General features: G+C 73.4%; 60 protein-coding genes, 1 tRNA gene and 1 other RNA gene (1 of these 62 running past the window's edge). 46 read left to right on the top strand and 16 right to left on the bottom strand.

Translation table 11 applies throughout. The features are described from left to right. Positions 1-76: 76 nt before the first annotated feature. A complete protein-coding gene (locus ACFQ46_RS18975) occupies positions 77-1261 on the bottom strand; it encodes a hypothetical protein (RefSeq protein ID WP_380260997.1) in 1185 nt (394 codons plus the stop codon). A 129-nt stretch (positions 1262-1390) separates the two neighbouring features. On the opposite strand from ACFQ46_RS18975, the gene ACFQ46_RS18980 reads away from it, so the two are divergent. After that, complete coding sequence (locus ACFQ46_RS18980) at positions 1391-2299, top strand: hypothetical protein (protein ID WP_380260999.1); 909 nt, start codon at positions 1391-1393, stop codon at positions 2297-2299. 5 nt (positions 2300-2304) lie between these two features. Beyond that, the gene (locus ACFQ46_RS18985) at positions 2305-2832 is read left to right on the top strand and encodes a DUF6912 family protein (RefSeq protein ID WP_380261001.1); all 528 of its coding nucleotides are present in this window, start codon (positions 2305-2307) and stop codon (positions 2830-2832) included. 13 nt (positions 2833-2845) lie between these two features. On the opposite strand, the gene ACFQ46_RS18990 is transcribed toward ACFQ46_RS18985, so the two are convergent. The 3 genes from ACFQ46_RS18990 to ACFQ46_RS19000 are packed head-to-tail and all read right to left on the bottom strand — an operon-like array spanning position 2846 to position 3782. Next, positions 2846-3343 carry a DUF2505 domain-containing protein gene (locus tag ACFQ46_RS18990; protein ID WP_380261003.1) on the bottom strand — a complete coding sequence of 166 codons (498 nt, stop codon included), beginning with the start codon at positions 3341-3343 and terminating at the stop codon, positions 2846-2848. 2 nt (positions 3344-3345) lie between these two features. Then, on the bottom strand, positions 3346-3618 hold the full coding sequence (locus ACFQ46_RS18995; protein ID WP_380261005.1) for a hypothetical protein: 273 nt from the start codon (positions 3616-3618) through the stop codon (positions 3346-3348). Next, the gene (locus ACFQ46_RS19000) at positions 3615-3782 is read right to left on the bottom strand and encodes a hypothetical protein (protein WP_328294991.1); all 168 of its coding nucleotides are present in this window, start codon (positions 3780-3782) and stop codon (positions 3615-3617) included. The genes ACFQ46_RS18995 and ACFQ46_RS19000 overlap by 4 nt, the downstream gene beginning before the upstream one ends. 112 nt (positions 3783-3894) lie before the next feature. On the opposite strand from ACFQ46_RS19000, the gene ACFQ46_RS19005 reads away from it, so the two are divergent. Both ACFQ46_RS19005 and ACFQ46_RS19010 read left to right on the top strand, forming a co-directional pair. Beyond that, positions 3895-8817, top strand: coding sequence for an NAD-glutamate dehydrogenase (locus ACFQ46_RS19005; protein WP_380261007.1), 4923 nt, complete (start codon positions 3895-3897; stop codon positions 8815-8817). Between the two features lie 46 nt (positions 8818-8863). Continuing rightward, positions 8864-10366, top strand: coding sequence for a histidine kinase N-terminal domain-containing protein (locus ACFQ46_RS19010; protein WP_328296268.1), 1503 nt, complete (start codon positions 8864-8866; stop codon positions 10364-10366). 81 nt (positions 10367-10447) lie between these two features. Here the strand turns inward: ACFQ46_RS19010 and ACFQ46_RS19015 are convergent, their stop codons facing one another. Further along, positions 10448-10696 (bottom strand): WhiB family transcriptional regulator, encoded by a 249-nt coding sequence (locus tag ACFQ46_RS19015; protein WP_012086460.1) that lies wholly within the window; start codon positions 10694-10696, stop codon positions 10448-10450. A 374-nt stretch (positions 10697-11070) separates the two neighbouring features. Here ACFQ46_RS19015 and ACFQ46_RS19020 point away from each other — a divergent pair, with 374 nt between their 5' ends. Further along, positions 11071-11478: a hypothetical protein gene (locus ACFQ46_RS19020; RefSeq protein ID WP_380261009.1), complete on the top strand. Its 408-nt coding sequence runs from the start codon at positions 11071-11073 to the stop codon at positions 11476-11478. A gap of 16 nt (positions 11479-11494) precedes the next feature. Here the strand turns inward: ACFQ46_RS19020 and ACFQ46_RS19025 are convergent, their stop codons facing one another. From ACFQ46_RS19025 to ACFQ46_RS19040, 4 genes are all read right to left on the bottom strand, one after another. Next, positions 11495-12367: a SigB/SigF/SigG family RNA polymerase sigma factor gene (locus tag ACFQ46_RS19025; RefSeq protein WP_380261011.1), complete on the bottom strand. Its 873-nt coding sequence runs from the start codon at positions 12365-12367 to the stop codon at positions 11495-11497. Between the two features lie 38 nt (positions 12368-12405). Next, positions 12406-12825 (bottom strand): ATP-binding protein, encoded by a 420-nt coding sequence (locus ACFQ46_RS19030; protein ID WP_328296269.1) that lies wholly within the window; start codon positions 12823-12825, stop codon positions 12406-12408. Positions 12826-12937: 112 nt separating this feature from the next. Further along, positions 12938-13456: a GNAT family N-acetyltransferase gene (locus ACFQ46_RS19035; RefSeq protein WP_380261013.1), complete on the bottom strand. Its 519-nt coding sequence runs from the start codon at positions 13454-13456 to the stop codon at positions 12938-12940. Next, the gene (locus ACFQ46_RS19040) at positions 13453-17475 is read right to left on the bottom strand and encodes an FtsK/SpoIIIE domain-containing protein (protein ID WP_380261015.1); all 4023 of its coding nucleotides are present in this window, start codon (positions 17473-17475) and stop codon (positions 13453-13455) included. The genes ACFQ46_RS19035 and ACFQ46_RS19040 overlap by 4 nt, the downstream gene beginning before the upstream one ends. 168 nt (positions 17476-17643) lie before the next feature. Between ACFQ46_RS19040 and ACFQ46_RS19045 the strand changes: the two genes are divergently transcribed. From ACFQ46_RS19045 to ACFQ46_RS19160, 24 genes are all read left to right on the top strand, one after another. Further along, positions 17644-18861 (top strand): CpaF family protein, encoded by a 1218-nt coding sequence (locus tag ACFQ46_RS19045; protein WP_380261539.1) that lies wholly within the window; start codon positions 17644-17646, stop codon positions 18859-18861. Next, positions 18861-19715 (top strand): type II secretion system F family protein, encoded by an 855-nt coding sequence (locus ACFQ46_RS19050; protein WP_380261017.1) that lies wholly within the window; start codon positions 18861-18863, stop codon positions 19713-19715. Before ACFQ46_RS19045 ends, ACFQ46_RS19050 begins: the two co-directional genes overlap by 1 nt. Continuing rightward, positions 19712-20614, top strand: a complete 903-nt coding sequence (locus ACFQ46_RS19055) for a type II secretion system F family protein (RefSeq protein ID WP_380261019.1) — start codon at positions 19712-19714, stop codon at positions 20612-20614. The genes ACFQ46_RS19050 and ACFQ46_RS19055 overlap by 4 nt, the downstream gene beginning before the upstream one ends. An 86-nt stretch (positions 20615-20700) precedes the next feature. Further along, entirely contained in the window at positions 20701-20898 is a 198-nt protein-coding gene (locus tag ACFQ46_RS19060) for a hypothetical protein (RefSeq protein WP_380261541.1), read from the top strand. Continuing rightward, complete coding sequence (locus ACFQ46_RS19065) at positions 20895-21272, top strand: TadE/TadG family type IV pilus assembly protein (protein WP_380261021.1); 378 nt, start codon at positions 20895-20897, stop codon at positions 21270-21272. The genes ACFQ46_RS19060 and ACFQ46_RS19065 overlap by 4 nt, the downstream gene beginning before the upstream one ends. After that, positions 21269-21682: a pilus assembly protein gene (locus tag ACFQ46_RS19070; RefSeq protein WP_380261023.1), complete on the top strand. Its 414-nt coding sequence runs from the start codon at positions 21269-21271 to the stop codon at positions 21680-21682. Before ACFQ46_RS19065 ends, ACFQ46_RS19070 begins: the two co-directional genes overlap by 4 nt. Beyond that, positions 21679-22125, top strand: coding sequence for a hypothetical protein (locus ACFQ46_RS19075; protein WP_380261025.1), 447 nt, complete (start codon positions 21679-21681; stop codon positions 22123-22125). Before ACFQ46_RS19070 ends, ACFQ46_RS19075 begins: the two co-directional genes overlap by 4 nt. A gap of 18 nt (positions 22126-22143) precedes the next feature. Continuing rightward, positions 22144-22806 carry an SDR family NAD(P)-dependent oxidoreductase gene (locus tag ACFQ46_RS19080; protein WP_380261027.1) on the top strand — a complete coding sequence of 221 codons (663 nt, stop codon included), beginning with the start codon at positions 22144-22146 and terminating at the stop codon, positions 22804-22806. Positions 22807-22843: 37 nt separating this feature from the next. Beyond that, a complete protein-coding gene (gene prfB / locus ACFQ46_RS19085) occupies positions 22844-23950 on the top strand; it encodes a peptide chain release factor 2 (protein WP_380261029.1) in 1107 nt (368 codons plus the stop codon). A 113-nt stretch (positions 23951-24063) separates the two neighbouring features. After that, positions 24064-24753, top strand: coding sequence for a cell division ATP-binding protein FtsE (gene ftsE, locus ACFQ46_RS19090; RefSeq protein WP_328295006.1), 690 nt, complete (start codon positions 24064-24066; stop codon positions 24751-24753). Continuing rightward, complete coding sequence (gene ftsX / locus ACFQ46_RS19095; protein ID WP_380261031.1) at positions 24753-25658, top strand: permease-like cell division protein FtsX; 906 nt, start codon at positions 24753-24755, stop codon at positions 25656-25658. Before ftsE ends, ftsX begins: the two co-directional genes overlap by 1 nt. 106 nt (positions 25659-25764) lie before the next feature. Then, entirely contained in the window at positions 25765-26235 is a 471-nt protein-coding gene (smpB, locus tag ACFQ46_RS19100; RefSeq protein WP_380157933.1) for an SsrA-binding protein SmpB, read from the top strand. A 52-nt stretch (positions 26236-26287) separates the two neighbouring features. After that, on the top strand, positions 26288-28048 hold the full coding sequence (locus tag ACFQ46_RS19105; RefSeq protein ID WP_380261033.1) for a DUF2207 domain-containing protein: 1761 nt from the start codon (positions 26288-26290) through the stop codon (positions 28046-28048). An 85-nt stretch (positions 28049-28133) separates the two neighbouring features. Beyond that, positions 28134-28499: a transfer-messenger RNA gene (gene ssrA, locus ACFQ46_RS19110) on the top strand. A 145-nt stretch (positions 28500-28644) separates the two neighbouring features. After that, on the top strand, positions 28645-29334 hold the full coding sequence (locus tag ACFQ46_RS19115; protein WP_380261035.1) for an ABC transporter ATP-binding protein: 690 nt from the start codon (positions 28645-28647) through the stop codon (positions 29332-29334). Continuing rightward, positions 29331-30695, top strand: coding sequence for an FtsX-like permease family protein (locus ACFQ46_RS19120; protein WP_380261037.1), 1365 nt, complete (start codon positions 29331-29333; stop codon positions 30693-30695). Before ACFQ46_RS19115 ends, ACFQ46_RS19120 begins: the two co-directional genes overlap by 4 nt. Before the next feature lie 138 nt (positions 30696-30833). Further along, the gene (locus ACFQ46_RS19125) at positions 30834-31685 is read left to right on the top strand and encodes a diguanylate cyclase domain-containing protein (protein WP_380261039.1); all 852 of its coding nucleotides are present in this window, start codon (positions 30834-30836) and stop codon (positions 31683-31685) included. Between the two features lie 16 nt (positions 31686-31701). Beyond that, positions 31702-32814, top strand: coding sequence for an NADH:flavin oxidoreductase/NADH oxidase (locus ACFQ46_RS19130; protein ID WP_380261041.1), 1113 nt, complete (start codon positions 31702-31704; stop codon positions 32812-32814). Between the two features lie 15 nt (positions 32815-32829). Next, the gene (locus tag ACFQ46_RS19135) at positions 32830-33417 is read left to right on the top strand and encodes a YqgE/AlgH family protein (protein ID WP_380261043.1); all 588 of its coding nucleotides are present in this window, start codon (positions 32830-32832) and stop codon (positions 33415-33417) included. A gap of 33 nt (positions 33418-33450) precedes the next feature. Beyond that, positions 33451-33789, top strand: coding sequence for a DUF3039 domain-containing protein (locus tag ACFQ46_RS19140; RefSeq protein ID WP_380261045.1), 339 nt, complete (start codon positions 33451-33453; stop codon positions 33787-33789). Between the two features lie 81 nt (positions 33790-33870). Continuing rightward, positions 33871-35697, top strand: a complete 1827-nt coding sequence (locus tag ACFQ46_RS19145) for a DEAD/DEAH box helicase (RefSeq protein ID WP_380261047.1) — start codon at positions 33871-33873, stop codon at positions 35695-35697. A 9-nt stretch (positions 35698-35706) separates the two neighbouring features. Then, the gene (locus ACFQ46_RS19150) at positions 35707-36162 is read left to right on the top strand and encodes an SRPBCC family protein (RefSeq protein WP_380261049.1); all 456 of its coding nucleotides are present in this window, start codon (positions 35707-35709) and stop codon (positions 36160-36162) included. Positions 36163-36197: 35 nt separating this feature from the next. Then, positions 36198-36656 carry a tellurite resistance TerB family protein gene (locus tag ACFQ46_RS19155; RefSeq protein ID WP_380261051.1) on the top strand — a complete coding sequence of 153 codons (459 nt, stop codon included), beginning with the start codon at positions 36198-36200 and terminating at the stop codon, positions 36654-36656. Positions 36657-36675: 19 nt separating this feature from the next. Further along, a complete protein-coding gene (locus tag ACFQ46_RS19160) occupies positions 36676-37410 on the top strand; it encodes an RDD family protein (protein ID WP_380261053.1) in 735 nt (244 codons plus the stop codon). Positions 37411-37428: 18 nt separating this feature from the next. Here ACFQ46_RS19160 and ACFQ46_RS19165 read toward each other — a convergent pair whose 3' ends face one another. Continuing rightward, complete coding sequence (locus tag ACFQ46_RS19165; protein WP_380261055.1) at positions 37429-38043, bottom strand: nicotinamidase; 615 nt, start codon at positions 38041-38043, stop codon at positions 37429-37431. Next, the gene (locus ACFQ46_RS19170; RefSeq protein ID WP_380261057.1) at positions 38040-39356 is read right to left on the bottom strand and encodes a nicotinate phosphoribosyltransferase; all 1317 of its coding nucleotides are present in this window, start codon (positions 39354-39356) and stop codon (positions 38040-38042) included. The genes ACFQ46_RS19165 and ACFQ46_RS19170 overlap by 4 nt, the downstream gene beginning before the upstream one ends. A 41-nt stretch (positions 39357-39397) precedes the next feature. On the opposite strand from ACFQ46_RS19170, the gene clpS reads away from it, so the two are divergent. The 8 genes from clpS (at position 39398) to ACFQ46_RS19210 (ending at position 45821) form a co-directional block, all read left to right on the top strand. After that, complete coding sequence (gene clpS, locus ACFQ46_RS19175; protein WP_328295024.1) at positions 39398-39709, top strand: ATP-dependent Clp protease adapter ClpS; 312 nt, start codon at positions 39398-39400, stop codon at positions 39707-39709. Between the two features lie 2 nt (positions 39710-39711). Then, a complete protein-coding gene (locus ACFQ46_RS19180; protein ID WP_380261059.1) occupies positions 39712-40323 on the top strand; it encodes a DUF2017 domain-containing protein in 612 nt (203 codons plus the stop codon). Continuing rightward, the gene (gene murI, locus ACFQ46_RS19185; RefSeq protein ID WP_380261061.1) at positions 40320-41159 is read left to right on the top strand and encodes a glutamate racemase; all 840 of its coding nucleotides are present in this window, start codon (positions 40320-40322) and stop codon (positions 41157-41159) included. The genes ACFQ46_RS19180 and murI overlap by 4 nt, the downstream gene beginning before the upstream one ends. 60 nt (positions 41160-41219) lie before the next feature. Continuing rightward, positions 41220-41966 (top strand): ribonuclease PH, encoded by a 747-nt coding sequence (gene rph, locus ACFQ46_RS19190; RefSeq protein ID WP_380261063.1) that lies wholly within the window; start codon positions 41220-41222, stop codon positions 41964-41966. Beyond that, on the top strand, positions 41963-42604 hold the full coding sequence (gene rdgB, locus ACFQ46_RS19195; protein ID WP_380261065.1) for an RdgB/HAM1 family non-canonical purine NTP pyrophosphatase: 642 nt from the start codon (positions 41963-41965) through the stop codon (positions 42602-42604). The genes rph and rdgB overlap by 4 nt, the downstream gene beginning before the upstream one ends. A gap of 1 nt (position 42605) precedes the next feature. Beyond that, on the top strand, positions 42606-44180 hold the full coding sequence (locus ACFQ46_RS19200) for a molybdopterin-dependent oxidoreductase (RefSeq protein WP_380261067.1): 1575 nt from the start codon (positions 42606-42608) through the stop codon (positions 44178-44180). Positions 44181-44445: 265 nt separating this feature from the next. Beyond that, positions 44446-45018, top strand: coding sequence for an ECF RNA polymerase sigma factor SigK (sigK, locus tag ACFQ46_RS19205; RefSeq protein ID WP_380261070.1), 573 nt, complete (start codon positions 44446-44448; stop codon positions 45016-45018). Next, positions 45015-45821 (top strand): anti-sigma factor domain-containing protein, encoded by an 807-nt coding sequence (locus tag ACFQ46_RS19210; RefSeq protein ID WP_380261072.1) that lies wholly within the window; start codon positions 45015-45017, stop codon positions 45819-45821. Before sigK ends, ACFQ46_RS19210 begins: the two co-directional genes overlap by 4 nt. Positions 45822-45851: 30 nt before the next feature. Here the strand turns inward: ACFQ46_RS19210 and ACFQ46_RS19215 are convergent. Then, positions 45852-45933: transfer RNA gene (locus ACFQ46_RS19215), tRNA-Leu, on the bottom strand. Between the two features lie 12 nt (positions 45934-45945). Next, positions 45946-46428, bottom strand: coding sequence for a thioredoxin-dependent thiol peroxidase (bcp, locus tag ACFQ46_RS19220; RefSeq protein ID WP_380261074.1), 483 nt, complete (start codon positions 46426-46428; stop codon positions 45946-45948). Positions 46429-46582: 154 nt separating this feature from the next. On the opposite strand from bcp, the gene ACFQ46_RS19225 reads away from it, so the two are divergent. The 5 genes from ACFQ46_RS19225 to ACFQ46_RS19245 all read left to right on the top strand — a co-directional run bounded on the left by ACFQ46_RS19225 (position 46583) and on the right by ACFQ46_RS19245 (position 49484). Further along, entirely contained in the window at positions 46583-46873 is a 291-nt protein-coding gene (locus tag ACFQ46_RS19225) for a DUF3618 domain-containing protein (RefSeq protein WP_328295033.1), read from the top strand. A gap of 102 nt (positions 46874-46975) precedes the next feature. Then, positions 46976-47269: a GroES family chaperonin gene (locus ACFQ46_RS19230; RefSeq protein WP_380162198.1), complete on the top strand. Its 294-nt coding sequence runs from the start codon at positions 46976-46978 to the stop codon at positions 47267-47269. A 32-nt stretch (positions 47270-47301) separates the two neighbouring features. Then, on the top strand, positions 47302-48603 hold the full coding sequence (locus ACFQ46_RS19235; RefSeq protein ID WP_380261543.1) for a cytochrome P450: 1302 nt from the start codon (positions 47302-47304) through the stop codon (positions 48601-48603). After that, positions 48600-49013, top strand: coding sequence for a RidA family protein (locus ACFQ46_RS19240; protein ID WP_380261076.1), 414 nt, complete (start codon positions 48600-48602; stop codon positions 49011-49013). Before ACFQ46_RS19235 ends, ACFQ46_RS19240 begins: the two co-directional genes overlap by 4 nt. Before the next feature lie 117 nt (positions 49014-49130). Next, complete coding sequence (locus ACFQ46_RS19245) at positions 49131-49484, top strand: hypothetical protein (protein ID WP_380261078.1); 354 nt, start codon at positions 49131-49133, stop codon at positions 49482-49484. A gap of 3 nt (positions 49485-49487) precedes the next feature. On the opposite strand, the gene ACFQ46_RS19250 is transcribed toward ACFQ46_RS19245, so the two are convergent. Then, entirely contained in the window at positions 49488-49958 is a 471-nt protein-coding gene (locus ACFQ46_RS19250) for a hypothetical protein (RefSeq protein WP_380261080.1), read from the bottom strand. Positions 49959-49997: 39 nt separating this feature from the next. On the opposite strand from ACFQ46_RS19250, the gene ACFQ46_RS19255 reads away from it, so the two are divergent. The 3 genes from ACFQ46_RS19255 to ACFQ46_RS19265 all read left to right on the top strand — a co-directional run bounded on the left by ACFQ46_RS19255 (position 49998) and on the right by ACFQ46_RS19265 (position 53129). Beyond that, entirely contained in the window at positions 49998-50921 is a 924-nt protein-coding gene (locus ACFQ46_RS19255; protein WP_380261082.1) for a LysR family transcriptional regulator, read from the top strand. Between the two features lie 94 nt (positions 50922-51015). Next, on the top strand, positions 51016-52293 hold the full coding sequence (locus ACFQ46_RS19260; protein WP_380261084.1) for an RNase A-like domain-containing protein: 1278 nt from the start codon (positions 51016-51018) through the stop codon (positions 52291-52293). Next, the gene (locus tag ACFQ46_RS19265; protein ID WP_380261086.1) at positions 52221-53129 is read left to right on the top strand and encodes a contact-dependent growth inhibition system immunity protein; all 909 of its coding nucleotides are present in this window, start codon (positions 52221-52223) and stop codon (positions 53127-53129) included. The genes ACFQ46_RS19260 and ACFQ46_RS19265 overlap by 73 nt, the downstream gene beginning before the upstream one ends. 4 nt (positions 53130-53133) lie before the next feature. Here the strand turns inward: ACFQ46_RS19265 and ACFQ46_RS19270 are convergent, their stop codons facing one another. Together ACFQ46_RS19270 and aztD are read right to left on the bottom strand one after the other, a co-directional pair. Further along, positions 53134-53964, bottom strand: coding sequence for a metal ABC transporter substrate-binding protein (locus ACFQ46_RS19270; protein WP_380261088.1), 831 nt, complete (start codon positions 53962-53964; stop codon positions 53134-53136). Next, complete coding sequence (aztD, locus tag ACFQ46_RS19275; protein WP_380261090.1) at positions 53961-55199, bottom strand: zinc metallochaperone AztD; 1239 nt, start codon at positions 55197-55199, stop codon at positions 53961-53963. The genes ACFQ46_RS19270 and aztD overlap by 4 nt, the downstream gene beginning before the upstream one ends. A gap of 162 nt (positions 55200-55361) precedes the next feature. On the opposite strand from aztD, the gene treS reads away from it, so the two are divergent. Beyond that, positions 55362-56135: the start of a maltose alpha-D-glucosyltransferase gene (gene treS / locus ACFQ46_RS19280; RefSeq protein ID WP_380261092.1), read on the top strand. The gene runs 1533 nt beyond the window's last position; 774 of the gene's 2307 nt are visible here — the first part of the coding sequence; its start codon is at positions 55362-55364; the stop codon falls past the right edge of the window.

The following is a 56135-nucleotide window of genomic DNA, read 5'->3' on the forward strand; positions in this document are numbered from 1 at the left end:
CCACTCACCTTTTGTGGTGGGATCGTGTGGGGAGTAGCCCTTTTCGGGGGGCTGCTCCCCACACGCATGTCCAGCCTCAACGTGAAACGTGAGACGCTGGACCGCTCTGAAGTTCGAGCTCAATGTGAACAGTGACGAGGACTCCGCGTTCGACGCGGGTGGGTGGGAGATCGGCATGGCTGAATCTGGTGCACGAGGTCGCGACGGTGGCGACCGGCGACCAGCCGGCGGCGGTCAGCGCGGCGCACGCGCCGGCGCTCCCCGCAGCGGAGGTGGGTTTCGACCCGCCACGGGTGGTCCTCGTCGAAGTGGTCCGACCTCCGGTGAGGCTGGCCAAGAACGTGGTGAACGCCGCGAGTGGGGTGACCGTCCGCGTCGGTCGACGCCCAGCGATGACCAGCGGCCCGGGCGTCCTGTCCGCGACGGGGCCTCGCGCCCGGATCGTCCGCAGCGCAACGACTTCCGCAACGGTGAACGTTCTTACGGTGGTGGCACGAGCCGCCCCCAGCGTGACGGCGACCGTCCCCCCTTCCGCGGGGAGCGCGACCAGCGCCCCGCCCGCGACGGCGAACGTTCCTACGGCGGTGGCAGCACTCGCCCGCAGCGTGACGACCGCCCTCGTCGTGACGGGGACCGTCCTCCCTTCCGCGGTGACCGCGAGCAGCGACCGGCCCGCGACGGTGAACGTTCCTACGGCGGCGGTACCAGTCGCCCGCAGCGCGATGACCGTCCCCAGCGCGACGGTGCGCGTTCTTACGGCGCGGGTAGCCGCCCGCAGCGTGATGACCGTCCTCGTCGTGACGGGGACCGTCCTCCCTTCCGCGGTGACCGCGAGCAGCGACCGGCCCGCGACGGTGAACGTTCCTACGGCGGCGGTACCAGCCGTCCCCAGCGTGACGACCGTCCTCGTCGTGACGGGGACCGTCCTCCCTTCCGCGGTGACCGCGAGCAGCGTCCCGCCCGCGACGGTGAACGTTCCTACGGCGGCGGTACCAGTCGACCGCAGCGCGATGACCGCCCTCCTCGTGACGGCGATCGACCGGCTTTCCGGTCGGACCGCCCGCAGCGCAACGACTTCCGTAGCGACGAACGCAGTGGACGTCCCACTCGCGGTGACCGCGACCAGCGACCGCCGCGCGACGGGCAACGTTCCGCCGGTGCCGGCACCAGCCGTCCCCAGCGCGATGACCGTCCCCGTCGTGACGGCGACCGGCCTGCGTTCCGTGGGGACCGTGACCAGCGACCGCCGCGCGACGGGCAACGTTCCGCCGGTGCCGGCACCAGCCGTCCCCAGCGTGACGACCGTCCCCGCCGCGAGGAGAACCGTTCGTCCGGCGGTGGTCGACCCACGCGTGGCGACGAGCGTCCCCGTCGCAGCGAGCGTGGACCCGTGCGTCCTGGTGCGGACCGTCCGCGTGAGGACCGTCCCGAGCGCCCGACCGGCCCGCGGCTCCCGGACGACGTCACCGGCAAGGAACTCGCACCCGACGTCCGGCACTCGCTCTCGGGGTTGACCTCCGAGAACGCCGACATCGTCGCGAAGCACCTCGTGGCCAGCGGTCGGTTCGTCGACGTCGATCCCGAGCTGGCGTGGCAGCACGCCCAGGCCGCGCAGCGTCGCGGTGGGCGCATCGCCGCCGTGCGTGAGGCTGCTGCCATCGCCGCCTACAAGGCCGGTCACTTCCGTGAAGCCCTGTCCGAGCTCCGGACCGTGCGTCGCATGACCGGGGACGACAGCTACCTGCCTCTCATGGCCGACTGCGAACGCGGCCTCGGCCGCCCCGAGCGTGCCCTCGACCTCGCGACCTCGCCTGAGGCCGCCGCCCTCGAGACCGAGGCGAAGGTCGAGATGTTGATCGTCGCCGCCGGCGCTCGTCACGACCTCGGCCAGCACGATGCGGCCGTCGTCTCGTTGCAGGTGCCGCAGCTGCGTACCAACAGCCGCGCCACCTGGCGTGCCCGGCTCTGGTACGCCTACGCCGACGCGCTCATCTCCGTCGGCCGTCAGGCCGACGCTCGGGAATGGCTCGTGCGCGCCGCCGAGGCCGACACCGATGGCGAGACCGATGCCTCTGAACGTCTCGACGAACTCGACGGCATCGTCTTCGACGAGGAGTTCGAGGACGACGACGTGGCGACGGCCTCTGCGACCTCTGACAACGACGAGTCCGACGACGACGAGTCCGACGACGACGAGTCCGACGACGACGAGTCCGACGACGACGAGTCCGACGACGACGAGTCCGACGACGACGAGTCCGACGACGACGAGTCCGACGACGTGAAGAGCGAGGACTGAGCAGCATGCGGGTGTACTGGCCGACGACCCTGTCGGAGCTGACGCGGGTGGCCGGATCGGGGCTCCTCGCCCCGGCCCCCGCCGTGGTGCACGCGGTCACCCGCACCCTGCGCGACTTCTACGCCGACGCCGATCCTCGTGACCTCGAGGAGGAGCTGGAGTACGTGGCCATGTCGGACGCGGCGGAGCAGTCGGTCCGTCTGTTGGCGCAGGGCACCGAGGCGCCACCGCGACGGGTCGTGCTCGCCCTCGACGTCACCGATGGTGACGTCGAGGCGAGCTCCGACGCCGGGTGGTCAGCGCCGGAGCGTTCCCAGGTCACGGTGAACGTCGCGCTGACGCTCGACGCGCTGGCCAGCCTGCACGTCGACGACGCGGAGGCGGAGGCCGACGTCCGAGCGGCGGTGGCCGCCCTGCCCGCCGCCGACGCCGGTGACGAGGAGGCTCAGTTCGCCGTCGAGGCGTGCGAGGGTCACGACCTGCTCTGGTACGACGCCGGTGAACTGCCGGTGCTGCTCGCGGTCGGTCCCTGACCGACCGACGGGCTCAGCGGGACAGCCACTCCCGGGCCAGTTCGACCTCGGAACGCACGAGGTCGAGCAGGCCCGGGAGTGCTGCTTTCTCCACCGTCCCGCCCAGCAACGGGACCCGGACGCTCAACGACCCGGTCAGCTCGTGGACGCTGCCGGCGGCGACGGGAGCGAGGACGACGGTCGCCGTCAGCTCCACGGGGGCGGCACGGACGGTCAGGGTCAGCTGTCCCCGGCGGGAGCCGTCGGAGCCGGCCGGTGCCCAGCGCTCGACCTGGTCGACCACGGCCGTGGTCCCGAGGAAGCGCGACGCGGCCTGGGGGAGCCGGTCGGTGCCCACGCTGCGCGACGTCGTCACGACGGTCGTCCCCGCGTCGTCCGTGACGGATTCCTCGTGGGTCAGCGCGCCGGTGCGTTCGGCCCGGGCGACGAGGAAGGCCGGGTCGGTGAGGACGGCCCACACGGCGCCGGGTGCGGCGGTGAACTCCGAGCGTTCGGAGAAGTTCGTGGACACCTTCAGCGGTTCCCTTCACGGGTCAGGACGGCGAGCGGGGCACCCAGGTCGCCGACCAGGGCTCGCTCGACCTCGAGGACGGCGTCTGCGCCGGGCGGTGACGGAAAGGCCCGGAGCCGGTCCGCGGCGAGGTCCACCGCCCGGGCTGCGGCCAGGACGGCGGCGACGTCGTCCGCGGCGGTCAGAGCCGTGGACGCCCGCCGCAACCGGGCGGCGAGGGCGGCGAGCCCGGTGACGTCGCCGCGGCTGGGACCGACGAGGTCGACGACGGTCACGGGCGCGAGAGGAGGTCGTGGACGGCTGCCACCAGTTCCTCCACGGCCGACGCGGCGGTCGGGTCGTGCAGATCGACGTCGGTGGCAGCCAGCTCGCGGGCCAGCGCGGCGCGTTCGGCCGGCGGGGCGCTCGGGCCGGTGATCGGCTCGCTGGTGATCGGCACGCGAACACTCTATTGCGCGGCCCGCGAGCAGTCCGCGACCCGGGCCCGCCGCACGATCGCGGAGATCACCACTAGGCTGCTGCTGCGTATCCACCCGCGAATCGGAGCAGTGATGCCCGCCTCCACCTCGGCCCCCGCCAGCACCGTCCGCGAGCTCGTGCGAGCCGCTGTCGCCGTCCGCGACACGTCGTGGGGTGACGGCCTGCCGGCGTCGTTGCGCGACGGCAGCGCGCCGGAACGGTTGTTGCTGGACTACTACGCCCACACGTCCGTCGACGACCTCGCCGACCACCAACCTGCCGAACTGCTGGCCGCGGTGGCCTCGCACGTGCGCAGCGGGGAACGGCGTCCAGCGGGCACGACGCTGGTGCGCGTCGTCGACGGCACCGAGTCCGGTGCGGGGTCCGGCCGCTCCACCGTCGAGGTGGTCACCGACGACATGCCGTTCCTGGTGGACAGCCTCACGGCGGCGTTGACGCGGCTGGGACGGGGGATCCACCTGATGGTGCACCCGCGCCTCGCCGCGAAGCGTTCCGACGACGGCACCCTCATGGACCTGCACGACCTCGACACCGCGCCGCCCTCGGAGCCGGCGGAGTCTTGGATCCGGATCGAGGTCGACGGGCACGGCGGCCACGAGGCCGACGCGGAGCTGCTGACCGAGCTGACCCACGTGCTGGACGACGTCCGGGCGGCGGTCAACGGCTGGCAGCCCATGCGCGCCAGGGCGTTGCAGATCGCCGACGAGCTGCAGATCGATCCGCCCCGTGGGGTGAGCGACGCGGAACTGCGCGTCACCGAACGGTTCCTCCGCTGGATGGCCGACGACCGCTTCACGTTCCTCGGCTACCGGGAGTACGACCTGCGGACGTCCGGCGACGACGTCGTCCTCGCCGCCCGTCCCGGGACCGGACTCGGGGTCCTCGCCGATCGGCCCGGGCGTTCCGGCGGACGTGAGCGGACGCTGTCGGGTCCGGTGCGCGACAAGGCGACCGAAGCGCAGGTGCTCGTCGTCACCAAGGCCAACGCCAAGGCGACGGTGCACCGACCCGCGTTCCTGGACTACGTCGGGATCAAGACCTTCGACGACCAGGGACGGGTGACGGGGGAGCGCCGCTTCCTCGGGCTCTTCACGTCCGTCGCCTACACCGACTCGGTGAAGCGCGTCCCCGTCGTGGCCGAGAAGGTCACCGACGTGCTGCAGCGCGCCGGTTTCGGCTCCAGCGGGCACTCCGCCAAGGACCTGCTGAGCATCCTCGAGACCTTCCCCCGCGACGAGCTCCTGCAGTCCGACGTCGACTCCATCCTGCGCACGGCCCTCGCCGTGCTGCGGTTGCAGGAGCGTCGTCGCACGCGCCTGTTCCTGCGCCGCGACGACTACCGCCGGTTCATGTCCTGCCTGGTCTACCTGCCCCGCGACCGCTACACGACCCGGGTGGGGGCCCGGATCGAGGCCTCGCTCAAGGAGGCGTTCGACGGCGGTTCCGTCGAGTCGACGTTGCGCGTCTCGGAGTCGGTGCTGGCCCGGCTGCACATCGTGGTGCGGGCCCGGCCGGGCGAGGAACTCAGCGACGTCGACGTGTCCCGCCTCGAGACCGACGTCGCCCGCGTCGCCCGGTCCTGGGACGACGACCTCGCCGACGCCGCCCGCGTCCAGCTCGGGGACCGCGCCTCGGCGGCGCTGGTGCGTCGCTGGGTGGCGGGCATCCCCAACGGTTACCGGGCCGCGGTCGATGCCGAACGCGCGGTGCGCGACCTCGCCCGGGCCGGTGAACTCCTCGACGCCGGCGGGGAGGTGCCCGTCCTCGACCTGCGCGACGATCCCGAACAGCCCCGCACCTGGCGCTTCACCAGCTACCGGACCGTTCCCGTCACGTTGAGCGCGGTCCTGCCCGTCCTGACCGACCTCGGGGTCGAGGTGACCGACGAGCGGCCGCACGTCGTGCACCGCGACGACGACCGCACCGTTCACATCGACGACGTCGGGCTGCGCCTGCCCGTCGACGTCTGGCAGCTCGACGCCGACCCGGCCGCCGCCAGGAAGCGCTTCTGCGACGCCTTCGCCGCGGCCTGGACGGGGAAGGCCGAGAGCGACGCCCTGGCCCGCCTCGTCCTGGCGGGGCAGCTGGACTGGCGCCAGGTCTCCATCCTGCGGGCGCTGGTGCGCTACCTGCGCCAGGTCGGTCTGGCGTACTCGCTCGACTACGTGGCCAACTGCCTGCTGGCCAACGTCGGGCTGACCCGGCTCATCGTGCGGTTGTTCGAGGCGCGGTTCGCGCCGACCCGGCACGGTCACGAGGACGAACGCGCCGAGCTCGTCGACGCGCTGGTGGAGGAGACCCACGGCGCTCTCGACGAGGTCGACGGACTGGACGCCGACCGCATCCTGCGCGCCCTGCTCTCCGTCGTGCAGGCGATCGTGCGGACCAACGCCTACCAGCACGCATCGGACGGGCAGGCCCACGACCACCTGTCGTTCAAGTTGTCGCCGCGCCTCGTCGCCGGGATGCCGGAACCCGCCCCGCACGCCGAGGTCTGGGTCTACTCCCCGCGCGTCGAGGGCGTCCACCTGCGTTTCGGCGAGGTCGCCCGGGGCGGGTTGCGCTGGTCGGACCGCCGCGAGGACTTCCGCACCGAGGTGCTGGGGCTGGTCAAGGCGCAGATCGTGAAGAACGCCGTCATCGTCCCCACGGGGGCCAAGGGCGGTTTCGTCGCCAAGCAGCTCCCCGACCCGTCGGTGGACCGCGACGCCTGGTGGGCCGAGGGGATCGCGTCGTACAGGACGTTCATCTCGGGGTTGCTGGACATCACCGACGACCTGCGGATCGTCGAGGGTCGACGCACGACGGTTCCCCCCCTGGACGTCGTGCGCTACGACGGCGACGACTCCTACCTGGTGGTGGCGGCCGACAAGGGGACGGCCACGTTCTCCGACATCGCCAACGAGATCGCGGTCTCCCGGGGGTTCTGGCTCGGGGACGCGTTCGCCTCGGGCGGGTCGGTGGGCTACGACCACAAGGCCATGGGCATCACGGCCCGCGGCGCGTGGGAGAGCGTCCGTCGCCACTTCCGCGAACTCGGGCACGACACCCAGACCCAGGAGTTCAGCGTCGTCGGCGTCGGCGACATGAGCGGCGACGTCTTCGGCAACGGGATGCTGCTCTCGGACCGGATCCGGCTGGTCGCCGCGTTCGACCACCGCCACGTGTTCCTCGACCCCGATCCCGAACCCGTTGCCGCGCACGCCGAGCGGGCCCGGTTGTTCGCGTTGCCGCGTTCGTCGTGGGCCGACTACGACACCTCGCTGATCTCCGCCGGTGGTGGGGTGTACCCGCGGACGGCCAAGTCGGTCCCGGTCAGCCCGCAGGTCGCGCAGGCCCTCGGCCTGGAACCCGGAACGCACTCGATGTCCCCGGTCGAACTGCTCAAGGCCGTGCTCGCGGCCCCGGTGGACCTGTTCTGGAACGGCGGGATCGGCACCTACGTCAAGGCGTCGACGGAGTCGCACCCGGACGTGGGCGACAAGGCGAACGACGCCATCCGCATCGACGGTCGCGACCTGCGGGTCAGGGTCGTCGGCGAGGGTGGGAACCTCGGGCTGACCCAGCGCGGTCGCATCGAGGCCGCCCTGCAGGGCCGCGGGGGAGCGGGTGTCAAGCTCAACACCGACGCCATCGACAACTCCGCCGGCGTCGACTGCAGCGACCACGAGGTCAACATCAAGATCCTCCTCGACCACCTCGTCACGCAGGGGGAACTCGAACCGGGTGACCGCAACGACACCCTGCTGCGGATGACCGACGAGGTCGGCCGTCTCGTGCTGCGCGACAACTACGACCAGAACGTCGTCCTGAGCGTCGAGGGGACCTTCGCGGCCGGGCTGCTCCCGGCGCACCGACGGTTCCTCGACACGCTGCAGCGCAACGGGGACATCGACCGGCGGCTGGAGGCGCTGCCGTCGCCGACGGAACTGGACCGGCGCGCCCGCGACGGTGCCGGGCTCACCATGCCCGAACTCTCCGTCCTCGTCGCGCACGCCAAGATCAGTCTCGGTCGCGACGTCCTGGCCAGTGCTCTGCCCGACGAGCCCTGGGTGGCGGAGACCCTCAAGGGGTACTTCCCGGCGGAGCTGCGGAAACGTTTCGGCGACCACCTGGCCGACCACCCGCTGCGTCGGGAGATCGCGACGACGGTGCTGGTGAACCACGTCGTCGGCACCGGCGGGTTGACGTTCGCCTTCCGGGCGGCGGAGGAGACGGGCTGCGACCCGGCCGACGTCGTGCGGGCGTTCGTCGTCGCGACCCTGGTGTTCGGGCTGCTCGAGCGCGCTGCCGCGGTCGAGGCCCTGGACGGCACCGTCGAGGCCCACGTGCAGTCGCGGATGCGCCAGGAGCACCAGCGGCTGCTGGACCGTTCGGTGCGGTGGCTGCTGCACGCCCGGCCGGAGGGGATCGACGTGCCGGCCGAGATCGCGCGGTTCGGTCCGGCGGTGGCGCGGCTCACGCCGCAGATCGCCACGTTCATGCGCGGCGTGGACGCCGAGGCGACCGACGCCGAGACCGCCTGGTTCACCGAGCGCGGGATCGAGGAGGGCGAGGCCCGCCGCACGGCGTCGCTGCTGGCGACGTACCCGTTGCTGGACGTCGTGGAGGTCGCCGAGGCGTCCGGGCGGGCCGTCGAGGAGATCGCCGCCACCTGGTACGAGCTCTCGCACCGCTACGGCATCGAAGCGATGCTCGACGGGATCGCGGCCCTGCCGCGGGCGGACCGCTGGCAGTCGCTCGCGCGGGCCGCGCTGCGCGACGACCTCTACTCCGCGCTGCGCGACCTCACGGCCGCCGTCGTCGCCCACGCCGGTGCGGGGGACGAGCTCGACCCGGCCGCGGCCGTCGAGGCGTGGGAGACCGCGCACGCGCCGGCGGTGCGACGGGCCCGGCAGACGATGGGGGACCTCGAGGGGGAGCCGGGTGCCGGGGACCTCGCGGCGCTCTCCGTGGGGCTGCGGACGCTGCGGACCGTGCTCCGTGCGGGCTGACCGGTCCGCTGCGCCGGGCGAGCCGTAGGCTCACAGGGTGCCGACCATGTCTGACCTGCTGCACTCGGAGACCGCCGTCGAAGGCGCCGAGGCGGAGTGGTTGCGCCTGCTGGTCGGCGACTGGCAGCTCATCTCGGACCTGTCCTTCGCCGACCTGGTGCTGTGGGTCCCCTCGGCGGACCGGCAGCACTTCGTCGCCGTGGCGCACTGCCGGCCCACGACGGGACCGACCGTGCACTACGACGACGTCGTGGGCGCGGTCCTGGAGCGGGGCCGCCGCCCGCAGGTCGACACGACGTTCGACGAGGCGCGCAGCCTGCGCGGTCGGGACCCGGAGTGGGACGACGACGTCCCCGTCCGCGAGGAGACGATCCCCGTCGTCCGCGAGGGGGTCGTCCTCGGGGTGCTGGCCCGCCACACCAACCTGGCGACCTCGCGGACCCCGAGCCGGTTGGAACTCAACTACGTCAAGTGCGCCGACGACCTCACGCGGATGATCGCCGCGGGTGACTTCCCGCAGACGGCGGCGCCGACCGGGCCCCGGCGCGGCGCTCCCCGGGTGGGGGACGGGATGTTGCGCCTCGACTCCGAGGGCGTCGTGACCTACGCCAGCCCGAACGCGCTCTCCGCCTTCCACCGGGCGGGCCTCATCGGGGAACTCGTCGGGGCGAACCTCGCCGAGATCTCGAGTTCGCTGGCGGCGAGCCACCTGCCCGTCGACGAGTCGCTGCCGCTGGTCGTGACCGGTCGCGCGCCCTGGCGCACCGATCTTGAGACCGATGCCGCGACCCTGTCGATGCGGGCCATCCCGTTGACCCGCAAGGAGAACGGCACGGCGACCCGGATGGCGGCGCTGCTGCTGGTCCGCGACGTGTCCGAACTCCGTCGTCGTGAGCGTGAACTCATGACGAAGGACGCCACCATCCGCGAGGTCCACCACCGGGTGAAGAACAACCTGCAGACGGTGGCCGCCCTGCTGCGTCTGCAGGCCCGCCGGATCGTCTCCGAGGAGGGACGTTCGGCCCTGCAGGAGGCGATGCGTCGCGTCTCGACGATCGCGACCGTGCACGAGACGTTGTCGCAGGGGATCGACGAGAACGTCGACTTCGACCAGGTCCTCGACCGCTGCCTGATGATGGCCGCCGAGGTCGCGATGGAGAACGCCGAACGCGTCCGCACCGTCCGCGAGGGGAAGTTCGGGGAGTTGCGGCAGGAGGACGCCACGGCGCTGGCCCTCGTCCTCACCGAACTCGTCACCAACGCCGTCGAGCACGGGTTCGGCTCCGACCGGGCCGGGACGGTCGTGGTGCGGGTCGAGCACACCGACGACGACCGGCTCGCGGTCGTCGTCAGCGACGACGGGATCGGGCTGCCCGAGGACTTCCAGGCGGGCAGCTCGGGTCTGGGGACCCAGATCGTGCGGTCGCTGGTGGCCGGCGAACTGAGGGGGCGCATGGAGTTCGGGTCGAGCGACACCGGCGGGACCGAGGTTCGCCTGGATCTGCGGGTGCGTCGCGACGCCAGCCAGATCGGCTCCGTCCGCAACTGACCGGACATCGCTGACCGGACGTCGAACAGCCCCGGGACCTCGTGGATCCCGGGGCTGCTCGAGGTGGGGGTGGAGCTGAGGTCAGCTCGCGCGGCGGGCGCGGGCGGCGCGGCGCTTGAGCGCGCGGCGTTCGTCCTCGCTCATACCGCCCCAGACGCCGGCGTCCTGGCCGGTCTCCAGTGCCCACTTCAGGCAGGAGTCGACGACGTCGCAACGACGGCAGACAGCTTTGGCCTCTTCGATCTGGAGGATCGCCGGACCCGTGTTCCCGATGGGGAAGAACAGTTCGGGGTCTTCGTCGAGGCAGGCAGCGCGGTGGCGCCAGTCCATGGGGATTCCACTCCTTCTCAGCGGTTGCGGTCTCAGTACGCGCGGGCCCGTGTCGTGGTGACGAGTTGGACACGCGTGATCCCTGAGCACCGGCAGCGCCGGCGGTGCCGGGACGCAGCCGCACTGGTCGGTGTGAACCAGGTGCGACGTGTGTCGGGGATCGCGTTGGGATCTAATGTCACATCCCGCGGCGCTTCCCACAAGAGGTACAGCCGGGCCGTTCGTGGAGGAAGCGTGTCGGCTTCGTCACATGGACGTAACACGGATGACCCCTCCCGGTAATCCCCGATCCCCGCTCGAGCTACCGCGACACGCCGTAGCGGTGGCCCCCCGAGGGGGGACGGTGCTCAGGGGCACGCCGTAGCGTTCTCCTCGTGCCCCCCGGTTCGTCCTCCCACCCTGCGCCCACCTCGCGCCGTTCACCACTGCTGACGCTCGTCGCGGCCCTCGTGCTCGTCGAGGCGCTGATCCTCGTGGGGGCTGCGGTCTACCTGCTGCACGGACTGCTCGTCGAGGACGCCGCCGCGCCGATCGCGGCGATCGCGATGGTCGTGATGGCGCTGATCTTCGCGGTGGGCGTCGGCTTCTGCGGGTGGGGCCTCCTGCACCGCGCGACCTGGGCGCGTTCCCCGGTCGTGGTGTGGCAGCTGCTCGAACTGGCCGCGGGCGTCCCCGCGTTCAGCGGGGGATCACCGTGGGTGGGAGTCGTCCTGGTCGTGCCGGCCGTCGTGGTGCTCGTCGGGCTGTTCGTGCCCTCGATCTCCGCGCAGGTCTCGCGCTGACCCGCACGCACCCGGGTCAGTCCGTCTCGTCACCGAGGCCCTCGCGCAGCTCGGCGAGGGTCCGGGTCAGCAACCGCGACACGTGCATCTGGGAGATGCCGATCTCGGCCGCGATCTGCGACTGCGACATCCCGCGCACGAAGCGCAGCGCCAGGATCCGGCGTTCCCGTGCCGCCAGACCGGCCAGCAGCGGGCGCAGCGCCTCGCGGTTCTCGACGTTCTGCAAGGCGTCGTCGTCGGCACCGAGGGAGGCGACGGGGGACGTCGGGGAGCCGGTGTCCAGGGGCAACGTCGAGTAGGCGTTCGCGGACTCTAGGACGTCGACGACGTCCTCGGCGTCGTAGCCGGTGCGTTCGGCCAGCTCGGCGATGGTCGGTGCCCGACCGAGTTCGTGGGTGAGCGCCTCGCGCGCGTCGCCGAGCGCCCGTCCGGCCTCCTGGATGCGGCGGGGGACGCGCATCGCCCACCCGCGGTCGCGGAAGTGACGTTTGATCTCGCCGAGCATGGTCGGCACGGCGTAGGCGCCGAAGGGGACGCCTCGGGTCGGGTCGAAGCGGTCGAGGGCCTTCAGGAGCCCGATGGTGGCGACCTGCACGAGGTCGTCCTGCGGTTCGCCGCGGCCGAGGAAGCGCGCGGCGAGGTGCTCGGCCAGAGGGAGGTGGCGGCGGGTGAGGTCGTCGCGCAGGCGGATCCGCTCGGGGTCCCCGATCGGGAGGGAGGCCATCCGGGACAGCAGCGGGGCGTCCTCCACGTCGCGGGAGGACGGCAGGTCGAGCGGCGCCGCGACGGGCGGCTGCGGGACGTCCGCAGGGCGGCCGTCGGTGTCTTCGTCGGCTCTGCTGCGCGGATCGATGACCTCAGGGTCACCGTGCGCGTGCGTGCGCGCCACCGGGACGTCACGCGCACGGGGGCGCGGCGGCGTCCGGTTCACCCGACCCCCGCCGCCAGGCTCGCCTGGGCGCCGCTGGTCTTGCTGTGCCGCAACACGATCCAGGCCCCGGTGGAGGACGTTCCGGTGAAGACCTCGCCGACCAGGGCCTCCAGCACGGCCCAGGCGAAGCTGGAACGCTCGGGCAGTTCCCGGGCCGGGCCGCGGACCTCGACCTCGAGGCTGCCCTCGCCGAGCCGGAAGGTCGCGACCAGTTCCTCGTCGTCGGGGGCGGAGCCCAGGAGCAGGGTGCAGGCCTCGTCCACGGCGATGCGCAGGTCCTCGATCTCGTCGAGGGTCAGGTCGAGCCGCGCGGCCAGGCCGGCGCTCGCCGTGCGGACCACGGTCAGGTAGGCCGGGTCCGCCGGTACCCGCAGTTCCACCAGATCGGTCGCTGCGTCCGGGTCCGGGGTGCTCACCGGGTCTCCGGTCGTGGGGGTGGACACGGGTTGACGTCCTCTCGGGGCCGGGTGCGGGTGTCGCACACAGCAGCTTGGCAGATGCTCACCGTAGACCGCCGCGCACTGTGGGTCACTTCCGGTCGGAGGCTGTCGCCAACGCGTCCAGCCGGTCCCCATCGAGGCGCCACACGGTCCAGTCCTCCTCGGGGGTCGCCCCGAGCGTCCGGTAGAAGCCGTGGGCCGGGGTGTTCCAGTCCAGCACCCAGAACTCCAGGCGCCCGAGGCCGCGGTCGGCGCAGATGCGCCCCAGCTCGCCGAAGAACGCCCGACCGATCCCGGACCGTCGGTGCTCGGGCCGGACGAACAGGTCCTCCAGCCACATCCCCTGCCGGCCCAGCCAGGTCGAGAACGTCGTGTACCAGAGGGCCATCCCGGCGACCCGGACGACGCCGTCGACCTCCACCTCGGCCAGCACGCAGCCGATCCCCGTGCCCGGCTCCAGCGCGCGGGCGAAGTCCTCGGCCCGCGCTGTCGCGGCCTCCGGCTCCTTCTCGTACTCGGCGAGCTCGCGAACCATCTCGGCGATGCTCGCGCCGTCGGCGGGGACGGCGGTGCGGAGGGTGAAAGCGGTGGGGGAGGCGTCACTCACCCACTCACCGTAAGGCAACCGTCACGGCGTTCCGGGCCCACCTCGGGGCCCTCGTCCAGGTGCTCGACGGGGGTGGCGACGCGCACGCTCGTCCACTGCCCGTCACGCACCACGAAGCCCGCTCCCACGCCCGGCCCGGGAGCCACGACCGGGCGCCGCGAGACGACCTCCGCGGGCACCGTCCCGCCGCGGCCCAGCAGCACCGTGGTCCGGGCGGCCGTCCGTGCCGCGGCGGCCAGACCGCGGAAGGCCCCGGCCACCTCCGCGCCGTCCCCCGCGAGCACCACCCGTGCCCTGCCGTCGCGGGTCAGGGCAGCCACCAGCACGTCCTCCGACGCCGGCGGCAGGGGGCGGGAGACGTCGTCGACGAGGACGAGGGCGTCACCCGCGAGAGCGGCGCCGAGAGCCTCCGCGTCGACCTCGCGGGCCCAGCACACCGTGCCGCCCGCGACGGTCTCGGCCCCGGCCAGCGCCCGCAGTGCGGACGTGCGTCCGCTGCCCGGTGGACCGCAGACCAGGACGGCCTCCCGCGGGTCGACCCGCACCACGCGGGCGTCGTCACTGCCACGCCCCAACGGGAGCCCGTCCCGGCCGGCCACGACGACGTCGTCGAGGCGCACCACCGCGGGGAGGGGGGCCACCGCGTCGCGCCCGCCGAGCGCACCCGGCGCGAAGGGCAGGGCGACCTGCACCTCCTGCGCGCGACCGTCGACGACCAGCAGACCCCGCCCCGGTGGGGCCTGCCGCGGCACCTCGGCAGCGCGCACACCGAGCAGCGCGGCGTCGCTGCGGTCCGGCAGGCGCAGCAGCACGACCTGACCGCAGGTGCCCGCCACGGGACCCGTCAGCGCCTGCCGGTCCGCGCCCACGACGATCCGGACGCCGACGCCGGAGGCCTCCCGGAGCAGCCGCAGCAGCGCCTCCGGACCGGCGGCCGGGTCCGCCGCGCCGAGGGCGTTCACCCAGGCCTCCCAGCCGTCGACGGCGAGCAGCAGGAACGGCTCACCGGCCCAGCCCGACGCACGCCGCCGCTCGACCTCGCCCTGCAACCGCAGCAGCAAGCGCCCGGCCCGCCACACCTCGCTCGGGCCCACCACCGACCCGACCCGACCCCGGCCGGCGAGGTCGGCGAACCCGCCGCCGGCGTCCAGCACGTGCACCTCCAGGGGATCCGCGGCCCCGCCGCGACCGGCCGCCGTGACCAGGCGCCGCAGCAGCGTCGTGCGGCCCGAACGGATCCCGCCGACGACGAGCAGGTGGTCCCCGGTCGCGAGGTCCCAGCCGGCGCTCTCCTGACGCTGGCTGTCCGGCAGGTCGAGCCGTCCCCAGGTCAGGACGCTCCCACCGGACGGCGGGACGTCGTCGGAGCCCAGGACGTCGGGCAGCGGCGCCAGCCAGGGGGAGGCGGGCACCGTCCGGTCGGCGGCGGCCGCGCGGACCGCGTCCACCAGGCCGGGGAGGTCGTCGACCTCCTCGCCCGCCTCCACCGTCCCCGGGGTCCGGACCTGCAGGCCCACGCGGGGGCGCGGACCCGACAGCCGCGCGGTCTGGAACGTCTCCAGCCCTTCGCTGCCCCGGCGCAGGACGGCGCGCCCGGGGACCCGGTCGCTGAAGGAGGCCGGGGACGGATCGCCCACGACGTCCTCGGCGTCGGCCCGGTCCTGCACGCGCAGGGCGATCCGCAGGTTGGTGTTCGCACGGATCTCCGGGCTGACCACCCCCGCGGGCCGCTGGGTCGCCAGGACCAGGTGGATGCCCAGCGACCGACCGACGGCGGCCAACCGCACGAGACCGTCGACGAAGTCGGGCAGCTCCTGGCTCAGCACCCGGAACTCGTCGACGACGACGACCAGGCGCGGGAGCCGTCCCGGCGCCAGGTCGCGCACGTCGGCGGCGCCCGCGGCGGCCAGGACCTCCTCGCGGCGGCGGACCTCGGCGCGCAGGCTGCGCAGCACCCGCGCGGCGAGCTGGTCGTCGAGGTCGGTGACGACCCCGGCGACGTGCGGCAACCGCACGCAGTCACCGAACGCCGCTCCACCCTTGTAGTCGACGAGGACCAGCTGGACGGCCTCGGGCGGTGAGCCCGCGCACAACCCGGCGACGAGGGTCCGCAGCAGCACGGACTTGCCCGCGCCCGTCGTGCCGGCGACGAGCGTGTGCGGACCGTCCGCGGCGAGGTCGACCCGGCAGACACCCTGCCCGCCCACGCCGAGGACCGCCGGGAGCCCCGGGGCCACCTCCCGCCAGGACCGGGCGAGGTCCTCCGCGCTCGCGGGACCCAGGAGGTCGGTGAGCCGCACGTCACCGGGGGTCGCGGTCCCCGCCGTCGTCCCGGCGTCGCGCAGGGGGGCCAGTCCGCGGGCCAGCCGCTCCGACCAGTCCACGCCCACCCCGTCGGGACGGAAGCGGCTCGACCCGGTGCCGGTGACGAGCCGGGCCGGGGTCGCTGCGAGGTCGACGACGGAACGGCACTCCGCGGGCAGCTCGGAGACGTCGTCGGCCAGGCAGACCACGTGCACGCCGTACCGGGGCCCGTCGTCGAGCAGGTCGGCCAGTCGCGGGTCCGGCCGCCACCGGGGCGCGTCGTCGAGCACGAGCACCAGGTGGCTCCCGCCGCGCCACTGCTCCCGACCGCCCCGCGTACCGGCCCGGCGCTGGGCCAGCTCGCGCGCGGCGGTGGCGAGGACGTGACCGGGGGTGAGGTCGGGGGTGAGCAGGTGCGGCAGCCAGGCGCTCCACGACCAGTCCTCCGGGGACCCGGCCACGGCGAGGCGCAGGGTCGCCGGCGAGTGCCACCCCGCGAGCTGGCCGACCACGAACCGGGCCGTGCGCAGCAGGGCGGGACGGGGTCCGGCCAGCCCGAGCGGCCCCGCGGTGAGCGCGACCCCCACCGGGACGTCGCGCAGCAGCACCTCCGGCACCTCGGCGTCGGGGCGTTCCCCGCGCACCTCGACCGCTGCGGACGGGCGGTCACCGAGCCCGAACCGGACGTGCAGGTGGTCGGGGTGCTCCGGCGAACGCGCGAACAGGCCCTCGCCGCGGCGGAGGACCTCGACCAGCAGCCTCGCCGCGTCCGGAGCGAACTCGTGGGCCCGGTCGTGCTCGGCGGTGAGCGCCGAGCGGCGGGTGGCGGTGACCAGTTCCCGGGCGGCCCGCAGTTCCACGGCCCGACGGCGGGTGGTGGCCGTGTGCCGACGGCGCTGGGTCCACCACTGCCCCCCGACGAGCACGGGGGAGGCCAGGCCCAGCAGCAGGGACAGCGGGCTCCAGAGCAGTGCCAGGACACCCGCGAGGGCCAAGGGCACCAGCAGGGCGAGGACGGGGAGTTCCGGGGCCTCTGCGCTCGGCGCTTCCGCGGGCCAGCGCAGCACGTGGCTGGGCGCCGGCGGGAGCAGTCGCGGCGGCCGGTTCAACCGGAGACGGCCCTGACCGTCGGCACGGACCCCCGCGGGACGCACCGGGGTCGGGGCGAGTTCGAGCACGGAACCACCGAGCGTCAGACGGACGGGCAACGGCACCCGACGCGAGCCGCGCAGGGTCTCCCGGCCGCTCGCGTGGAGCAACGCGGTTCCGTTGAGCGAGCCGGTGTCGCGCACCGTCACGGTTCCGTCGTCGTGCACGGTGAGTTCCGCGTGGACGCGCGACACCGAGGGGTCGTCGAGACCGAGTGCGGTCCCCGGTTCCCCGCGGCGACCCACGCGGTGGGTGCCGGTTCCCAGGCCCGACGTCCGACCGGCCTCGGGTCCGGCGACGACGTGCAGCGCGAGTTCCGCCCCGCCGACCTGGTGGGCCTCGTCGACGGCGGGAACCCGGACTCCGGCCACCAGCGGCGGTCGGCCGAGGACCGCGCCGGCGACGAGTTCCCCGTCCACCCGCCACTCCTCCTCCCACCCCGAGGGCCAGGGCCCGGTCAGGGGTTCGAGGAGTTCGCGGGCAGCCGCCAGCGTGACACCGGCGGGGTCCTCGACCGAGGGGTCGATCTCCACGTCGGCGCCCAGGACGGTCATCCGGAACGGCACGCCGGGATCGTGGCACGCCGCCCGAGGACCCCGGCCGTCGTCCACAGGGCCGAGGGTCGTGCCGGGAGTTGTCCACATCACCCGAACGCCACACGGCCCTGCTGCCCTACCGTCTCCGGACGAGAACCGGGGACCGAGAACCAGGGGGTGGACGTGGACGCGGTGCGGATGGTCGAGGACGAGGTGCGCACGCTGGTGCGCCGCCGGATCGCGGCGGGCAGTTTCCGGGGCGACCCCGCGGAACTGCGGGCCCTCGTCGACGGCGTCGTGCTCGACTACGACCTGCGTTCCCTCGACGGTTCCCTGCCGGGCCTCGACGACCGCGACCAGGCCGTGCGTGCAGTGGTGGCCGCGGTGTCGGGTTTCGGCCCGCTGCAGCGCTACTTCGACGACCCCGAGGTCGAGGAGATCTGGATCAACGAACCCGGGAAGGTGTTCGTGGCCCGCGGCGGGGTCTCCGAACTCACGACCACCATCCTCGACGAGGACACCGTCGCCGAACTCGTCGAGCGCATGCTGGCCAGCACCGGCCGTCGGGTGGACCTCTCGAGCCCGTTCGTCGACGCCTCGCTGCCCGACGGTTCCCGGGTCCACGTCGTCATCCCCGACGTCACCCGTCGGCACTGGGCGGTGAACGTGCGGCGGTTCGTCGCCCGGGCCCGCCGCCTCGACGACCTGGTGACCCTCGGTTCGCTGACGGCCCCGGCCGCCGCGTTCCTCGCCGCGGCCGTCACCTCCGGGTTGAACCTCCTGGTCTCCGGCGCGACCCAGGCCGGCAAGACGACGCTCCTGAACTGCCTGCTCAGCGCCGTACCGGCGAACCAGCGGGTCATCACCTGCGAGGAGGTCTTCGAACTGCAACTCGCCGCGCGCGACGTCGTCGCGATGCAGTGCCGCCAGCCGAACCTCGAGGGGCGCGGGGAGATCCCGCTGCGGCGCCTGGTGAAGGAGGCGCTGCGGATGCGCCCGGACCGGCTCGTCGTGGGGGAGGTGCGCCAGGCCGAGAGCCTCGACCTGCTCATCGCGCTGAACAGCGGCCTGCCGGGGGCCGCGACGATCCACGCGAACTCCGCCGCCGACGCCGTCGCCAAGATGTGCACGTTGCCGCTGCTGGCCGGGGAGAACGTGACGAGCGGTTTCGTCGTCCCCGCGGTGGCGGCGAGCCTCGACCTCGTCGTGCACGCGGAACTCGACGTCGACGGGCGGCGGCGGGTGCGGGAGGTCCTGGCCGTCACGGGTCGCACCGAGGGTGGCGTCGTCGAGACCGCGGAGGTCTTCGTCACCCGTGACGGTACCCTCGTCCGGGCGACGGGGTGGCCGCCGCACCGCGACCGGTTCGTGCGCGCGGGTTTCGACCTGACCGCGTTGCTGGCGGGTGGGTCCTGATGGACGGCGTCGGCGTCGGCGTGGTGTTCGGCGTCGGGTTGTTCTGCGCGTGGTGGTCCTGCTGGGAACGGCCGCCCCGCACCGCTGCCCGCCGCACCTCCCGCGTCCGCGAACTCCTGGACGCCGCGGGGTGGCGGGAGGTTCCCGTCCCCGTGCTGCCCGCGGCGTGCCTGCTCGCGGGGGTGCTGGGCGCGGTGGTGGTGACCGGGTCGAGCGGGGCCCTGATCCTCGGCGCCGCCGCGGGGTGCGCCGCCGCCGCCCTGCCCGTGCTCGGTCTGCGGCAGCGCGTCCGGCGACGCCGCGAGGACACCGCCGCGCAGTGGCCGGACGTCGTCGACACCCTCGCCTCGGCGGTGCGGGCGGGGTCGTCCCTGCCCGAGGCCGTCTGCGGTCTCGCGAGCCGGGGGCCGCAGTCGCTGCGACCGGCCTTCGCGCGCTTCGCCGCCGGCCACCGCGCCAGCGGTGCCTTCGACACCGAACTCCGCCGGTTGCAGGAGGAACTCGCCGACCCGGTGTTCGACCGGCTCGCCGCCACCCTGCGGATGACCCGACAGGTCGGCGGCAGCGACCTCGGCACCACGCTGCGGACGTTGTCCGGGTACCTGCGCGAGGACCAGCGCACCCGCGGCGAACTCCTGGCCCGTCAGAGCTGGACGGTGTCGGCGGCGCGGCTCGCCGTCGCCGCTCCGTGGATCGTCCTGGCGCTGCTGGCCACCCGCCCGGGAACCCTGGAGGCCTTCGACTCCTCGGCCGGGGCCCTGGTGCTGCTGGTGGGAACGGTCGTCTCCGCGGGTTCCTACGCGGCGATGTCCCGCCTGGGCCGCCTGCCCACGACGCGACGGGTGCTGTCGTGAACGTCGGGATCCTGCTCGGGCTGCTGGCCGGGACGGGTTTCCTCGTGCTCCTGCACGCCGCGCCGTGGAACCGTTCGCCGGGGATCGAGGCCCGTGTCGGCCCCTACCTCGGCGCAGCCCAGGCCCACCGGGCGTCGTGGTGGGTGGACCCGTTGCGGGGCTTCGGGTCCGCGGTGGGCGCGCGGTTGGGGTCGGGGCGGGTCGTCGCCGAACGACTGGCGGTCCTGGACCCGTCCCTCGACCCTGGTTCCGGCGGGGTGTCCGGGCTGGAGGCCGCGGTCGCGCAGCACCGCGCGGAACAGGTCCTCTTCTCGGTCGCCGGGGTCGTGTCGGCGGTGCCTGCGGGATTCCTGGCCGGCGGGTCGACCCCGGTCACGGTCGTGGCGTTCGTGGTGGCGGGTGGGTTCGCCGGCGCCCTGGCCCGGGGGGAACTCCTGGCCCGTCGCGTCCGGGTCCGGCGGGCGGAGATCGCGGCGGACCTGCCCGACGTCGCGGAACTGCTCGCCCTCTCCGTGGGGGCGGGGGAGAACGTCGCCGGTGCGCTGGAGCGTGTGGCGGCCGGGAACGGCCCGTTGTGCGCCCACCTGCGGCACAGCCTGGGCCGGGTCCGCACCGGGACGCCGCTGCTGGACGCGCTGCTGGACCTCGCCGGGCGGTGGGGCGTCGCGCCCTTCACCCGGTTCGTCGACGGGATCGCCGTGGCCGTCGAGGCGGGCAGCCCGTTGGCCGAGGTGCTGCGCGCCCAGGCGGGCGACGCCCGCGAGGCCGAGCGACGCCGACTCATCGAGAGCGGCGGTCGCAAGGAGGTCCAGATGATGGTTCCCGTCGTCTTCGGTGTCCTGCCCGTCACCGTGCTCTTCGCGGTCTACCCCGGCCTGGCCCAGCTGCAGCTCGGCTGACACCCCTCTCGAAACCCCCTGTCGAAACCCCCTGTCGAAACCCCTGAACACCGAGGAACTGGAGACCGTCCGTGTCGACGCTCGACCTGCGCCGTGTGCGCACCTGGATCGCCCGTGCCCTGGCGAACGCCCGGGAGAACTCCGACGACCGGGGTGACGTCCCCGGCTGGGTGCTGGTCACGATCATGACGGCCGGGCTGGTCGTCGGGTTGTGGGCCGTCGCCGGCCCCCGGCTGGAGGCGGTGTTCACCCAGGCGATGGACGCCGTCGTCGGGCAGCTGTGAGGCAGGACGAGGGTTCCGCCGTGGCGGAGTTCGCGGCCGTCGCGGGGTTGCTGGCGCTGCTGTTCGCGGCCGTCGTGCAGCTCGCCGTCGTGCAGCACGTCCGGGCCACGGCCGCGGACTGCGCGGGGGAGGGGGCCCGGTTCGGCGCCCTGCGGGGCAACACCCCGGAACTCGGCGCACGGCGCAGCCGGGAACTCCTGACCGCGTCGCTCTCGCCCCGCTTCGCCGACCACGTCGCGGCGGACGTCGTCGACCTCGGCGGGCTGCGCGTCGTGCAGGTCGACGTGGACGCGCCGCTGCCCGTGATCGGCCTGTTCGGCGTCGGCCGGGGGATGCACCTCGAGGGCCACGCGGTCCTGGAGGGCGCGCGGTGACCCGTGACGAGGGCAGTGCGTCGGTGGAGTTCCTCGTCGTGGGCGTCCTCCTGCTCGTGCCCATCGCCTACCTGGTCCTCACCCTGGGTCGGGTCCAGGCGGCGACGTTCGCCGCCGAGTCCGGGGCGCGGGAGGCGTCGCGGGTGCTCGCGACCACGTCCGACGGGGAGGCCCTCGCCGAGACGTCGGTGGCCCTCGCGCTGGCCGACCAGGGGTTCGCGACCCCGCCGGGGACGCTGGTGCTGGAGTGCGCGGCGGACCCGTGCCGTTCACCGGAGGCGGAGATCGCCGCGACGGTGCGGATCGACGTCGACCTGCCCTTCGTCCCGGGTTTCCTGGGCGGGGCCGTCCCGGCGCACGTCCCGGTGGAGGTGCGCCGGGTCGCCGTCGTCGACCGGTTCGCCTCGTGAGCGACGCGTCCGAGGGGTGCCGGGACGACGAGGGGCGGATCGCGCTGCTGTCGCTGGCCTTCGGCCTGCTCGCGATGGTCCTCGTGCTGGTCGTGGTGTCCGCCTCGGCGGTGCACCTGCAGCGCAAACGTCTCTACGCGGTGGCCGACGCGGCGGCGGCCGACGCGGCCGACGCCCTCGACGACGCGGCCTACTACACGGGCGGCGGCGATCTGCTGCTCTCCGACGCCTCCGTCCGGGCCAGCGCGGCCGACTACGTCGCCGCCCACGCCGACCTCGCCGGTGTCGTCGTGGCCGAGGGCACGGGAACCCCGGACGGGCGCACGGCGGTCGTGGTCCTGGACGTCGACGTCCGGCCGCTGTTCGTGGCCTTCGTCCCCGAGGAGTTCGCGGCCGGGATCCGGCTGCGGGCCACGTCGCGTGCGGTCGCCGACCTGCGCTGAACGTGTCAGCGTCACCGCGTGAGCGAACTCAAGGACGCACGGATCCTCGTCACGGGTGCCGGCGGTGGTCTGGGGCGGCCGATCGTCGAGCTCCTGACCCGGGCCGGGGCGCGGGTGGTCGTCAGCGGGCGGGACGTCTCCACGCTCGAGGGGGCCCACGTCGTGGCCGCCGACCTGCGTCTGCCGGGGGAGCCGGAACGCCTCGTCGCGGAGGCCGTCGACCACCTCGGCGGCCTCGACGGCCTGGTCCACGCGGCCGGCGTCGTCGCCTTCGGTCCGGGGGTGGAGGCCGACGACGAGCTCCTCGACGAGCTGTTCCTCGCCGACACCCTCGGACCGATCCGGCTGCTGCGCACGGCCGTCCCGCAGATCGCGACGGGGGGCTTCGCCGTCGTCGTCTCCGCGGTCGTGGCCGAACGGCCGCAGCCGGGGATGGCCGCGTACTCCGCGGCGAAGGCGGCGCTCAGCTCCTTCACCCAGGCGCTGGCCCGGGAGGTCCGGCGCGAGGTGCGGGTGATCGACGTGCGTCCGCCGCACACCGAGACGGGCCTGGCGCAGCGTCCCGTCGCCGGGACCGCCCCGCGGCTGCCGACGGGCCTGGACCCGGAGGCGGTGGCGGAGCGGATCGTGCGCGCGATCGTCGAGGACGAGCGCGACCTGCCCTCGGCGGCGTTCGCGTGAAGGGCGGGCCGGGTGCCCCGACGTAGACTCGTCGGTCGTGGCCATCGACTTCCCCGCTGAGATCTCCGCCCTGCGCACGACGTACGCGTCCATCCGCGAGGTGTCGGACCTCGAAGCGCTGCGCAAGGAGCTGGCCGACCTCAACGACGAGGCCGCGGCGCCGAGCCTGTGGGACGACCCCGAGCACGCCCAGACCGTCACCAGCCGCCTCTCCGCCGTGCAGGCCGAGCTCGACCGCATCGAGAAGATGGGCGGTCGCATCGACGACCTCGAGGTGCTCGTCGAGCTGTCCGAGGACGAGGACGACGCCGACTCCCTCGTCGAGGCCGAGACCGAGCTGGAGGCGGTGAGGGCGCAGCTGGCGCAGCTCGAGGTCCGCACCCTGCTGTCGGGGGAGTACGACAACCGCGAGGCCATCGTCACGATCCGCTCCGAGGCCGGTGGCGTCGACGCCGCCGACTTCGCCGAGATGCTCATGCGGATGTACCTGCGCTGGGCGGAACGTCGCGGCTACAAGAGCGAGGTCTACGACACCTCCTACGCCGAGGAGGCGGGCATCAAGTCGGCCACCTTCAAGGTCGCCGCGCCCTACGCCTACGGCACGTTGTCCGTGGAGCAGGGCACCCACCGCCTCGTGCGGATCTCGCCCTTCGACAACCAGGGCCGTCGCCAGACGTCCTTCGCCGGCGTCGAGGTCCTGCCCGTCGTGGCCGAGACCGACCACGTCGACGTCAACGAGAACGAGGTCCGCGTCGACGTCTACCGCTCCTCGGGTCCCGGTGGTCAGTCCGTCAACACCACCGACTCCGCGGTACGCCTGACCCACCTCCCGACCGGCATCGTCGTGACCTGCCAGAACGAGAAGTCGCAGCTGCAGAACAAGGCCGCCGCCATGCGCGTCCTGCAGGCCAAGCTGCTGGAGAAGGCCCGCAAGGACCGTCAGGCCGAGCTCGACGCGCTCAAGGGCGACGACTCCGGCTCGTGGGGCAACCAGATGCGTTCCTACGTCCTGCACCCCTACCAGATGGTCAAGGACCTGCGGACGAACTACGAGGTCGGCAACACCTCCAACGTCTTCGACGGCGAGATCGACAGCTTCCTCGACGCGGGCATCCGCTGGCGCAAGCAGGTCGAGCAGGCCTGACCGAAGATCACCCGCGGGGAGTCTTGCGCTCACCCGCAGTGGGCGGACCGTATGGTGGTGGTGGTCAGAGCAGCACCAGTTCTCCCTGTCCCCGAGACTGACCACCCCCACGAGTGATCACCTTCGAGCACGTCAGCAAGGTCTACGGCGAGGGGCACCGCCCCGCGCTCGCGGAGGTGACCCTCCAGATCGACAAGGGCGACTTCGTCTTCCTCGTCGGTCCGTCCGGGTCGGGGAAGTCGACCTTCCTGCGCCTGGTCCTCAAGGAGGAACGCGCCAGCAGCGGGTCCGTCCAGGTCGCCGGTCGTGACGTCGGCCGGTTGCGCTCCTGGAAGGTGCCGGCCCTGCGTCGCCAGATCGGGGTCGTCTTCCAGGACTTCCGCCTCCTCGCCGACAAGTCCGTCTACGAGAACGTCGCCTTCGCCCTGCAGGTGCTCGGCAAACCGCGTCACGTCATCGCCCAGACCGTCCCTGAGACCCTCGGTCTCGTCGGGCTGGCCGGCAAGGAGAAGCGCCGTCCGCACGAGCTCTCCGGGGGCGAGCAGCAGCGCGTCGCCATCGCGCGCGCGTTCGTCAACCGGCCCTCGCTGCTGCTGGCCGACGAACCCACCGGGAACCTCGACCCCGAGACCAGCGTCGGGATCATGAAGCTGCTCGACCGGATCAACCGCACGGGGACCACGATCGTCATGGCCACGCACGACGATGACATCGTCGACCAGATGCGCAAGCGCGTCGTCGAGCTCCGCGACGGTCGCGTCGTGCGCGACGAGGACCGCGGCGTCTACGGATCGGGTCGCTGATGCGGATCGGTTTCGTCCTCGGTGAGATGTTCATCGGGTTGCGCCGCAACTTCACGATGACGCTCTCCGTCGTGCTCGTCACGATGGTGTCGTTGTTCTTCTTCGGGACCGGTCTGCTCGTGCAGAAGCAGGCGGGGACCCTCAAGGGCGAGTGGTACGACCGCGTCCAGGTGTCGATCTTCCTGTGCGGGGACGAGTCCCTCGCCACGAGCTGCCCCGGCGGTGCTGTCAGCGACACCCAGCGCAACGCCCTGCGGGACGCGCTGACCGCGGACCCGCTGGTCGAGCGGGTCTACTACGAGTCGAAGCAGGAGGCGTACCAGAACTTCAAGGAGACGACGGCGCCGGGCCTGTCCGACAACGTCACCGCCGACCAGCTCCCCGAGTCCTTCCGCGTGAAGCTCAAGGAACCCTCGCGCTACCTCGAGCTCACCGCCGAGTACCAGGACTACGCGGGGGTCGAGGAGATCCCCGACCAGCGCGCCATCCTGCAGCCGCTGTTCACGGTGCTCGACACCGCGACGCGCGTCTCGCTCGGGCTGGCCGCGCTCATGCTGATCTGCTCGATGATGCTCGTCTCCACGACCATCCGGCTCACCGCGTTCAGCCGCCGTCGCGAGACGACGATCATGCGCCTGGTGGGGGCCTCGCGGGCCCTCATCCAGTTGCCGTTCGTCCTCGAGGGGGTCGTCGCGAGCCTCGTCGGTGGCGTCCTCGCCTCCGGGGCGCTGTGGGCGATGGTCAACTTCGGGGTCTCGAGGCTGCAGTCGCGGCCGGGGTTCACGACGCGGCTCATCTCGACCCACGACGTGCTCACCGAGACCGGACCGATCATCGTCGCCGTCGGCGTGGTCTTCGCCGTCATCGCGTCGCTGTTCAGCCTGCGCCGCTGGCTGAAGGTCTGAGCGTCCACAGAACGGGGCAGGACGGAACTGCGGTGCGGGACCCGGCGCACGACGCCTAGACTCGAAGGTCCGAGATCGAGCACCACAGCAGGACCTGGAGGACCACGTGCCGCGCGAGACCGGTCGCAAGGTGATCGCCAGCAACCGCAAGGCGCGCCACGACTACTTCATCGACGACGTCTACGAGGCGGGCGTCAGCCTGATGGGCACCGAGGTCAAGGCGCTGCGGATGGGGCGGGCGTCCCTGGTGGACGGCTTCGCCCACATCGACCGCGGTGAGATGTGGCTCGAAGGGGTCCACATCCCCGAGTACGTCCAGGGCACGTGGACCAACCACACCCCGCGACGCAAGCGGAAGCTCCTCCTGCACCGCGAGGAGATCGAGCGCTGGGCCGGGAAGGTCCGCGAGTCCGGGCTGACGATCGTGCCGTTGGCGCTCTACTTCAACGACGGCAAGGTCAAGGTCGAGATCGGGCTGGCCCGGGGCAAGAAGAACTACGACAAGCGCCAGACCCTGCGTGAACGCCAGGACCGGCGCGAAGCCGACCGCGCGATGTCGGAGCGCAAGAACCGCTGACGTCCGACGAACTGCGGATGCGCGCCCGGTCCGTGAGCGCTGTCATCGGTCCATGCGCACCGCGACGACCCTGTTCGCCGGCCTCGGGGCGGCGGCCCTGGTCCTGGGGCCGCTGGCCACCGCCGCCTCGGCCGACGGTCCCTCCGACGACGAGCGCGTCGACTCCTACGCGGCCCGGCTCACGGTCGGCGCCGACGGTTCCGTCGCCGTGCGCGAGGAGATCAGCTACGACTTCGGCCGCGAGGGCCACCACGGCCTGGAACGCTTCCTCCCCGTCCAGGCTCCGCACGACCAGACGCACGACCGCCGCTACCCCGTGCGCGACCTGCAGGTCACCAGTCCGACCGGGGCCGCCACGCGGGTGAGCACCGAGACCGACGACGGCTTCCTCGACGTCCGCATCGGCGACCCCGCCGCGAACGACGTCACGGGCCGGGAGACCTACGTCCTCACCTACACCGTCCCCGCCGTCGTCGACCGCGTCGACGGGGGACTGCAGCTCGCCTACGACGTCGTCGGCACCGGCTGGCAGGTCCCGATCGACCGCATTGACGTCACCCTCGAGACCCCCGCCGCCGTCACCGACCCCCGGTGCTTCCAGGGCGAGGAGGGCAGCACCGACCGGTGCTCGGCCACCGCCACCGCCACGGGTGCGACCTTCGGCGCCACCGGTCTGGGCCCCGAACAGGGTGTGACGATCGCCGCCGGCCTGCCTGCCGGATCGTTGACCCCGGTCGCCCCACTGCTGGTCGACACCTTCAGCCCGGCGCGCGCCTTCACCGCCGACACCACGACCGTCGCTGCCACCGCCGGTGTCCTCGTGCTCGGAGCCGGCGGGATCGCGCTGGCCCGGCGACGCCGACCCGCGACGACCGGCCCGAAGGGCGCCGTCGGGGTCACCGACGTCCCGCCCGGGGTGCTCGGGACCCTCGTGCACGGTGGCGCGCGCACCGTCGACGTCGTCGCCACCCTGCTCGACCTCGCCCAGCGCGGGCACCTGCGTCTGGAGGAGGTCACCGCCCCCGACGGCTCCGTCGCCGACTGGGACCTCACCCGCACCGACAGCCCCGACCCGCTCGCCCCGGCCGAACGACGGCTGCTGGACACCGTCTTCGCCGAGGGCGACGACACCTCGCTGTCCGCGGTCCGCACCACCGCCAGGGCCGGGACCGGGCTGACGAAGGACCTCCTCGAGGACGACGCCGTCGCCCGCGGCCTGTTCAGCGACCGCCCGCGGAACGTGCTGCGCCGGTGGGCGCTGCGCAGCGTCCTGGTGGCCCTCGCCGGCGGCGCGCTGACCCTGGTCCTGGCGCTCTGGACGACCCACGCCCTCATCGGTGTCGCCGTCACCGTCGTCGGACTCCTCGCCCTCGTCGCCGGCTTCGCCGGAGCCGCACCCAGCCCGCTGACCGCCCGGGGACGCGAGATCCGCCGGCAGGCCGACGAGTTCGCCGCCACCCTCGCCCGCTACGGCGACGCCGACGCGCTCGCCGACGGCGGTGCCCCGCACCGCTTCGCCCGGCTCGTGCCCTACGCCGTCGCCCTCGACGCCACCGACGCCTGGGTCGCCGGGGCCCGCGCCCTGCAGGCGGCCGACGCACCCCTGCCCGCCCCCGGCTGGTACTACGGGCGTGCCCACGAGGGGTCGACCTTCAACGTCGCCCTCTTCGCCGGGACGATGGGCGGCTTCTCCGCCAGCACCACCGACGCCCTCAGCGCCGCACCCCCCGCCACGGCGAGCTCCGGCTCGTTCGGCGGCGGCGGCGGGTTCACCGGGGGAGGGGCCGGTGGCGGTGGCGGCGGGTCCTGGTGACTGGGCAGGTGACCGGGCAGGCGGCGCGGGGAATGTGGGCGACGGGGCGGCCGTTGAGGGGTAGGCTAGGCGCACAACTGAACATGGGGATGACAGGTTTCGACGGTGGACGTCGAGCCAGGGGAAGCGGGTCGAGGATGCATGGTCATCTCGTCAACGATCCATGCAAACCAATAGGTGCCGATTCCAAGCGCACCGAGTTCGCCCTCGCCGCCTGAGCGAGTGTGACTCTGTCAGCCCGGGTGTGCTCCCGCCCCGGGTCCTGGCATCAGCTAGGGGGCTCACCTCTCACCGAGGTCGCGTAGGTGAGAGGGACAATCAACGCGGCTGGGCCCGGCGGTGACATGCCTGTATGAGCATCGGGGCCGAGCAGACCGCTGAACAGGATGCACCCGGAGAAGCCCTGGTTTCACGCTATCGGACGCGGGTTCGATTCCCGCCATCTCCACCAGCACCACGAGAGCGCCCCACCGGCTGGTCCGGTCGGGGCGCTCTCGCGTTCCCGGGCCGGGCGTAGGCCCCAGGGCTGACCCGGCGTCCGGGAACTCCGTCCCCGCTCCGACGCGCGAGCCACAGCGGATCGACAGGCTCGAGGCATGGACATCCTCACCGCCCGCGGTCTCGTCATGACCTACGGGACCACCCGCGCCCTCGACGACGTCGACGTCACCCTCCCCGCCGGGGAGTCGCTCGCCGTGATGGGACCCTCGGGATCCGGCAAGACGACGTTGCTGCACGTCCTCGCCGGGATCCTGCGCCCCACCTCCGGGGCCGTCGAACTGGCCGGACGCGATCTCGGATCCATGTCGGACGCCGCGCGCACCGTGTTGCGACGCAACGACTTCGGGTTCGTCTTCCAGTCCGGGCAGCTGCTCTCGGAACTGCCGGCCGACGAGAACACCGCGCTGCCGCTCATGCTCGCCGGGCAGTCCCGCGCTGCCGCCACGGCCCGGGCGCGGGAGCTCCTGGCGAAGCTGGGACTGGCGGGCATGGAACGCCGGCGACCGGGCGAGCTCTCCGGGGGACAGGCGCAGCGCGTCGCGATCGCGCGGGCCCTGGTCGGCTCGCCCAGCGTCGTCTTCGCCGACGAACCCACCGGCGCGCTCGACCAGGCCACGGGTCGGGAGGTCCTCGAGCTGCTGACCTCCGCCACCCGCGCCACCGGCGCGGCCCTGGTCGTCGTCACCCACGACGCCGGGGTCGCCCGCTGGTGCGACCGGACGCTGGCCATGCGCGACGGTCACGTCGTCAGCGAGTTCCGCGCCCCGACCGGGGTCCGCGCGTGAACGCCACCCTGGCGATCTGGTGGTCGCTGGCCCGTCACACCCACGGCACCCCGCGCGACCGGTTGCCGACGACGCTGGCCGTCACCGCCTTCGCCGTCACGACGTGGTCGGTGCTCACCGTCGCCGGCGGGGTGCAGGCCTTCGCGGCCCGGGCCGCGAGCGCCGGGGCGGACTCCGACGCGCAGGTCTACCCCTTGCTGTCCTGGGTCTCCGTCGCGCTGCTGCTGGTGCCGACGGCGACCCTCGGTGCGGCCGCGGCCCGCCTCACGGTCGCCCGGCGCGACGAGCGGCTGGCCCGGTTGCGCCTCGCGGGGGCGACGAGCGCGCAGATCGGTGCGATGGCCCTCCTGGACGCGGCCGTGCAGGCCGTCGTGGGCGCGGTGCTGGGGGTGGTGCTCGACGTGGTGGCGGTGCCGGCGATCGCCCGGTTGCGGTTCCAGGGCCGCGCCTTCGACGTCGCCGAGCTGCGGCTGGGCCCGTGGCCGGTGCTGACGACCGTCGCGGCGGTCCTGCTGGTCGCGCTGGTGTCCTCCGCGGTCAGTCTGCGACGGGTCGCCATCACGCCGCTCGGGGTGGCGCAACGCCTGCCGCAGAAGGGCCTGAGCTGGGCCAGGGTCGTCCCGGTGCTGGTGCTGGGGGTGGGTTTCGTCGCCGCCTTCAACGCGGGCAGCGTGGTGTTCGGGGCCGGTGTGGTGGTCGGGGCGCTGGTCCTGGTCGGCTTCCTGGCCGGTGCGTTCGCCGTCTTCAACCTCGTCGGGCCGCTGCTCGTCTCCGTGCTCGGCCGGGTCCTCGGGGCCCGGGCCCGGACGGTCCCGACGCTGCTGGCCGCGCGGCGGATGAGCGAGGACCCGAAGAGCACCTGGCGCAGCGTGGGGGGCATCTCGCTGGTCACGTTCGTCGCGGGGTGCCTGAGCGTGACCCCGGGGTTGACCGCCGGTTCGTCCGGTGAGGAGGACGCGCAGCTGCTGGGCGACATCGGCACCGGGGCGGCCGTGACCCTCGTCATCGCCGCGGTCCTCGCGGCCGTCTCGACGGGCGTCACCCAGGCGTCGCGGGTGCTGGACTCCCGCGGTCGCTACCGGACGCTGCACCTGGCGGGGACCGACGTCGCCGTCCTGCACGCCGCGCGGTCCCGGGAGACGTGGATCCCGCTCGTGGTCACGATGGGCGGGGCGGGCGCGCTGGCGCTGCTGATCGTCTCCCCGGTGATCGGTCTGCTCTCGGCGGCGCCGACGGGTGTCCTGTGGTTCGTGGGCTGCGCGGTGGCCGGTGCCGGTCTCGTCCTGGGTGCGGCGAGGGCCAGCCGGCCGCTCGTCGTCGCCGCCGCGCAGGGCGATCCGGTGGGAATCCCGTCTCGCTGAGTGATTCGTCAGAACACAGCGTCGCGCGGTGTGCGCCAGGTCGGGGGTCTTTCGGATCGGGCTGCGAGACACGCCGTTCGAACTCGTACGGTCGGCTGACACCGACTCCTCCGGAGTCGGCCGGACCGAGGGGGAGCTGTGCAGGACGCCGACTACCGGCGCCTCGTGGAGGACTCTCCGCTGGCCACGCTCCTCGTCGCTCCGGGCGAGGACGGGTGGCTCACGACGTGGGCGAACCCCGCCGCCGCCGACCTCCTGGGCCGCTCGGGGGCCGAGGAGGCGACGGGGCTGGCGCTGGCCGACCTCGTCCACCGCGACGACGTCACCGAGGTGCTCGAGGCGCTCGAGCACGGGGTGCCGGGCGAGCAGACGGCCTTCGAGTGGCGGTTCGTGCGCCCCGACGGCGAGACGGTGACGGTCGAGGTGCTGCTGGGCCCCGCCGACGGTTCCGGTGGGCTGAGCCTGTCCTGCTGGGACGTCAGCCAGCACGTCGCGCGCACCCGCGACCTCACCCACCGCGCGACCCACGACCGCCTCACCGGTCTGCCCAACCGTGGCCTGCTGGAGGACCGCTGGGCCCTGGCCCGTTCCCGCGCCCGCCGCACGGGCCACGCCCCGGTCGTCGCGTTCTGCGACGTCGACGACCTCAAGCAGCTCAACGACGTCCACGGCCACCTCGTCGGCGACCACGCCCTGGTGCGCATCGCGGAACGGCTCACCGGGGCCTCGCGGGGGGAGGACACCGTCGCCCGCTTCGGCGGCGACGAGTTCATCGTCCTCGTCGAGAACTCGCTGGACGTCGAACCGCAGGCCCTGACCCGCCGGCTGCGCGAAGCCGTCGCCGGCGTCCCGGTGTCGCTGCCCGACGGCACGGTGATCACGGTGTCCTGCAGCGTCGGCCTCGTCGTCGACGACCTCGGCGAGTCCACGGCCGAGGTGCTGGCCCGCGCGGACCGGCACATGTACGAGGACAAGCGCCGTCCCCGCTGAGGGTAGTTTCCCCCTCGTGGCCAAACTGCTGGAACCCCTCACCCTGCGCGGCACGACGTTCGCGAACCGCATCTGGGTCTCCCCGATGTGCCAGTACTCCTGCGACGCCGAAGGGGCGCCGGGCGTCCCCACCGACTGGCACCTCGTCCACCTCGGGGGACTGGCCGTCGGCGGCGCCGCGCTCGTCCTCACCGAGGCCGCGGCCGTCGTCCCCGAGGGCCGGATCAGCCCGCAGGACGCCGGGTTGTGGAACGAGGAGCAGGCGCGGGGCTGGACCCGCATCGTCGACTTCGTCCACTCCCAGGGCGTCGCGATCGGCGTCCAGCTCGCCCACGCCGGCCGCAAGGCCAGCACCTACCGGCCCTGGGCCGGGCAGCAGGGCAGCGTCCCGCCCGCCGACGGCGGCTGGGAGACCGTCGGCCCCAGCGCGCTCGCGTTCGGCGGGTACGCGACCCCCACCGAACTCGACCTCGACGGCATCGCCCGCGTCGTGACGGGCTTCGCCGAGGCCGCCCGCCGCGCCGACGCCGCGGGCTTCGACGTCGTCGAGCTGCACGCCGCCCACGGCTACCTGCTGCACCAGTTCCTCTCACCGGTCTCCAACCACCGCACCGACGCCTACGGCGGTGACCTCGCCGGCCGGTCGCGGCTGCTGCTCGAGGTCCTCGACGCCGTCCGGGCGGTGTGGCCGCAGGAGAAGCCGGTCCTGGTCCGCCTCTCCACCTCCGACTGGGTGCCGGGTGGCTGGGACGTCGCGGAGTCCGTGGAGCTGACCCGGGAACTCGCCGCCCACGGGGCCGACCTGATCGACGCCAGCTCCGGCGGGAACGCCCCGGAGCAGCAGATCCCCGTCGGCCCCGGTTACCAGGTGCCCAACGCGGCCCGGATCCGCCGCGAGACGGGTGTCCCCGTCGCCGCCGTCGGTCTCATCCTCGAACCGGCCCAGGCCGAGCAGCTGCTCGTCAGCGGTGACGCCGACGCCGTCTTCCTGGCCCGCCCCCTGCTCGCCGACCCGCGCTGGCCGCAGCGCGCCGCCCAGGCGCTGCACGCGCCGGAGGCGGTCGCGTGGCCGCCGCAGTACGTCCGCGCCACGCGGGCACCCGTTCCCTTCGTGCAGCCGCGGGTGTGAGGACATGATGGGGAGGTGAGCAGCGCGATCCCGTCGTCGACCCTGGCCGGACGGCTGTTGCTGGCGACCCCCGCGCTGACCGACGAGAACTTCGCCCGCGCCGTCGTCCTCGTGCTCAACCACGACGAGGACGGCGCGCTGGGCGTCGTCGTGAACCGGCCGCTGGACGTCGACGTGGACAGCGTCCTGCCCGGTTGGCAGCCCTTCGCGACGGCCCCCGGGAAGCTCTTCCAGGGTGGCCCGGTGGCGCTGGACTCCGCCCTGGGGCTCGTCGCCGTGCCCGGGGACCGACCCGACCCGCTCGGGGTCCGTCGCGTCTTCGGTTCCGTCGGCCTCGGCTCGGTGGGCCTCGTCGACCTCGACACGCCCCCCGAGGCCGTCGTCACGGAGCTGTCCGGGCTGCGGATCTTCGCCGGGTACTCCGGGTGGAGCGCCTCGCAGCTGGAGACGGAGATCGCCGAGGGGGCCTGGTTCGTCCTGCCCGCCGAGGCCCGGGACGCCTTCAGCGACACCCCGCACGACCTGTGGGCGCAGGTGCTGCGCCGTCAGGGGGGTGACCTGGCCCTCGTGGCCAGCTTCCCCGACGACGTCTCCATGAACTGAACGGCCCCCCGTCGGGCGCGTACGATCCTGCCCATGAGTGGCCGCCTGAGCTCGCCGACCGACGACCCGTTCCGCACCCAGCCCGAACAGTCGCCAGCGTCCACCCCCTCCCGCACCGCGGTCCTCGACCGCGAGGAGCAGGTCGAGGAGAAGGTCGAACCGGGTGATCACGAACGCTTCGCGCACTACGTGAAGAAAGAGAAGATCATGGAGTCCGCCCTCTCGGGCGACCCCGTGATCGCGCTCTGCGGCAAGGTCTGGGTGCCGGGCCGCGACCCCAAGCGCTTCCCGGTCTGCCCGACCTGCAAGGAGATCTACGAGACGCTCTCCGGCAAGGGCGGGGACAAGGGCGGGGACGACGGCGGGAGCTGAGCCGGGCGCTCACCGGTCCTGCCCCGTGCGCGCGTCGCCGCGCCGGAGCACCCCCGAGCCTCGTCTACGGTGGAGGGACCGATGAGCACCACCGAACACGAACCCCAGCTGGCCCTGGCCGACACCGTCACCGCACGCGGTCACGGTCCCGTGGTCGACGCCCCCGGAACTCCCGCGGCGCGTCCCCTGCGGGCCTGGCAGAACGCAGCCCTCGAACGCTACTTCGACCCCGCGCGCGACGAACCGGCCGACTTCCTCGTCACCGCGACGCCCGGCGCCGGCAAGACGACCTTCGCCCTCGCGCTGGCCCGTCGGCTGCTGGACTCCCGCCGGGTCGACCGGATCGTCGTCGTCGCCCCGACCGACCACCTGCGCACCCAGTGGGCCGAGGCCGCCCACCGCGCCGGCGTCGAGCTCGACCCCACGATGACCAACGCCGTCGGGCCGGTGCGCCCCGACATGAAGGGCTACGTCACCACCTACGCCCAGGTCGCGGGGCACCCGATGCTGCACCGGGCCCGGGCCACCGCGAAGCGCTCGCTGGTGATCATGGACGAGATCCACCACGCCGGGGACGGGCTGTCCTGGGGTGACGCCGTGTTCGAGGCCTTCGGCGACGCCCGCCGCCGACTCTCGCTGACGGGGACCCCGTTCCGCACCAAGACCGACGAGCGCATCCCGTTCGTCAACTACGTCGACGACGACTCCCCGGAGTCCGAAGGTGGCCTGCGGAGCAGCGCCGACTACGGCTACGGCTACAAGGAGGCGCTCGCCGACGGCGTCGTCCGCCCCGTCGTGTTCGCCGCCTACACGGGGGTCTCGCGCTGGCGGAACTCCGCCGGCGAGGTCGTGGCCGCCTCGCTGACCGACGCCACCACCAAGTCGGTGGAGTCGCTGGCCTGGAAGACCGCCCTCGACCCGCGCGGCGACTGGGTCCCGCACGTGATCGCCGCCATGGGCGAGCGCCTCGACCACCTGCGCGAGCACGGCATGCACGACGCCGCCGGTCTGGTGCTGGCCTCCGACCAGGAGGACGCCCGCGCCTACGCCAAGATCGTGCAGCGGGTCACGGGGGAGAAGCCGGCGCTGATCCTCTCCGACGACCCGAAGGCCTCGCAGAAGATCTCCGAGTTCGCGCGGAGCGACCAGCGGTTCGCGGTCTGCGTCCGGATGATCTCCGAGGGCGTCGACGTGCCGCGCGCCGCCTGCCTGGCGTGGATGACGTCCTACCGGACCCCGCTGTTCTTCGCCCAGGCCGTCGGCCGCGTCGTGCGCTCGCGGGTACCGGGGGAGTCCGCGACGGTCTTCCTGCCCGCGGTGCGGCCCCTGCTGGCGCTGGCCGCGGCGATGGAGAGCGACCGCAACCACGTCATCCCGCCGCCCGCGTCGGTCTCCTCCGACGAGGTCGACGAAGGCGGCCTGGACCTGCTCCCGCCGCCGGAGCGCGAACCCGGCGGCCCCAAGGAGTACGAGGCGCTCGAGGCCCAGGCCGAGTTCGCCCACGTCCTGCACGGGGGCAAGGCCCTCACCGGTGGCGACCTCCCGCAGGTCAGCGTCGACGAGCAGGACTACCTGGGCCTGCCCGGCCTGCTCTCGCCCGAGCAGACCGCGGCCCTGCTGCACCAGCGCGACGCGGAGATCCGCAAGCGCACCGCGACCCCGCGCCACGTCGAGGACGCGGCCCCCACCGAGGACGCCGAACCCGAGCAGGAGGACGCCACCTGGCACACGGCCGCCGTGCTGCGCAAGGAGATCCACGGCCTCGTCGGCCGGGTCGCCGCGGGCCGGCAGATGCCGCACGCCAGCGTCTACTCCAAGCTGCGCGCGGCGGTGCCCGGACCACCGTCGGCCTCGGCCTCGGTGGACGTCCTGCGCGCTCGCCGCGATCACCTGCTGTCCATGGTCTAGGTTGCTGTGGTGCCCGAGATCGTCCAGCGGACCATGGTCCGCGCCCCCGTCGCCGAGGTGTTCGACATGTCCCTCGACCTCGACGTGGAGCGGGTCGCGGGCAAGCGCTACAAGGTGAAGGCCGTCGAGGGGGCCGGGCGCACCAGCGGGCGGATCGAGCTCGACGAGAAGGTCCAGTGGCGGCTGCGTCTCCTCGGTCTGCGGGTCACCCACACCTCCCACATCACCGCCCTGGAGCGGCCGCGGCGCTTCGTCGACGAGATGGAGTCCGGGGCGTTCCGGGCCTTCCGCCACGAGCACACCTACGAGCCCGAGGGCCCGGCGATGACGATCATGACCGACCGGATGGCGTGGACCTCGCCCTACGGCCTCCTCGGCCGCGTCGCCGACCTGTTCTTCGTCCGGCGGACGCTGCGCCAGCTGCTGGCCGACCGCAACTCCGAGATCGTCCGCCGCTTCAGCTGACGGAACCCCCGCGGGCCGGTGACCGTTGCCCCGGTATGGGATTCCTGGACAACCTGAAGAGCAAGGGTCTGCTGGCGGGCGACCAGCTGAAGACGAAGGTCGGTCAGTTCAAGAGCAAGGACTTCGCCGAGGCGAGCATGGCGACCTGCGCCCTCATCGCGGCCGCCGACGGCAGCATCGAGCCGGAGGAGCGCCAGAAGACCGCGGCCTTCATCGCCAGCAACGACGTCCTGTCGATCTTCAACGCCGGGGAACTGCGCGAGTCCTTCGACAAGTGGTGCGGGAAGCTGACCACCGACTACGACTTCGGCAAGATCGAGGCGCTGCAGGCCGTCGGGAAGCTGCGCAGCAAGCCCGAACAGGCCCGCGCGGTCGTCCAGGTCGGCGTGGTCATCGGCGGCGCGGACGGCGACTTCGACCCGAACGAACAGCGGGCGGTGCGTGAGCTGTGCCAGGCCGTGGGCATCGACCCCTCCGAGTTCGGCGTCGCCTGAACCTGACACGCTGACGACCATGAGCACGCCGGCCGGGTGGTACCCGGATCCTTCCGCCCCTGACGCGCTGCGGTGGTGGGACGGTGGGCGCTGGACCGAGCACGTCCACCGGGCCGCCACCACCAGCCCCCCGCAGCCCTGGCTCAGCAAGGCCCCGACCGCACCGCAGCAGGCCCGCAGCCCCTACGGCGCACCGCACCGGCAGTACCCGCCCTCGCAGTACCCCGTGCCGGGGGTGAAGGCCATCGCCACCCCCGACGGACAGGCGCTGGGCGGGTTGGGGTCCCGGCTGCTGGCGCGGATCGTCGACTGGATCCTGCTCGGCGTCATCGGGACCATCGCGGCGTGGTCCCCCCTGCAGACCATCGACGCGCAGGTCCGGTCGGCCTTCGACGTGTGGATGGCGGGAGACCCGGAGCGCGGGTCGACGTTGATCGTCGAGGCCACCCGCAGCGGCGCCGCCTCCGCGGCGACGTTCATCCTGCTGGCCGTCAGCGCCGTCTACACGATCCTCACCGTGCGGCTGGCCGGGGCGACCCCCGGCAAGCTGCTCTTCCGGCTGCGGGTCCGGGACTGGCAGCGCCCCGGGCTGCCGTCGTGGGGTCAGGCGATCATCCGCTGGCTGGGGTGCGACCTGCTGGGACAGGTCGTGCCGTTCTACTCCCTGATCGACTTCCTCTGGCCGTGCTGGGACCAGCGCAAGCAGGCCCTGCACGACAAGATGGGCCGCACCGTCGTCGTGCGGAAGCGCTAGGAGCACCACCGGGGACGACTACCCGAGGATCGGTTCCCCGACGAGGACGACGCCCGCGCTGCGCAACCCCGCCAGCGCGGGCTCGACCGTCGCGGCCGAGATCCCCGCCGTCAGGCCGAGCAGCACGGTCGTGCGGAACCCCGCGGCGACGGCGTCGAGCGCGGTCGCCCGCACGCAGTGGTCGGTGGCGATCCCCACGACGTGGACCTCGGTGACCTCGTGGGCGCGCAGCCAGTCCGCGAGCCCGGTGTCCAGTTCGCCACCCTCCTCGGTGACCCGGCTCGTGGTGCCCTCGAACCCCGAGTACGCCGCGCTGTACTGCCCCTTGCGGAAGACCGCCTCGATCCGGCGGGTCTCGAGGTTGTCGTGCAGCAGCGCCCCGTAGCTGCCCGCCCGGCAGTGCGGCGGCCAGCTGTCGACGAAGTCGGGGGTCGGCGAGAAGTGCGCGCCCGGGTCGATGTGGAAGTCCTGGGTCGCGACGACGTGGTCGTAGCCGATGCCCCGCCCGGCGGAGGTGTCCTGCTTCAGCAGCTGCGAGATCGCCGCGGCCACCTCGTCACCGCCGGCGACCGCGAGCGCGCCGCCGGGGCAGAAGTCGTTCTGCACGTCGACGACGATCAACGCGCGGGTCACCGCAGCACCGTCCGGTTCGCGTCCAGCACCGTGGTCGGGATCGCCGGTTCACCCTTGGACAGGGCCAGCCCGTCCCACGGCAGCGTCACCAGCGCCCGGTGCAGGTGCTCGCGGGCCGCGCGCAGGTCCGGCAGCCCGCCGGAGTCCGCGGGGACCCGTTCGCCGTCCACGACCATCGGGATCTGCAGCGGCCGGTCGTTGGTCTCGCGCGGGGGGGTGAACCCGACGCCGAGGACCTCGTCGGTGGCGGTGCCCGTCGCCCGGTGCCGCCGGATCGCGACCTTGCGCCCGCCCTGGGTGACCTTGGACGTCGAGCGCTTCGCGACGGGACGGCCCTCGACCTCGACGAGCTTGTAGACCAGCCCGGCCGTGGGGGCGCCGGAGCCGGTGACCAGCGACGTGCCCACGCCGTAGCCGTCGACGGGGGCCGCGGCGAGCGCGGCGAGGGCGTACTCGTCGAGGTCGCCGGAGACGACGATCCGCGTCGAGGTGGCGCCGAGGGAGTCCAGCTGCTCACGGGCCTGCACGGCGATCACGGCGAGGTCGCCGGAGTCGATGCGGACGGCACCGAGCTGCGGTCCCGCGACCTCAACGGCCGTCGCGATGCCGGCGGTGATGTCGTAGGTGTCCACCAGCAGCGTGGTGGAGACCCCGAGCGCCGCGACCTGGGCCGCGAAGGCCTCCGCCTCGGTGTCGTGCAGCAGGGTGAACGCGTGCGCGGAGGTCCCCGAGGTGGGGATGCCGTACGTCGCGCCGGCCTGCAGGTTCGACGTCGAGGTGAACCCCGCGAGGTAGGCGGCGCGGGCGGCGGCGACGGCGGCCTGCTCGTGGGTGCGGCGCGAGCCCATCTCGATGATCGGGCGGTCCCCGGCAGCGTGCGCCATCCGGGCCGCGGCCGCGGCGATCGCGCAGTCGTGGTTGAGGATCGAGAGCACGACGGTCTCGAGCACGACGGCCTCGGCGAAGGTGCCGGTGACGGTGAGCATGGGGGAGGCGGGGAACCACAGCTCACCCTCGGCGTAGCCCTCGATCGACCCCGTGAACCGGTACCCGGCCAGCCAGGCCAGCGTCCTCTCGTCCAGCACGCCGTGCAGCCCGCTCAGCAGCTCCGGGTCGAAGGTGAAGTCGCGCACGGCGTCGAGGACCCGTTCGGTGCCGGCGACGACGCCGTAGCGGCGGCCGTCGGGCAACCGGCGGCCGAAGACCTCGAACGTGCACGGCCGGTCGCCGGTGCCGTCGGCCAGCGCCGCCTGCAGCATGGTCAGCTCGTACATGTCGGTCAGCAGCGCTGTGCTCGCGCGGGGGCTCCCCATGCTGGGAATCTAGCGAGCGCGGGGTTGCCTAGACTGCGGGGGTGCCCGCCGCTGTCCCCGTCGTCCTCACCGCTCCCACCGAGCTCGAGCGTCCGGAGACCGACCTCGGCACCGCTCCGGACACCCCGTGGGTCACCATCGTCTGGAACGACCCCGTCAACCTGATGTCCTACGTCGCCTACGTGTTCCGCACCCACTTCGGCTACTCCGAGGCCAAGGCCGACGCGTTGATGCTCGACGTGCACCAGAAGGGCCGCGCCGCCGTGAGCGCCGGCCGCCGCGAGGCGATGGAACGTGACGTCGAGGCCATGCACGGCTACGGGCTGTGGGCCACCCTGCAGAAGGACGAGTGAACGTGGCCACCTTCCGCCGGACCCGGCACGGGCACTTCTCGCTGACGCTGCACCCCTCCGAGGCCGACCTGCTGGCCTCGCTGGCCCGTGAGGTCCTCGAACTCCTCGAGGTGCCCGCGCCCGCGCCGCAGCGACCCGTCGACCCGCTGCAGGCCGAGCTCGGTCTGCACGACCTGCCGAGCTTCGACGGTCTCCCCGACGAGCTGCCGGACGGCCTCGCCGGCGACGGACCGCTCGCCCCGCCCGAGGACGAGGTGCTGCGCCGGTTGCTGCCCAACGCCTACGGCGACGACGACCCCGCGGCCTCCGCGGAGTTCCGCCGCTTCACCGAAGGCGGTCTGCGGGAACGGAAGGCGGCCGCGGCGAGCAGCCTGCTGGCCTCGCTGGCCCCCGTCGAGGGACAGGGCGGCCGGATCCAGCTCGACCCCGACGGCGCGCGCTCCTGGCTCTCCGCGCTCAACGACATCCGGCTCGCGCTCGGCACCCGCCTCGGTGTGAGCGACGACAGCGACCCCTTCAGCGACCTCGCCGAGGACGACCCGGCGCGCTGGGCGTGGGCGGTCTACGACTTCACCACCCACCTGCAGGAGACCCTCGTGCGGTCGCTGTCGTGAGCCTCGAGCAGGACCTGCCGATCGGGATCTTCGACTCCGGCGTCGGGGGTCTCACCGTCGCCCGCGCGGTGCTGGACCAGTTGCCGCACGAGGCCGTCCACTACGTCGGCGACACCGCGCACGCCCCGTACGGACCGAAACCCATCGCCGAGGTGCGCCGCCTCGCCCTCGACGTCCTCGACCGGATCGTCGAGTCGGGCGTGAAGATGCTGGTCATCGCCTGCAACTCCGCCTCCGCGGCGATGCTGCGCGACGCCCGCGAACGCTACGACGTGCCCGTCGTGGAGGTCATCCAGCCCGCCGTCCGCCGGGCCGTGCGCGCCACCCGCAACGGCCGGGTCGGGGTCATCGGGACCCGCGCGACGATCTCCTCGCGCGCCTACGAGGACGCCTTCGCCGCCGCCCCGCACCTGGCCCTCACCACGACGGCCTGCCCGGCGTTCGTCGAGTTCGTCGAGCGCGGCATCACCAGCGGCCCCGAGCTGCTCACCGCGGCCCGGGGCTACCTCGAACCGGCGATCGCCGCCGACGTCGACACCCTCGTCCTGGGCTGCACGCACTACCCCCTGCTGATGGCCGTCCTGCGCAGCGTCGTGGGCGACGACGTCACCCTCGTCTCCAGCGCCGAGGAGACCGCCTTCGACGTGTACCGCGAACTGGCCACCCGCGAACTGCTGCGCCCCGACGACCGTCCGCAACCCCGGCACCGGTTCACCTCCACCGGCGACACCGTCGCCTTCCGCCGCCTCGCCCAGCGCTTCCTCGGCCCCCAGCTCGGGCCGCAGCTCGTGGACGTCGACGAGACCGGCCCGCTCTACCTCGGCGCCCTGCGCTGACCACCCGGCGGGCGGTGCCGGCGCAGGCCGCGCACAGCCGCCGGTGAGAAGGTGGACCTCGTGACTGACCCGACCCGAACCTCTGGACGCGCCGACGGCCGCGCCGCCGACGAACTCCGTCCCGTGACCATCACCCGCAACTGGCTCGACCACGCCGAGGGCAGCGTCCTCGTCGAGTTCGGCCGCACCCGGGTGCTCTGCGCGGCGTCGTTCACCGAGGGTGTTCCGCGCTGGCGCAAGGGATCCGGCCAGGGCTGGGTCACCGCGGAGTACGCGATGCTGCCCCGGTCCACGAACACCCGCAGCGACCGCGAGTCCGTCAAGGGCAAGATCGGCGGCCGCACCCACGAGATCTCCCGGCTCATCGGCCGCAGCCTGCGGGCCGTCGTCGACACCGCCCAGCTGGGGGAGAACACCATCGTCCTGGACTGCGACGTCCTGCAGGCCGACGGCGGCACCCGCACCGCGGCCATCACCGGCGCCTACGTGGCGCTCGCCGACGCGATCTCCTGGGCCCGCGGCAAGGGCATCGTCAAGGCCTCCAAGCAGCCGCTGACCGGGACGGTGTCGGCGATCAGCGTCGGCGTCGTCGACGGGGTGCCGGTCCTCGACCTGCCCTACGTCGAGGACGTCCGCGCCGAGACCGACATGAACGTCGTCGTCACCGGCGACGGGAAGTTCGTCGAGGTCCAGGGCACCGCCGAGGGGGCGCCCTTCGACCGCGCCGAGCTGAACGCCCTGCTCGACCTCGCGCTGGGCGGCACGAGCACCCTCGCCGCGCTGCAGGCGGAGGCGCTCGCCCGATGAGCAGGGTCGTGCTGGCCACCCGCAACGCCCACAAGGTGGGGGAGCTGCGGGCCGTCCTCGCGCCGCTGTTGCCCGACGTCGAGGTCCTCACCGTCGACGCCTTCGAGCACGTCCCCGAGGTCGTCGAGACCGAGGTGACCTTCGCCGGGAACGCGCTGCTGAAGGCCCGCGCGGTCGCCGCCGCCACCGGCGTCCCGGCGATCGCCGACGACTCCGGCATCGGCGTCGACGTCCTCGGCGGGGCCCCGGGGATCTTCTCGGCGCGCTGGTCGGGCCGGCACGGCGACGACGTCGCCAACCTGGAACTCCTCCTCGCCCAGATCGCCGACGTCCCCGCGCAGCACCGCGGCGGGGCGTTCGTCTGCGCGGCGGCCCTCGCCCTGCCCGACGGCTCGGCCGTCGTCCGGCTCGGGGAGCTGCGCGGCACGATCACCACGACGACCGCCGGGGGTGGTGGCTTCGGCTACGACCCGGTCTTCGTCCCCGAGGGAGCGCAGCGGACGCTGGCCGAGCACACCGCGGCGGAGAAGAACGCGGTCAGCCACCGCGGGGCCGCCTTCCGGGCCCTGGCCCCGTTCGTCGTCGACGTTCTCGCCGGGCGACCAATCCCACTCGAGCACGGCTCCGAAGGACAGTGATGTGAGGACAGCCACGAACACGGGGGAGAGCGCGCCACCCGGCGTTGCGGAGGGGAAGCGCCGGTGGACCGGCGCGCTCTCGGGTGTTCTCAGCGCGGGGCTGACGTTCGGCGTGGGGCAGCTCGTGGCGGGGATCGTCTCCCCGTCGGCGGCTCCCCTCGTCGTCGTCGGCGACGCGGTCGTGGACCGGGTCCCGGCCTGGTTGAAGGACACCGCCATCCGGGCCTTCGGGACCCACGACAAGGTGGTCCTGCTCGCGACGATCACGGTCGTGGTCGTGCTGCTCGCCGCCCTGGCGGGGGTCCTGGCCCGGCGACGGCTGGCGGTCGGCGTCGGGATCGTGGGTCTGCTGGGTGTCGTGAGCGTGCTCGCGGCGGCCACCCGGCCGGACGCGACGACGCTGTCCCCCCTGCCCTCCGTCCTCGGTGCGGCGGCGGGGGCGTACGCGCTCACCGTGCTCACCCGCCGGCTCGCCGGACCCGGGGTGACGGGCCGCGCGGGCGGTCCACCCCGCCGGGCGGTCCTGCTGGGCGGTACCGCCGTCGTCGCGGCCGCCAGCGGTGGCGCGGGGCAGCTGCTCGTCACCACCCGCAGCGCGGAGATCTCCCGTGACGCCGTCGTGCTGCCTGCGCCGGCCGATCCGGCCCCGGTCCTCCCCGCGGGGATCGACCCGAGCGACGCGATCGCCAGCGGGCTCACCACCTACGCCACGAAGAGCGCCGACTTCTACCGCATCGACACCGCCCTCGTGGTGCCCGACCTGCGGGCCGAGGACTGGTCGCTGACGGTCCACGGTCTCGTGGACCGCGAGCTCACCCTGACCTTCGACCAGCTCCTCGCGATGCCCCTGCGGGAGCGCTGGATCACCCTGACCTGCGTGAGCAACGAGGTCGGCGGCGACTACGTCGGCACCGCCCGCTGGCTCGGCTACCCGCTCGCCGACCTGCTCGGGGCGCTGAGGGTGCAGTCCGGGGCGGACATGCTCTACGCCACCAGCACCGACGGGTTCACCCTCTCCGCGCCGCTGGCCGAGGTGACCGACGGCCGGGACGCGATGCTCGTCGTCGGGATGAACGGGCAGCCGCTGCCCCGCGAGCACGGGTTCCCCGTCCGCATGGTCGTCCCGGGTCTCTACGGCTACGTCTCGGCCTGCAAGTGGGTCACCGACATCGAGGTCACCCGGTTCACCGAGAAGACCGCGTACTGGACGGATCGGGGCTGGGCCGAGAAGGGCCCGATCAAGACGGCCTCCCGCATCGACGTCCCGCGCTCCTTCGACAAGGTGCGCGCGGGTCGGGTCCCGATCGCCGGCGTCGCCTGGGCGCAGCACCGCGGGATCAGCGCCGTCGAGGTGCGGGTCGACGAGGGGGAGTGGGAACGGGCCCGGGTCCTGCCCTCCGCCTCCGCCGACACCTGGTGCCAGTGGGTCTACGACTGGGACGCGACCGAGAAGGGCAGCCACACGGTGCAGGTGCGGGCCACCGACGGCACGGGTGCGCCCCAGACCGACGTCGTCGCCGCCCCCGCCCCGGACGGGGCCAGCGGGTACGACTCGATCACCGTCACCGTGCAGTGACACCCTGAGCACCCCGGACCGCCTGAAGATCGTCTGAAGTTCCTGCGCCGCAGACCAATCCCTCCGGTGCTCCGGTCCGAACCCCAGGTGTTCGAACGCTAGGGAACCTCCCCGGCCGGACCGCTGGGGGGAATCGTGGAGCTGGAGAGCGAATTCGGGGCCCGGTCCTGCGGGGTGGGTTCCCGTTGAGACACCTGGGACGACACCCGGGGCACGGGGCAGGAACCGCGTGCCGAGCCCCCGCCGGGGTGACACAGTGACGGTGATGACGACCTCGAGACCCCGCGATGCCGCGGAGACCAGCGCCGAGTCGGCCCTGGCCTCCGCCGCGAACGGTGACCAGGCCGCCTTCGCGACGTTCTACGACGCGACCGCTGCGGCAGTCCACGGCACTGTCCTGCGCGTCCTGCGCGACCCGGCCCAGTCCGAGGAGGTCGTCCAGGAGGTGTTCCTGGAGGCCTGGCGGACGGCGGCGCGCTTCGACCCGACCCGGGGCAGCGCCCGGGCCTGGGTGGTGACGATGGCCCACCGCCGGGCGGTGGACCGGGTCCGTGCCTCGCAGGCCAGTTCGGACCGCGACGAGAAGGTCGGGGTCCGTGAGATCCCGCCCTACGACAGCGTGAGCGAGGAGGTGGTGGTGATGCTGGAGCAGGACGAGGTGCGCCAGGCCCTCGACGCGCTCAGTCCGTTGCAGCGTGAGGCCATCGACCTCGCCTACTTCGGCGGGCGTACCCACCGGGAGATCTCGGAGCACCTCGCCGTCCCGCTCGGCACCGTCAAGACGAGGCTGCGCGACGGCCTCATCAGACTCCGCGACGTCATGGGGGTGGCCCGATGAGCCCCCGGAACCACCACGACCACCACACCGACCCGATCGACCCCACGGAGGACCCCTTGCTCGCCGCTGCCTGGGCGCTCGACGCGCTCGACGACGCGGAGCGCGAGGCCTACGAAGAGCGTCTGCGTTCCCACCCCGAGGAACGCGCCGACGCCGACGCGCTGCGCGAGACCGCGTCCCTCCTCGGCACGGCCGTCCAGCCGCCGGCCCGGTTGCGCTCCTCCGTCCTCGACGCGATCGCCGCGACGCCGCAGGAGACCCACGGACACACCGCGCCGCCCCCGGTGCTCGACCTCGACGTCGCCCGATCGCGACGCGCCCACCGTCAGGAGAGCGCCCGCCGACCCTCGCGCTGGAGCATGCTCGTCGCCGCCGCGGGGATCGTCGTCGCCGCCGCCGGCGTCGGGGTGGGGATCTCCTCGCGTTCCGAGCAACCGCCGACCATCAGCGCGGAACGGTCTGCGCGCCAAGAGGTCGCGGACCTGCTGAGCAGCCCCGGTGCGGTGGTCTCGACCGTCGCCGCCACCGACGGGGGCACCGCCACGCTCGTGCGGGCCGACGGCCGCCTCGGGGTCCTGACGACGGGTCTGCCCGCCGCCGGAGACGGCCGCGGCTACCAGCTGTGGCTCGCCACCGGCGACACGATCTCCTCCGCGGGGATGATCACCGTCGGTACCGGCGGGGGTTCCGCGACCGTCGTCGACGCCGGCAGTTCCAACGGGGTCGGGATCTCGGTGGAACCCGCCCACGGGTCGCAGCAGCCGACGACGACCCCCGTCGTCTTCACCGCCCTGCAGGCCTGACCGGTTCGGGTCCTTCTCCGGCACCACCGGTGCGGGAGAAGGGACTCGAACCCTCACGCCTCTCGGCACAGGAACCTAAATCCTGCGTGGCTGCCAGTTACACCACTCCCGCTCGCCCGCCAGGTTACTGGTCGAGCCCGAGGTCCTTGCGCAGCTTCGCGACGTGCCCCGTGGCGCGCACGTTGTACTGGGCCACCTCCACGACACCCTTCGGGTCCACCACGACCGTCGAGCGCACCACGCCGACGGAGGTCCGCCCGTAGTTCGTCTTCTCCCCCCAGGCCCCGTACGCCTCCAGGACCCGGTGGTCGGGATCGGAGAGCAACGGGAAGGTGATGTCGTCGCGTTCCGCGAACTGCGCCAGCTTCGCGACGGAGTCCTTCGAGATCCCCAGCACCCGGTAGCCGGAGGCGTTCAGGGCGTCGAGGGAGTCGCGGAAGTCGCAGGCCTGCGTGGTGCAGCCCGGGGTCATGGCCGCCGGGTAGAAGTACACGACGACGTGCTCCCCGCTCTCCTCCCGCAGCGACCGCAACGAGACGGTCGAACCGTCGTGGGCGGGGAGCGTGAAGTCGGGGGCGAGGTCACCGGGCGAGAGTCTGGCGGTCATGTCCGGACGATAACGACTGCGCCGCCCGCGTGCCCCGTCAGGAGAGCGGGTCCCGGCTCCGGTACGGTTCCGGGGACACGCAGCAGGACGACGTCCTCCCCGGGTCGTGCCCGGGCTGCACGAGAACGACGTCGGACGAACACAGGAGGTGGCCGTGGCGGCCAGCGACGGCAAGGCCGAGATCACGACGACCGACCCCCGCGCCCTCGAGCGCGAGGTCGAAGCCCGTCGTGCCCAGCTCGCGGGCACCATCGACGAACTCACGTCGCGACTCGCTCCGGCGGCCATCAAGGACCGTTCGCTGGCGAGCGTGAAGGCCAAGGTCAACGACTTCGCCTTCGACCACCGGGGCGGACTGCGCGTCGAGCGCGTCGCCGCCGTCGGCGTCGCCGTCCTCGGCGTCACCACGTTCCTGGTCGTCCGCGCGGTGCGCAAGCGCCGCTGAGCGGACCCCGCGACAGCGCCCCCGGCTCCCCACGGACCCGGGGGCGCTACGGTTCCCGCCGTGACACCCTCCACGACCGACCGGGACGGGCTGCCCGTCCGGATGCTGCACGACCGCGTCCTCGTCCTGCCCGACGACGCCGCCGAGCGGAAGTCCTCCGCCGGCATCCTCATCCCGGCCACGGCCGCGGTGGGGAAGCGGTTGTCCTGGGCCGCCGTCGTGGCCGTCGGCCCGCACGTCCGCCAGGTCTCCCAGGGGGACCGGGTGCTCTTCGACCCCGAGGACAAGGCCGAGGTCGAACTGCACGGCAAGGGCTACACCCTGCTGCGCGAACGCGACCTGCACGCCGTCGCCGCCCCCGGCGAGCAGGACGGCCGGACCGGGTTGTACCTCTGAACCGCTACTCGCCGCTGGACGTCGCGGGGCCGCTGCCCTGGGACATGGTCCGGGCCGTGCCCGCCATCATGCGGGCCCCGCACCTCTTCCTCACCGACGTCACCCGCCGGCACGGACCGGTGGCCGCCATCCCGATGCCCAGGACCCCGGTGCTCGTCCTCGCCGACCCCGACGGCGTCCGTCGCGTCCTCGTCGAGAACGCCCGCGGCTACGGCAAGTCCACGATCCAGTACTCGGCGCTCGCCACCGTCACCGGCGCGGGTCTGCTCGCCGGTGACGGCGAGGTCTGGAAGCAGCACCGGCGCACCGTCCAGCCGGCCTTCCACCACGGCAGCCTCGAGGACGTCGCCGCGCACGCCGTGCACGCCGCCCGCGGACTCGTCGCCGAGGCCGACGCGCTGGCCCCCGGGACGCCCCTGGAGGTCCTCGACGCGACCTCGCGCGCCGGGCTCGAGGTCGTGGGCCACACCCTCGCCGCCGCGGACCTCTCCGGCGACGCCCCCCTGCTCGTCGACGCCGTGGGCCGGGCGCTGGAACTCGTGGTGCGCCGGGCCGCGAGCCCCGTCCCCACGGCCTGGCCGACCCCCGCCCGGGCCCGCCTGGCCCGTGAGGTCGCCGTCATCGACGAGGTCTGCGCCCGCATCGTCGAACGCCGGCGCACCCGGTCCGTCGCGGAGCCCCGCGACGTCGTCGGCCTGATGCTGGCCGCGGGCATGGACGACCGCCAGATCCGCGACGAACTCGTCACGTTCGTCGTCGCCGGCCACGAGACCGTCGCGTCGTCGCTGACCTGGACGCTGGACCTGTTGGCGCGCAACTCCTCCGTCCTCGCCCGCGTGCACGCCGAACTCGCCGACGCCCTCCACGGCCGAGAACCCGGCTGGTTGGACCTGGGGAACCTCCCGCTGCTGCGCGCCGTCGTCGACGAATCGCTGCGCCTCTACCCGCCCGCCTGGGTCGTGACCCGCAAGGCGCTCGCGGACGACGTCGTCGCGGGCGTCGAGGTCCCGGCCGGGACGCTCGTCATCGTCTGCACCTGGGCGCTGCACCGCGATCCCGCCGTCTGGGAGGCCCCGGAGGAGTTCCGCCCGGACCGGTTCCTGACCGGGACCCGCCCGCCCGCCGGCAGCTACGTCCCCTTCGGGGCCGGGCCACGGCTCTGCATCGGCCGCGACCTCGCCCTCGTCGAGGAGGTCCTGGTCCTCGCGACGCTGCTGCGGGGTCACACCGTCGTTCCGGCGGGCCCGCCGCGACCCGTGGACGCCCTCGTGACGTTGCGCCCGCGGGGCGGGCTGCCGTTGCACGTCGAGCGCCTGGCACCCTCCCTCCCATGAGCGAGAGCACTCCCGTCAGCCGCAAGGAGACCTTCGTCTTCACCCCCGCCGACGGCGTCCCCCCGCAGGTCGGGCCGTTCGCGCACGCGACCCGCCTGGGCGACCTGGTGTTCGTCACCGGTCAGATGCCCACCGATCCCGCGACCGGGGCGGTGGTCGCAGGCGGCGTCGTCGAGCAGGCCGAGCAGGTCCGGGCGAACCTCGCCGCCGTGCTCGCGCAGTTCAGCATGACCTTCGACGACGCCCTGCAGGTCCGGGTGTACCTGCGGGAGTTCGAGCAGGACTTCGCCGCGTTCAACGAGCGGTACGCGACGTGGTTCGAGGGTCCGCTGCCCGCGCGGACCACCGTCGGCGTCACCGGGCTGGCCGTCGGCGCCCTCGTCGAGGTCGACCTGATCGCCGGACGCTGAGGGCGCCTGCGCCGGACGGGTGAACCGGGAGCGGTGCTGCTCAAGCCCGTGACGTCCGCGACCGATGACCGGTGCACGGCCCCACCGGCCGTGCCCACGAGGTCGAGGAGGACCGCCGTGAAGCCGCTCCACCAGGTTCTGCGAGACCTCGAGTTCGCCGCCGGCCAGGGCACGCTGACGCCCACGTTCCTGGACGACTACGCCCTGCGCCACGGCGAGCAGGTCCTCGCCCTCTACGGCCTGGCCGCGCGCCGCGGCCTGACCGTCGCCGGCGAGGACGGCCGCAACGACCACCTCGCGGAGCAGAAGGAGTGGCACTCCAGCGTCGACCCCGTCGCGGTCGAGCGGGAACTCGACGCCCACTGCGCCGAGGTCCTGCGCAGCGTCCGCGACGCCGTCGACGACGGTCGTCCCGCGTGTCTGCGCAAGCGCAGCCGGACCGGGTTCTACCCGATCACGCCGGGGCACTGAGGCTCAGGGCATCTCCATCGTCTCGGCCCGGCGGACCTCCGCCAGCGCCGCGTCGATCCGGCGCCGCAACGGGGTCGCACCGGCCGTCACGAGTCCGTGGACCAGCAGCACCGAGTGCTGCAGGACCAGCGCGTGACCGAGACGGGGGATCTCCTCCGGGTCCGGGTGCTCGCCCAGGGCGGCGGTCAGGACGACGACGAGGATCCGGGGGTCCAGGCCCTCGAACCAGGTCGCCGTCCCCGCGGTGGTGGTGACGGCGTCGCGCACGTCGTCGGCGTCGAGCCCGTCCGGGTGCTGCTCCTCCAACGTCTGGCGCAGCACCCACCCCAGGACGATCCGCGCCTGGTCGGCGTCGAAGCCGGCCAGCGCGGTCCCGGCGGCGGCGAAGTCGTCCGCGTCGGCGCGGGCGACGGCGTCCACGGCGGTCGTGACGAGACGGAGCAGGTGCGCGGGGTCGGCCGGGGTGGGACTCACCCCGCCATCTTCGCTGCTCCTCCCGCCTACGCTGCCGGGGTGCCCCTGGACCGCGTTCCCGACCTCACGTCGCTGCGGTTGTTCGTGGCCGTCGTCGAGACCGGGTCGATCGGCGCGGGCGCCCGCCGCGTCGGGATCACCCAGCAGGCGGCCTCCGACCGCCTGCGCGGGGTGGAGTCCCAGGTGGGCGTCGCCCTCCTGCACCGCAGCCGGCAGGGATCGGTACCCACCGAGGCCGGGACGGTGCTGGCCGGCTGGGCCGCGCGACTGCTCGACACCGCCACCGAGGTCGCCGAGGGCATCGCGACCCTGCGCGCCGACAGCGCGGCCCGGCTGCGGGTCGCGTCGAGCATGACGATCGCCGAGCACCTCGTCCCGCGCTGGTTGCTCGTGCTGCGCCACCGCGCCACCACCGCCGGGTCGGTGCCGCCCGCGGTGGAACTCACCGCGACCAACAGCGTGCGGGTCCTCGCCGCCCTCGAACGCGGCGACGTCGACCTGGGTTTCGTCGAGGGGGCCGCTGTCCCAAAGGGTTTCCGCAGCCGTCCCCTCGCGCAGGACCACCTCGTCGTGGTGGTCTCCCCGGGCCACCCCTGGACCCGTCGCCGCCGGGTGGTCACCCCCGGGGAACTCGCCGCCACCGCCCTGGTGTCCCGGGAGACCGGGTCGGGGACCCGTGAGGTCCTCGAGAACGCGCTGGCCGCGGTCGGGCACGGCCTGGTGCCGCCCGCGGTGGTGCTCACGACCGCCACCGGCGTGCGCGAGGCCGTGCGCGCGGGCGCCGGTGTCGCCGTCCTCAGTCGCCTGGCCGTCGCCGACGACCTCGAGGCCGGGCGGTTGCAGGCCGTCCCCGTGGCGGGTCTCGACCTCGGACGGACGTTGCGGGCCGTCTGGACCGGCGCCGCCCGGATGCCGCCGGGCCCCGCCCGCGACCTCCTCGGCGTCGCGGCCACGAACCGCTGACGACGCTGCGTGCCCTGTGGATGAACTCCGGGGCGTTCCGCGGGTCCGGGTTAGTTTCCTCCCACGTCAGCAGTGACCGGGAGGAGGGGTTCGGGTGGACGAGTTGTCGCCGGGAGCCGCCGACGCCGCAGCCACCTCCGCGCGGCACGCCGCCGCGGCCACCGCGGCGATCGCGGGGCACGTCGGGTCGGGCGTGTCCGCCCTGGGGGGCTGGTACGGCGTCGCGCGTGACGGTTACGGCGAGCGGGTCCTGGAGTTGCAGGCCCGGTTGGACACGTTGTCCTGGACGGCCACCGCCGGCGCGACCCTGATCGAGGGTCACGCCCTGCAGTTGCGGATGCTGAAGGCGAAGCTCGCGGGGATCGACGACGACATCGGAGCGGTCCGGCGCCGACTGGACTCCGCCCTGGTGGATCCGGCGGCCACGCAGGTCGACTGGGCGGAACTCGAACGCTGGCAGGCGAGCCGGGAACGGGTGCTCGCGGAGTTCGACGACGCCTCCGCGGAGTTCGCGACCCGGATGTTCTCGGTCCTGGACCAGGTCTCCGACCGCCCCCGCCGCCTCGGCGAGCACGTCGACGACGCCGCGGCGACGGTCGTCTCGGCGGGGCGGGACGCCGCGTTCACGGCGCTGGGCTGGGCCTGGGACCGACCGGGCTGGGTCTCGACCTGGAAGCAGGTTCCCGGGGCCGCCCTCGACGCCGCGCAGCATCCCGTCGAGACCCTCGCCGACGCCGTGGACTGGGACGACTGGTCGCAGGGTCGCTACGGCGCGGGTGCGGCGAGCCTGGGGATGGCGGTCGTCGGCCGGGGCGCCATCCGCAGCACGGGCCGGTTGGGCAAGGTGCTGCCGGACGGTCACCGGTGGGCGAAGTACCTCGACGCGGACGGGAACCCCCTGCCGCAGACGGTCGACGAACTGTTCGCCGGTGTCGACCTCGGCCGCAACGAGGTCTTCCGGGACGCGCACACGGTGGCCCGGCACGTGGACGTGGACGACGAGTTCCTGCGGAACCGGTTGCGGACGGGGGTGGTCGAAGGTGGCAGACTCGGGAGGCCCCCGCCCTTTGCGTCCCGCTGGACCGACGAGGCCACGGCGGAGGAGGTCATCGGTGAGGCGCTGCGTGAGTGCTCGGCCGACGTCGACCGGGCTGTCGGTCAGGGTGAGGAGAGGTACACCGTCCGGGCTCCGGCCGCGGCGGACGTCGGGGTCGTCTGGACCCTCGATCCCCACGGGATCCCCGTGGAGGTTCCAGTTTCCGAAGTCGTCATCGTTCTCGAACAGGCAGGAGATGGATCGTGGTTCATCCTGACGGCGTACCCCGACGTCGCGTCGAGCCCTACCCCCTCGGGAGTGCCTTCATCGGACTGACGGGTTCGAGCCTCTGCCTCCGTCACCCCCTGGAGCGGGCGCTCGGAGGGCGCGGAGTCGACTTCGCCGACCAGCTCGACTGGTGGCGCTCCATCGTCGCCCTCGGCCACCGGGAGGACTTCGTCACCGTCATGCAGGACGTCGCGGGGGTGCTGTTCGTCGACCCCCCCGAGGGGAACTCCTGGGTCCGGTGGGCGAACTGGGTGGACGAGCGGCTCACGGAACTCGTCGACGACCCGACCACGGTGGCCGACGTGCCGAGGTACGCCGAGAACTGGCAGATCCGTCACGGGGAGCTGGACGCCGCGGCCCGAGACGACCTGCGTCAGGCGATGGCGAAGCTGTCCGTGCCTCACGGCGTGTCGCGGCGGGACTACCTCGTGCTCGACGTGGGCCGGCCCGTGGGAACGGTGAGCGTGGGAGAACACGACAGCAACCGGAGGTTCGGCGAGACCGTGACCACCCGGGTCGGCGTGGTGCTCGAGCGGACCGATCGAACCCGGGTGATCGGCGTGCACGCGGCCGACCCGGAGGACGAGTTCCGCGGTGCGCAGTGGCGCGCCCGGTGGCCGGTGCTCGCCTCCCTCCTGGGGGGGTGGTTCAGCCTCGCCGCGGTGGGCGACCAGGATCCGTCCGCGATGCAGTACCGGATGCTCCGGGAGGAGTCCGGCGAGCACCTCGAACGCCTCGTCGCCGAGGGCGCGGAACTCCTCGCCCTCGGCGACGACGACCTGCGCGCGGCCGTCCGGGCGCTCGGGTGCTACGTCGAACCCTCCTGGCTCCGGCTCTGGCTGGAGTGGATGTTCTGGCGCATCGGGTACTTCGACTGGACGTGAACCCTCAGCAGTCCAGGCCCGACGACAGCGCCCGGAGGTTCTCCTCCATCAACGACAGGTAGTCCTGGTCCGCCTCGACCCGCTCCACGGGGTGCAGCACGGCGGTCGCCACCCCGAGTTCGGCGGCCAGCAGTTCGGCGACGGCGGGGTTCGCGCTCGCCTCGAAGAAGATCGTCTCGACGGAGTTCTCGCGCACCACCCGCACGACGTCGCGCAGCCGGGCCGGGGAGGGTTCCACGGACGGGTCGACACCGGCGATCCCGAGCTGGCGCAGGCCGTAGCGCTGGGCGAGGTAGCCGAACGCCTCGTGCGAGGTGACCAGGGCGGCGCCCGCGCACCCGGCGAGCGCGTCGCGGTACCGGGCGTCGAGGTCGCCCAGCCGGGAGTCGAGGCGGGCGGCTCCCGCGCGGTAGTCCTCGGCCCCCGCGGGATCGACGGCCGACAGCTCGGCCGCGACGTCGTGCCCGACCTGCGCCAGTCGCGTCGGGTCGAGCCAGAAGTGCGGGTCGTCCTCGAGGTCGGCGTAGCGGGCCGCGTCCACCAGGTGCTCCGGCGGTCGCGACGCCAGGACGTCGTCCACGGCGGGCTGCAGGGTCGAGAGGTGCACGACGACGTCGGCGTCCACGAGGGCGGCCAGCTGCCGGGTCGACACGTCCGCGTCGTGGCTGTCGGCGCCGGGGGCCACCAGGTTCGTCACGGCCGCGCGGTCCCCGGCCACCGCGGTGGCCACGAACTCCAGCGGGTGCGAACTCGTCACCACCGTCAGGCCCTCCTCCTCGGCGGCGGCGGGGGAGCAGCCGGCGAGGAGGAGGACCAGGACGAGCAGGAACCTCACGCGGCGGCCTCGCCGGGCACGCCCTTGAGCTCGTTGGGCGTCACGCTCAACGCGGCGCTGCGGAAGACCTCGCCGGTCTCGATGTCGACGGCGTGCACCGACCGCGTCGCGGGGTCGCTCACGTAGGCGGTCCCGTCCAGGGTGAACACCTGCGGCTGCGGGCTCTGCCAGTCCTCCTCGACCTGCCACGCACCGACGACGGGGGTGGAGCGGACGACGGCGCCCGCCGCGGTGTCGACGAGGTGCAGCGCCCCGTCGGTGCCGAGGACGACCCCTTCGCCGTTCTCGCCGCGACCCAGCGAGCGGTACCAGTACGAACTGGGGAGGTCGACGAGGCGCAGTTGCCCCGTCGTCGTGTCGACCAGGGAGACGCGGGTCGTGAGTTCGACCTCGGCGTCGGGGTCGGTCTTGTAGTCGCCGAGGACGATCGGGGAGTCCTCGGTGCCGAACTGGTTGCCGATGCGCCCGAACGCGTCGGGGCTGGCGACCTTGGTGGTGACGCCGTCGCGGTGCACGAGCACCCCGTCGCTGCACCCGATGACGACGGTCTCGTCAGCGGCGACCGTCTCGCCGTGGACGGCGGGGCACTCGTCCGAGGCGGCGACCTCGGCGTTCTGGGCGTCGAGCACGCGGATCCCGGTCCGTCCCTCCTCGTCGCCCTCGGAGACGACGACGTGGCCGTCGGAGAGTTCGACCGCGACACCGTGGTGGGGGTGGGGGGTGTCGAACTCCCGGGTCCGCGGGGCGTCGGCGACGTCCTCGCTGTCGAAGGACACGACGTGGCCGGTGCCGTCGTCGAAGAGGACCGTGCGTCCGGCGTGGGCGACGACGTGGCCCGGCTCCTCGGCGGGGAAGACGACGCCGGTGTCGTGCGGCTGCGTCGTCCAGAAGTGCGAGTGGTCCCCGTGCGGTTCGCTCCAGGCGCCCGTGTCGAGGACGTGGAAGCCGCTGACCCCGTCCCGGGTCCCGGACACCACCAGGTGCCGTCCGTCGCCGGCGGGGTTGAGGCGGGTGAAGCCGTCGTAGGGCACGTCGGCGAGGACCTCCAGCGTCGAGCCGTCGAGGACCTGGACCCCGCCGTCGTAGCTGATCGCGACCCGGGGGGCCGCGGCGGCCACCTCGGTCTTCACGTAGGAGGGCCCGGCGGGGGCAGCGGGTTCCTCGGCGGCACCCCCTCCGCACCCGGCGAGCAGGGTCAGGGACAGCGGGAGGGCGAGGAAGGGGCTGCGGCGCACGGTGACTTGTCCAACCTGGTCGGGGGCTGTGAGCGACCACGAAGCTAACACAACTGAGAATCGTTACTGTTTAGGCGGACGGAGGGGGCCCTCCGGTCGAGAAGACGCGCCGTCTGTGGTGGGGTGAGGCCACAGATCAGCAGTCAGTGCGGAGGAGCGTTCGTGAACGAGGTCGGCAGCACGGTCGATGACGGTGTCCAGGCACCCGCGGTGACGGTGGAGGCGGCCGAGCACGAGCCGAGCGAGATCACCTACGACGAGCAGCGCTACGAGGCGCGCCCCCGGGCGCTGCGCCGGCCCCGTCCGCAGGCCCGCCTGCGCGGGACCGACTCGCCGCCGAAGCCGGCGGCCGGTGACGGTCCCGCGGACGGCAGCAACCCGGAGTACGTCCGGTGGCTGCTCGTGCAGTCGATGCTCGCCGACGCGCAGAAGATCAGCCGGCAGTTCTCCGGCCAGGCCAGCATGTGGCAGAACCCGTACGCCAAGCCCGATCCCCGGCGCGCGGTCGACACCGCCGCGGTCTGGTTCACCGCGTACCCGATCTCGCTCATCACCCGCCAGGGACGGTCCTTCCTCGGCTCGCTCGGCGACCCGGAGCTCTGGCAGGCGTTCCAGCACATCGGCATCGACGCCGTCCACACCGGGCCGGTGAAGTCCGCGGGCGGGCTCGACGGCTGGCGTCAGACGCCCAGCGTCGACGGCCACTTCGACCGCATCTCCACCGAGATCGACCCGATGTTCGGCACCGAGGGGGAGTTCCGCCACCTGTGCGAGGTCGCGGCCGAGCACTCCGGCAGCGTCATCGACGACATCGTCCCCGGCCACACCGGCAAGGGCGCCGACTTCCGCCTCGCCGAGATGGCGTTCCAGGACTACCCGGGGATCTACCACATGGTGGAGATCCCCCGGGAGCACTGGGAACTGCTGCCCGACGTC

Source organism: Kineococcus sp. GCM10028916 (assembly GCF_042674865.1).
Classification (GTDB): Bacteria; Actinomycetota; Actinomycetes; order Actinomycetales; family Kineococcaceae; genus Kineococcus.

Excerpts from the sequence above, each read along its gene's own strand:
- ACFQ46_RS19005 (WP_380261007.1), top strand. The coding sequence starts at position 3,895 with ATGCCCGCCTCCACCTCGGCCCCCGCCAGCACCGTCCGCGAGCTCGTG.
- ACFQ46_RS19230 (WP_380162198.1), top strand. The coding sequence starts at position 46,976 with ATGCTGCACGACCGCGTCCTCGTCCTGCCCGACGACGCCGCCGAGCGG.
- ACFQ46_RS19145 (WP_380261047.1), top strand. The coding sequence starts at position 33,871 with ATGAGCACCACCGAACACGAACCCCAGCTGGCCCTGGCCGACACCGTC.
- bcp (WP_380261074.1), bottom strand. The coding sequence starts at position 46,428 with ATGACCGCCAGACTCTCGCCCGGTGACCTCGCCCCCGACTTCACGCTC.
- ACFQ46_RS19160 (WP_380261053.1), top strand. The coding sequence starts at position 36,676 with ATGAGCACGCCGGCCGGGTGGTACCCGGATCCTTCCGCCCCTGACGCG.
- ACFQ46_RS19015 (WP_012086460.1), bottom strand. The coding sequence starts at position 10,696 with ATGGACTGGCGCCACCGCGCTGCCTGCCTCGACGAAGACCCCGAACTG.
- ACFQ46_RS19155 (WP_380261051.1), top strand. The coding sequence starts at position 36,198 with ATGGGATTCCTGGACAACCTGAAGAGCAAGGGTCTGCTGGCGGGCGAC.
- ACFQ46_RS19170 (WP_380261057.1), bottom strand. The coding sequence starts at position 39,356 with ATGGGGAGCCCCCGCGCGAGCACAGCGCTGCTGACCGACATGTACGAG.
- ACFQ46_RS19115 (WP_380261035.1), top strand. The coding sequence starts at position 28,645 with ATGGACATCCTCACCGCCCGCGGTCTCGTCATGACCTACGGGACCACC.
- ACFQ46_RS19105 (WP_380261033.1), top strand. The coding sequence starts at position 26,288 with ATGCGCACCGCGACGACCCTGTTCGCCGGCCTCGGGGCGGCGGCCCTG.
- ACFQ46_RS19210 (WP_380261072.1), top strand. The coding sequence starts at position 45,015 with ATGAGCCCCCGGAACCACCACGACCACCACACCGACCCGATCGACCCC.
- rdgB (WP_380261065.1), top strand. The coding sequence starts at position 41,963 with ATGAGCAGGGTCGTGCTGGCCACCCGCAACGCCCACAAGGTGGGGGAG.
- ACFQ46_RS19240 (WP_380261076.1), top strand. The coding sequence starts at position 48,600 with ATGAGCGAGAGCACTCCCGTCAGCCGCAAGGAGACCTTCGTCTTCACC.
- ACFQ46_RS19045 (WP_380261539.1), top strand. The coding sequence starts at position 17,644 with ATGGTCGAGGACGAGGTGCGCACGCTGGTGCGCCGCCGGATCGCGGCG.
- sigK (WP_380261070.1), top strand. The coding sequence starts at position 44,446 with ATGACGACCTCGAGACCCCGCGATGCCGCGGAGACCAGCGCCGAGTCG.
- ftsX (WP_380261031.1), top strand. The coding sequence starts at position 24,753 with ATGCGGATCGGTTTCGTCCTCGGTGAGATGTTCATCGGGTTGCGCCGC.
- ACFQ46_RS19140 (WP_380261045.1), top strand. The coding sequence starts at position 33,451 with ATGAGTGGCCGCCTGAGCTCGCCGACCGACGACCCGTTCCGCACCCAG.
- ACFQ46_RS19010 (WP_328296268.1), top strand. The coding sequence starts at position 8,864 with ATGTCTGACCTGCTGCACTCGGAGACCGCCGTCGAAGGCGCCGAGGCG.
- ACFQ46_RS18985 (WP_380261001.1), top strand. The coding sequence starts at position 2,305 with ATGCGGGTGTACTGGCCGACGACCCTGTCGGAGCTGACGCGGGTGGCC.
- ACFQ46_RS19050 (WP_380261017.1), top strand. The coding sequence starts at position 18,861 with ATGGACGGCGTCGGCGTCGGCGTGGTGTTCGGCGTCGGGTTGTTCTGC.